This is a genomic window from Rhodococcus sp. IEGM 1370, assembly GCF_033142325.1.
In the GTDB taxonomy this organism is placed as follows: domain Bacteria; phylum Actinomycetota; class Actinomycetes; order Mycobacteriales; family Mycobacteriaceae; genus Rhodococcoides.
This window is the reverse complement of sequence record NZ_JAWLRY010000003.1, coordinates 145,537-198,605: the sequence shown is the minus strand read 5'-3', so window position 1 is coordinate 198,605 and position 53,069 is coordinate 145,537. Positions and strand designations below refer to the sequence as shown.

At 66.4% G+C, this 53,069-nt stretch carries 48 protein-coding genes and 1 riboswitch (1 of these 49 running past the window's edge); of the genes, 35 read left to right on the top strand and 13 right to left on the bottom strand.

Annotation, left to right across the window (positions count from 1 at the left end):
* Positions 1–1,703 (bottom strand): DEDD exonuclease domain-containing protein (locus tag R4P47_RS07290; protein WP_317784395.1); only part of this gene is annotated, 1,703 nt, incomplete at its 3' end.
* Between the two features lie 147 nt (positions 1,704–1,850).
* On the opposite strand from R4P47_RS07290, the gene R4P47_RS07285 reads away from it, so the two are divergent.
* The 5 genes from R4P47_RS07285 to R4P47_RS07265 all read left to right on the top strand — a co-directional run bounded on the left by R4P47_RS07285 (position 1,851) and on the right by R4P47_RS07265 (position 6,896).
* A complete protein-coding gene (locus R4P47_RS07285; protein WP_317784394.1) occupies positions 1,851–2,132 on the top strand; it encodes a hypothetical protein in 282 nt (93 codons plus the stop codon).
* A gap of 115 nt (positions 2,133–2,247) precedes the next feature.
* Positions 2,248–2,409: riboswitch (cyclic di-AMP (ydaO/yuaA leader) on the top strand.
* Between the two features lie 18 nt (positions 2,410–2,427).
* Positions 2,428–2,982, top strand: a complete 555-nt coding sequence (locus R4P47_RS07280) for a C40 family peptidase (protein WP_068052083.1) — start codon at positions 2,428–2,430, stop codon at positions 2,980–2,982.
* Between the two features lie 308 nt (positions 2,983–3,290).
* Positions 3,291–4,352: an NlpC/P60 family protein gene (locus tag R4P47_RS07275; RefSeq protein ID WP_082898910.1), complete on the top strand. Its 1,062-nt coding sequence runs from the start codon at positions 3,291–3,293 to the stop codon at positions 4,350–4,352.
* Positions 4,353–4,383: 31 nt separating this feature from the next.
* Positions 4,384–5,748, top strand: a complete 1,365-nt coding sequence (locus R4P47_RS07270) for a hypothetical protein (protein WP_317784393.1) — start codon at positions 4,384–4,386, stop codon at positions 5,746–5,748.
* 23 nt (positions 5,749–5,771) lie between these two features.
* Entirely contained in the window at positions 5,772–6,896 is a 1,125-nt protein-coding gene (locus tag R4P47_RS07265) for a glycosyltransferase family 4 protein (RefSeq protein ID WP_317784392.1), read from the top strand.
* A gap of 10 nt (positions 6,897–6,906) precedes the next feature.
* On the opposite strand, the gene R4P47_RS07260 is transcribed toward R4P47_RS07265, so the two are convergent.
* Positions 6,907–8,712 (bottom strand): long-chain fatty acid--CoA ligase, encoded by a 1,806-nt coding sequence (locus R4P47_RS07260; protein WP_317784391.1) that lies wholly within the window; start codon positions 8,710–8,712, stop codon positions 6,907–6,909.
* 136 nt (positions 8,713–8,848) lie between these two features.
* On the opposite strand from R4P47_RS07260, the gene R4P47_RS07255 reads away from it, so the two are divergent.
* The 6 genes from R4P47_RS07255 (at position 8,849) to R4P47_RS07230 (ending at position 13,508) form a co-directional block, all read left to right on the top strand.
* The gene (locus R4P47_RS07255; protein ID WP_317784390.1) at positions 8,849–9,241 is read left to right on the top strand and encodes a polyketide cyclase / dehydrase and lipid transport; all 393 of its coding nucleotides are present in this window, start codon (positions 8,849–8,851) and stop codon (positions 9,239–9,241) included.
* 133 nt (positions 9,242–9,374) lie between these two features.
* Positions 9,375–9,809, top strand: coding sequence for an SRPBCC family protein (locus R4P47_RS07250; protein WP_068052039.1), 435 nt, complete (start codon positions 9,375–9,377; stop codon positions 9,807–9,809).
* 29 nt (positions 9,810–9,838) lie between these two features.
* A complete protein-coding gene (locus R4P47_RS07245) occupies positions 9,839–11,065 on the top strand; it encodes an ArsA family ATPase (RefSeq protein WP_317784389.1) in 1,227 nt (408 codons plus the stop codon).
* Between the two features lie 31 nt (positions 11,066–11,096).
* Positions 11,097–11,570 carry a hypothetical protein gene (locus tag R4P47_RS07240; RefSeq protein ID WP_317784388.1) on the top strand — a complete coding sequence of 158 codons (474 nt, stop codon included), beginning with the start codon at positions 11,097–11,099 and terminating at the stop codon, positions 11,568–11,570.
* A gap of 55 nt (positions 11,571–11,625) precedes the next feature.
* Positions 11,626–12,600: an ROK family protein gene (locus R4P47_RS07235; protein WP_037192841.1), complete on the top strand. Its 975-nt coding sequence runs from the start codon at positions 11,626–11,628 to the stop codon at positions 12,598–12,600.
* 179 nt (positions 12,601–12,779) lie between these two features.
* Positions 12,780–13,508: a lysophospholipid acyltransferase family protein gene (locus R4P47_RS07230; protein ID WP_317784495.1), complete on the top strand. Its 729-nt coding sequence runs from the start codon at positions 12,780–12,782 to the stop codon at positions 13,506–13,508.
* Between the two features lie 22 nt (positions 13,509–13,530).
* Here the strand turns inward: R4P47_RS07230 and R4P47_RS07225 are convergent, their stop codons facing one another.
* Positions 13,531–14,823 (bottom strand): glycosyltransferase 87 family protein, encoded by a 1,293-nt coding sequence (locus R4P47_RS07225; protein WP_411567311.1) that lies wholly within the window; start codon positions 14,821–14,823, stop codon positions 13,531–13,533.
* 80 nt (positions 14,824–14,903) lie between these two features.
* Between R4P47_RS07225 and R4P47_RS07220 the strand changes: the two genes are divergently transcribed.
* Positions 14,904–15,395, top strand: a complete 492-nt coding sequence (locus R4P47_RS07220; protein WP_094688468.1) for a polyadenylate-specific 3'-exoribonuclease AS — start codon at positions 14,904–14,906, stop codon at positions 15,393–15,395.
* Between the two features lie 45 nt (positions 15,396–15,440).
* Positions 15,441–16,826, top strand: coding sequence for a class II 3-deoxy-7-phosphoheptulonate synthase (locus tag R4P47_RS07215; protein WP_032394396.1), 1,386 nt, complete (start codon positions 15,441–15,443; stop codon positions 16,824–16,826).
* On the opposite strand, the gene pknB is transcribed toward R4P47_RS07215, so the two are convergent.
* Entirely contained in the window at positions 16,827–18,809 is a 1,983-nt protein-coding gene (gene pknB, locus R4P47_RS07210) for a Stk1 family PASTA domain-containing Ser/Thr kinase (RefSeq protein WP_317784387.1), read from the bottom strand.
* Between the two features lie 185 nt (positions 18,810–18,994).
* Here pknB and R4P47_RS07205 point away from each other — a divergent pair, with 185 nt between their 5' ends.
* Positions 18,995–19,366, top strand: a complete 372-nt coding sequence (locus R4P47_RS07205) for an Rv2175c family DNA-binding protein (RefSeq protein WP_068052028.1) — start codon at positions 18,995–18,997, stop codon at positions 19,364–19,366.
* Here the strand turns inward: R4P47_RS07205 and R4P47_RS07200 are convergent.
* The 4 genes from R4P47_RS07200 to R4P47_RS07185 all read right to left on the bottom strand — a co-directional run bounded on the left by R4P47_RS07200 (position 19,363) and on the right by R4P47_RS07185 (position 24,794).
* Positions 19,363–20,328, bottom strand: a complete 966-nt coding sequence (locus R4P47_RS07200; RefSeq protein WP_068052046.1) for a phytoene/squalene synthase family protein — start codon at positions 20,326–20,328, stop codon at positions 19,363–19,365. The two genes, R4P47_RS07205 and R4P47_RS07200, sit on opposite strands and share 4 nt — an antisense overlap.
* 11 nt (positions 20,329–20,339) lie before the next feature.
* Positions 20,340–21,983: an alpha-(1->6)-mannopyranosyltransferase A gene (locus tag R4P47_RS07195; RefSeq protein ID WP_317784386.1), complete on the bottom strand. Its 1,644-nt coding sequence runs from the start codon at positions 21,981–21,983 to the stop codon at positions 20,340–20,342.
* A gap of 157 nt (positions 21,984–22,140) precedes the next feature.
* Complete coding sequence (gene crtI, locus R4P47_RS07190; RefSeq protein ID WP_317784385.1) at positions 22,141–23,724, bottom strand: phytoene desaturase family protein; 1,584 nt, start codon at positions 23,722–23,724, stop codon at positions 22,141–22,143.
* Between the two features lie 11 nt (positions 23,725–23,735).
* The gene (locus R4P47_RS07185) at positions 23,736–24,794 is read right to left on the bottom strand and encodes a polyprenyl synthetase family protein (protein WP_068052016.1); all 1,059 of its coding nucleotides are present in this window, start codon (positions 24,792–24,794) and stop codon (positions 23,736–23,738) included.
* A 248-nt stretch (positions 24,795–25,042) separates the two neighbouring features.
* Here R4P47_RS07185 and metF point away from each other — a divergent pair, with 248 nt between their 5' ends.
* Positions 25,043–25,969 carry a methylenetetrahydrofolate reductase [NAD(P)H] gene (metF, locus tag R4P47_RS07180; RefSeq protein WP_269593991.1) on the top strand — a complete coding sequence of 309 codons (927 nt, stop codon included), beginning with the start codon at positions 25,043–25,045 and terminating at the stop codon, positions 25,967–25,969.
* Between the two features lie 6 nt (positions 25,970–25,975).
* Here metF and R4P47_RS07175 read toward each other — a convergent pair whose 3' ends face one another.
* The 5 genes from R4P47_RS07175 to R4P47_RS07155 are packed head-to-tail and all read right to left on the bottom strand — an operon-like array spanning position 25,976 to position 30,993.
* Positions 25,976–27,145 carry a glycosyltransferase family A protein gene (locus tag R4P47_RS07175; protein ID WP_317784384.1) on the bottom strand — a complete coding sequence of 390 codons (1,170 nt, stop codon included), beginning with the start codon at positions 27,143–27,145 and terminating at the stop codon, positions 25,976–25,978.
* Positions 27,142–27,897: an LppM family (lipo)protein gene (locus R4P47_RS07170; protein WP_176460266.1), complete on the bottom strand. Its 756-nt coding sequence runs from the start codon at positions 27,895–27,897 to the stop codon at positions 27,142–27,144. Before R4P47_RS07170 ends, R4P47_RS07175 begins: the two co-directional genes overlap by 4 nt.
* 27 nt (positions 27,898–27,924) lie before the next feature.
* On the bottom strand, positions 27,925–28,767 hold the full coding sequence (locus R4P47_RS07165; protein ID WP_317784383.1) for a carotenoid biosynthesis protein: 843 nt from the start codon (positions 28,765–28,767) through the stop codon (positions 27,925–27,927).
* Positions 28,764–30,371, bottom strand: a complete 1,608-nt coding sequence (locus R4P47_RS07160; RefSeq protein ID WP_317784382.1) for an NAD(P)/FAD-dependent oxidoreductase — start codon at positions 30,369–30,371, stop codon at positions 28,764–28,766. Before R4P47_RS07160 ends, R4P47_RS07165 begins: the two co-directional genes overlap by 4 nt.
* Positions 30,372–30,375: 4 nt before the next feature.
* Entirely contained in the window at positions 30,376–30,993 is a 618-nt protein-coding gene (locus R4P47_RS07155; protein WP_317784381.1) for a GNAT family N-acetyltransferase, read from the bottom strand.
* A 196-nt stretch (positions 30,994–31,189) separates the two neighbouring features.
* Between R4P47_RS07155 and R4P47_RS07150 the strand changes: the two genes are divergently transcribed.
* From R4P47_RS07150 to R4P47_RS07055, 20 genes are all read left to right on the top strand, one after another.
* Positions 31,190–31,645, top strand: a complete 456-nt coding sequence (locus R4P47_RS07150) for an SAV_6107 family HEPN domain-containing protein (protein ID WP_269593892.1) — start codon at positions 31,190–31,192, stop codon at positions 31,643–31,645.
* 227 nt (positions 31,646–31,872) lie between these two features.
* Positions 31,873–32,310, top strand: a complete 438-nt coding sequence (locus tag R4P47_RS07145; protein WP_068051986.1) for a DUF3040 domain-containing protein — start codon at positions 31,873–31,875, stop codon at positions 32,308–32,310.
* Between the two features lie 510 nt (positions 32,311–32,820).
* A complete protein-coding gene (gene mraZ / locus R4P47_RS07140; RefSeq protein ID WP_027497352.1) occupies positions 32,821–33,252 on the top strand; it encodes a division/cell wall cluster transcriptional repressor MraZ in 432 nt (143 codons plus the stop codon).
* A 220-nt stretch (positions 33,253–33,472) separates the two neighbouring features.
* Entirely contained in the window at positions 33,473–34,504 is a 1,032-nt protein-coding gene (gene rsmH, locus R4P47_RS07135; RefSeq protein WP_317784380.1) for a 16S rRNA (cytosine(1402)-N(4))-methyltransferase RsmH, read from the top strand.
* Positions 34,501–35,328 carry a hypothetical protein gene (locus R4P47_RS07130; protein WP_317784379.1) on the top strand — a complete coding sequence of 276 codons (828 nt, stop codon included), beginning with the start codon at positions 34,501–34,503 and terminating at the stop codon, positions 35,326–35,328. Before rsmH ends, R4P47_RS07130 begins: the two co-directional genes overlap by 4 nt.
* Positions 35,325–37,181 carry a peptidoglycan D,D-transpeptidase FtsI family protein gene (locus tag R4P47_RS07125; RefSeq protein WP_068051974.1) on the top strand — a complete coding sequence of 619 codons (1,857 nt, stop codon included), beginning with the start codon at positions 35,325–35,327 and terminating at the stop codon, positions 37,179–37,181. Before R4P47_RS07130 ends, R4P47_RS07125 begins: the two co-directional genes overlap by 4 nt.
* Positions 37,182–37,340: 159 nt before the next feature.
* The gene (locus tag R4P47_RS07120) at positions 37,341–38,942 is read left to right on the top strand and encodes a UDP-N-acetylmuramoyl-L-alanyl-D-glutamate--2,6-diaminopimelate ligase (RefSeq protein ID WP_317784378.1); all 1,602 of its coding nucleotides are present in this window, start codon (positions 37,341–37,343) and stop codon (positions 38,940–38,942) included.
* A complete protein-coding gene (locus R4P47_RS07115; protein ID WP_317784377.1) occupies positions 38,939–40,447 on the top strand; it encodes a UDP-N-acetylmuramoyl-tripeptide--D-alanyl-D-alanine ligase in 1,509 nt (502 codons plus the stop codon). Before R4P47_RS07120 ends, R4P47_RS07115 begins: the two co-directional genes overlap by 4 nt.
* A complete protein-coding gene (mraY, locus tag R4P47_RS07110) occupies positions 40,444–41,529 on the top strand; it encodes a phospho-N-acetylmuramoyl-pentapeptide-transferase (protein ID WP_032394385.1) in 1,086 nt (361 codons plus the stop codon). The genes R4P47_RS07115 and mraY overlap by 4 nt, the downstream gene beginning before the upstream one ends.
* Before the next feature lie 3 nt (positions 41,530–41,532).
* The gene (gene murD, locus R4P47_RS07105; RefSeq protein WP_317784376.1) at positions 41,533–43,005 is read left to right on the top strand and encodes a UDP-N-acetylmuramoyl-L-alanine--D-glutamate ligase; all 1,473 of its coding nucleotides are present in this window, start codon (positions 41,533–41,535) and stop codon (positions 43,003–43,005) included.
* On the top strand, positions 43,002–44,588 hold the full coding sequence (gene ftsW / locus R4P47_RS07100) for a putative lipid II flippase FtsW (protein WP_317784375.1): 1,587 nt from the start codon (positions 43,002–43,004) through the stop codon (positions 44,586–44,588). Before murD ends, ftsW begins: the two co-directional genes overlap by 4 nt.
* Complete coding sequence (murG, locus tag R4P47_RS07095; RefSeq protein ID WP_317784374.1) at positions 44,585–45,727, top strand: undecaprenyldiphospho-muramoylpentapeptide beta-N-acetylglucosaminyltransferase; 1,143 nt, start codon at positions 44,585–44,587, stop codon at positions 45,725–45,727. Before ftsW ends, murG begins: the two co-directional genes overlap by 4 nt.
* Before the next feature lie 63 nt (positions 45,728–45,790).
* On the top strand, positions 45,791–47,296 hold the full coding sequence (gene murC, locus R4P47_RS07090) for a UDP-N-acetylmuramate--L-alanine ligase (protein WP_094669869.1): 1,506 nt from the start codon (positions 45,791–45,793) through the stop codon (positions 47,294–47,296).
* A complete protein-coding gene (locus R4P47_RS07085) occupies positions 47,293–48,087 on the top strand; it encodes a cell division protein FtsQ/DivIB (RefSeq protein ID WP_082898936.1) in 795 nt (264 codons plus the stop codon). The genes murC and R4P47_RS07085 overlap by 4 nt, the downstream gene beginning before the upstream one ends.
* A gap of 171 nt (positions 48,088–48,258) precedes the next feature.
* Positions 48,259–49,554 (top strand): cell division protein FtsZ, encoded by a 1,296-nt coding sequence (gene ftsZ, locus R4P47_RS07080; RefSeq protein WP_317784373.1) that lies wholly within the window; start codon positions 48,259–48,261, stop codon positions 49,552–49,554.
* Positions 49,551–50,318 (top strand): peptidoglycan editing factor PgeF, encoded by a 768-nt coding sequence (gene pgeF, locus R4P47_RS07075; RefSeq protein ID WP_068051953.1) that lies wholly within the window; start codon positions 49,551–49,553, stop codon positions 50,316–50,318. Before ftsZ ends, pgeF begins: the two co-directional genes overlap by 4 nt.
* A gap of 19 nt (positions 50,319–50,337) precedes the next feature.
* Positions 50,338–51,093 carry a YggS family pyridoxal phosphate-dependent enzyme gene (locus tag R4P47_RS07070; RefSeq protein WP_317784372.1) on the top strand — a complete coding sequence of 252 codons (756 nt, stop codon included), beginning with the start codon at positions 50,338–50,340 and terminating at the stop codon, positions 51,091–51,093.
* Between the two features lie 83 nt (positions 51,094–51,176).
* The gene (locus tag R4P47_RS07065) at positions 51,177–51,821 is read left to right on the top strand and encodes a cell division protein SepF (RefSeq protein WP_300523136.1); all 645 of its coding nucleotides are present in this window, start codon (positions 51,177–51,179) and stop codon (positions 51,819–51,821) included.
* 82 nt (positions 51,822–51,903) lie between these two features.
* Positions 51,904–52,191, top strand: coding sequence for a YggT family protein (locus R4P47_RS07060; protein WP_317784371.1), 288 nt, complete (start codon positions 51,904–51,906; stop codon positions 52,189–52,191).
* Between the two features lie 160 nt (positions 52,192–52,351).
* Positions 52,352–53,069, top strand: the 5' portion of a protein-coding gene (locus R4P47_RS07055) for a DivIVA domain-containing protein (RefSeq protein WP_094640120.1). It continues 134 nt past the right edge of the window; 718 of the gene's 852 nt are visible here — the first part of the coding sequence; it begins with the start codon at positions 52,352–52,354; the stop codon falls past the right edge of the window.

The window sequence follows — 53,069 nt, the reverse complement described above, 5'->3', positions numbered from 1 at the left end:
GCAGGCTCCACTCCTGCCCTCGCGGCTTCTCTCGCCGTCCGACACCACGACTCCCACGAACCCGCCGACCGTGCCGGGCTGCAGTACCCACTGCTCGTGCGCACGATCCGGACTCCGTCCGTGCGCAGCCAGGCCGCAATGAGTCCGACTTCCTCCGGGGGCGCGCCGCGAAGCGGGGTCGTATCGGGCACCACCGTTTCGGCCGACGCGGTGATGGCATCGACGACGGGCATCGGATGCACTCCCCGCGGCGCGACGGCAGCGCCGGCCAGCCGGCCGAAGCGCACCACGATCAACTCCCACCCGCCGTCGGCCGTGCGCTTCGCCGCAACCAGTTCGGCAATGGCGGCCACTGCTGCCGATCGGTGCATCCGGCGCAGTGCATCGACGGTGATCGCGATTCGGTCGCGCAGACGGGCAGCCGTCTCGTACAGCTCCTTGTCTGCGAGCTCGGCGACGCGGCGGCGCATGGAGTACAGAACGGCGTCGTCCTGGCCACACACCAGCGCGAGAAACTGCGTCGGGGCATCGGAGTACTCGTCGGCCGTCAACGGGCCGGACAGTGCCGCAGGGCAACCTCCGACGTCGGTCGCCGGGCACTGGTCACCGTGCCGAACCGAGCGGGCCAGACGGCGAGTGCACGTACGCAGGCGGCAGAACTCCGCGACGAGCGCCGCGGCCTCTGCGGCGTCGCCGCGAACCGAGAACGGTCCGAGGCTGTTCGGTGCCGGGGTGCGGACGATCGACAGGCGAGGGAACGCCTCGTCGGTCAGGGTGATCCACCACCCCTTCCTGGGGAACTTCGAGCGGCGGTTGTACGGCGGGATGTGCGCCGAGAGCAGACGTAGCTCGCGGACTCCGGCTTCGAGCGCGTGTGCACACTCGACGTGGTCGACGCGGGTGGCCAGTGCGACCATCTCCTTCATCCGGCCTCGGGTCTCCGAGCCGGTGAAGTAGTTGCGCACGCGTCGTTTGAGGTTGTTGGACGTACCGACGTACAGCACCTCGTCGGACGGGCCGCGGAACAGATAGACGCCGGGCGTGCCGGGAAGATGGGCGGCCAGCCCGCGTTTGGCGCGCTGGCCGGCCGACACCGCGGGTAGGTAGTCGACCAACTCGGCGTAGCTGTGGACACCCTGATTGCCCACGCGTTCGATGAGGCCGTGCAGAACGTCGACCGTGGCCCTGGCGTCGTCGAGCGCACGGTGGGTAGGCCTTGTGCCGGATCGGAACAGAGTCGACAGCGCGGAGAGCTTCACCGACGGAGCCTCGTCGCGCGTCAGAACTCGGCGAGCCAGCTTGACCGTGCACAGCACCTGGAACCGTGGCCACGCGATGTCGAGACGGCTGGCGGCGGCCTTGAGGAATCCGGTGTCGAAGCCGGCGTTGTGCGCTACCAGCACCGAACCTCTCGCGAACTCGAGGAAACCGGGCAGAACCCGTTCGATGCGCGGCGCACCGATGAGCATCGCCGATGTGATGCCGGTCAGTTCCACGATGTACGGCGGAATGGACCTGCCCGGGTCGATCAACGTGGCGAACTCGCCGAGAATCTCGCCGCCTCGAACCTTGACTGCCCCGATTTCGGTGATGGCCTCGGTGTCCGCGCTACCGCCGGTGGTCTCGAGGTCGACGACGACGAACGTCGTCTCGTGCAGCGGGGTGTCGAGTTCGTCGAACGTCAGCTGGATGGGCAGGCTCACCGGGACGACGTTAGGGCCGACCTCCGACAAGAACGCTCATCGCGCCGTCGAACGTCGTGGTGTCACGGAACCTGTCGGTGCCCGTCGCTATCTTTCGCTGAGTCGGCCGATTCGGCCGCCGGAAACCGTAAAGAGACAAGGATCACAATGATCATCGATTGCAGTGACTGCCTGGTCCGTGACATCGCCTGCGCGGACTGCGTCGTGACGGTGCTTCTGGGGGCTCCGGGGATGCCGTCCGGATCGGACGGACGGCGGGTCGGTCCGCCGTCTCGTATCACTCTCGAGCAGGAGGAACTCGGTGCCATGGGGGTGCTCGCCGATGTCGGTCTCGTGCCCACTCTCAAGCTCGTGGTGAACGACGACGACGTCGCCGAGGTTCCTTTGTTATCGACTCGTGACACACCGGGGGATCAGCGCGCCGGCTAGCGAGAATCGAGCCGAATTCGCTCTCCTCGGCGAGTTGGGGTCGACACGGGGGTATGCCATTTCGTAACCTTCCTGAGACCTTGCGGAGTCTCGCCAGTCCAAACCGGAGTGGCGTCGCAAGTCACCGCCTAATCGTTCACTCGCGAGAGTGTTCGTACCGGGAACCCGATATCTACTGGGGTGAATCCCGCTGAGCCACCACACGGTGGCCGGTGGGTAGGGCTGCTCTTCCCAGCCCGAACCCGTCAGCTAACTCGGTCGGCGGACGATAGGAAGAAACGGAGCACCATCTTTCGTGGCGTCACAACTTTCCAACCGAACATTGCGGCGAGTCCTCGTAGCCGGAGCGCTCACGGCAGGCGTGGTCGTTCTTCCCGCTGCACCCGCAATGGCGGCCCCCCTCACCATTCCCGGCGTCGGAACCTTCGAGATTCCTGACATCCCGGGCCTTCCTCCCCTCAATCTTCCGGGTGTGCCCGCGCCGGGTGCGCCGTTGGCACCGCAGGTCACCCCGGCTGCGAAGGCCGTTCAGGCCGCAGAATCCAAGATCGGAGCACCGTACGTGTACGGCGCTTCGGGTCCGGATTCGTTCGACTGCTCGGGCCTCGTTCAGTGGGCGTACAAGCAGGCCGGCGTCAGCTTGCCCCGTACGAGCTACGACCAGGCGGCCGCAGGCACTCCGGTCTCGCGCGACAGCCTCGCCCCCGGCGACGTCGTCTCGTTCTACGACGGCTCGCACTCGGGCATCTACGTCGGCAACGGCAATGTCGTGCACGCATCCACGTCCGGCGTGCCGGTCAAGGTTGCCCCGCTCGACTCGATGCCGTTCGACGGTGCTCGCCGTTACTGACTCGAGCGATCGACGTTCGTTGTGAACCGACCGACAGGGTCGAGCCGTTCATCGGCTCGACCCTGTCGGCGTATCCGGACACGGACTGCGCGACACGCCGGTCCGGTGGACAGGGAAGGATCCAGTTCGTAATCTGATCGAGACCTGGTCGATGTTTATTTTGTGACCTGTCACCTCGAACCCCCGTCGATTTCGGACCTTGTTCACGTCCGCGCCCGTAAGAGCATCGGTATGGTTCGTTTTCGGTCCACTTTTCCAACCGTTGCCTCGGTCGAGGCAACATCTGTGAGGACGGAGAGTCGCTTTCCGTGGCGATATCGAGATCTACCCGAGCGTTGCGTACGGCCCGAAACTCGGTGGTTGCGCTCGCGTTGACCGCATGCATCGCCGTGGTGCCGACGACGACGGCGACCGCGCAGCCGGGATTCGGTTCGGCATCCGACGCGCAGACCGAACTCGCCGAGCTCTCTCGCCAGTCCGAGCAGACCACCGAATCTCTGCACGATGCTCAGATCGATCTCGACGCCAAGAACCAGCAGCAACTCGACGCTCAGGCCCTCGTCGACCAGAGCCGTGCCGCCGTGGACGCAGCGCAGGCGCAGTTGGAGCAGCTCAAACCGGCCATGGACAAGGTCGCCAACGTCAACTATCAGGGCGCGCGGACCAACCGACTGTTCGCCGTCATGGTCAGCGACTCACCACAGCAGTTGCTCGACCAGATGTCGGCGCTGGACGTCATCTCGGCGGAGACCGCCGACCAGGTCGCCCGATTCAAGCAGGCCAGCTCGGATGCCGAGACCGCCGAGCAGGCCGCGACGACGGCCGCCGAACAGGCACGCGTCGCCGCAGAGCAGGCCAAGGCCGTCAGCGACGATCTCCAGGCCAAGCAGAGCGAGCTGCAGGGACAGATAGCCGAGGTCATGGCCGCCTACAGTGCGCTCTCGTCCTCGGAGCAACTGTCTCTGGCCGGTTCGACCCTGCCCGACGGGTTCGACCCGTCCTCGATTCTGCAGAACCTGACGCCGGGATCTGGTGCCAGCGCGCTGCAGGCCGGCCTCACGCAGATAGGCAAGCCGTACGTCTGGGGCGCAACCGGTCCGGATGGCTTCGACTGCTCCGGGTTGGTCGTGTGGGCGTACAAGCAGGTGGGCAAGACGCTGCCGCGATCGAGTCAGGCGCAGGCGGCGGGCGGAACTCCGGTGGATCAGAAGGATCTGCAGCCGGGTGACGTCGTCCTGTTCTATCCGGACATCTCACACGTCGGAATCTATGCCGGAAACGGCAACGTGCTGCATGCCTCCACATTCGGTGTGCCCGTGAAGGTGCAGTCGATGGCATCGTTCCCGTACTACGGGGCGCGTCGATACTGAGGTCGTGTCTCGACGATCGACGAGTGGCGGCATGAGCACCTCGAACCGACCATCCGGGTTGCACGTCCTCCTCCGATCGTCATGGCGGCGTTGGCTTGTCGTCGTGGTCGTCGTGGTCGTCGTAGTGGTGGTGGCCGTCTCGGTCGTTCTGATTCACCGATTCGACGGTTCGTCCGCGGCAGGGACCGCCGAGGTCACCGTCGGCCAGGACCCGCCGACCTACGATCAGCAGCGCCGCGCCGATGTGACCGTCCTCCTCGACCAGTGGGCGCGCGCGGTTCGTTCCGGTGATCTAGACGCACTGCGCGATGTGATGGATCCGCAGGCCGACCCCGGCTTCGTCGAAGCGCAGCTGCGCCGGGCAGCAGTGGTACCCGGCGTCCCTTTCGCCGAATTCGGCTACGACCTGGGCGACGAGCCCGAGACCCCGGTGCCGCCGCCGATCGCCGCGGCGCTCGATTCCACCGATGTCTGGGCACCCTCGGTGTATCTGCGGTACGCGGTCACCGGCCCGGACGCATCGCCGACGCGTCGGCCGGTCTCACTCGTCGTCGCCGAGCGGGACGGTCGATGGCGGTTGGTCGACGACGCGGATCTGACCGAGTATCGACGCCACACCTGGCGTGGGCCGTGGGACTTCGGCCCTCTCACCGTGCGTTCGGTGCCCACCGCGGCCGGGACATCGGTGGTCATGGGTCATCCGGACCGCGACGAGTTCGTCGAGAACCTTGCGGCCGAACTTCCGTCGGCAATCGCGGCCGTCACCGACTTCTGGGGAGACGACTGGGCGCGCGACGGGCTGGTTTTCGTCGCATCCTCGGCGGAGGAGTTCGCCGAACTGACGGGGTCCGATCCCTCCACCGACGTGGCTGCGGTGACGGTGTCCGACGCGGTGGCGGCCGACGGCTCCCGTCCGACGGGTCAGCGGGTGGTGTTCGGTCCCGACGCCGCGTCGAGGTTGACGCCGTTCACCGTGCGGTCGGTTCTGCGGCACGAGTTGACGCATGTGGCGGCGAGGGCGCGGACGTCCGACGGTACGGAATTGTGGGTGTCGGAGGGGTTCGCCGACTATTCCGGGTATCGAGGGTCCGGTGCCGACTTCGCGCAACTCGCACCCACTCTCGCGGCGATCGTGGCGGCGGGTGGGCCGCCGACGGTGCTGCCGAAGAACGAGGATTTCGGTGCGGGTGGTGCCCGGTCGAGTGTGGCCTACGAATCGGCCTGGTCGGTGTTCGCATTCGTGGCCGACCGGTTCGGGGAGTCGACCTTGCGCTCCCTGTACGAAGCGCTCGCGTCCGAGAGCCCCACCGATTCTGCATTCGAGTCGGTGCTGGGACTCGACCGGGCACAGTTCGTGGCCTCGTGGGGTGACTGGGTGGCTCGCCAGGCCCGCTGAGACGGGGCGCTACGGTTGACGCCATGCGTCGTACCCTGCTCGTGACGAACGACTTTCCTCCTCGCCCGGGTGGTATTCAGTCCTACTTGCACAGCTTCGCCTCGCAGCTGCCGGCCGACGAGCTGGTGGTCTACGCCCCCCGCTGGCGCGGCGACTCGCACGAGAAGTTCGATGCCAGGCAGTCTTTCGAGGTGATCCGGCATCCGACGACCCTGATGTTGCCGACTCCGCTCGTCGCGCGTCGTGCGGCTCGAATCCTGAAGTCCCGAGGCTGCGATTCGGTGTGGTTCGGTGCGTCGGCTCCGTTGGCAGTGATGTCGTCGTACCTGCGCAAGGCCGGGGCCGATCGCATCGTGGCGAGCACACACGGTCACGAGGTCGGATGGTCGATGGTGCCGGGCGGGCGGGCGACCCTGCGCACGATCGGCGAGAACACCGATGTGGTGACCTACGTCAGCAAGTACACCCGGGGGCGATTCAGCTCGGCGTTCGGGCGGACCGCCGCCCTCGAACATCTGCCGCCCGGTGTCGATACCGATCGCTTCGTGCCCGACGACGCAGCGCGCGCGGAACTTCGTGCCCGCTACGGCCTCGGTGATCGCCCCACCGTTCTGTGCCTGTCGCGTCTGGTTCCGCGCAAGGGTCAGGACGTCCTGATCCGGGCGCTCCCGGGGATCCGCCGGGCCGTCGACGGAGCGGTTCTGGTGATCGTCGGCGGCGGGCCTTACGAGAAGACTCTGCGCGAGCTCGTCCGATCCACCGGCATGGAGCAACACGTGGTGTTCACCGGCACCGTGCCGTCGGCGGAGCTCGCCGCCCACCACACGATCGCCGACGTGTTCGCGATGCCGAGCCGAACCCGAGGTGCCGGTCTCGATGTCGAAGGTCTCGGCATCGTCTACCTCGAGGCGTCTTCCTGCGGTGTACCCGTAGTCGCGGGCATGTCCGGGGGTGCGCCGGAAGCGGTGCAGCACAACAAGACCGGCCTCGTCGTCGACGGCACGTCCGTCTCGGACACCACCGACGCGATCGTGCGAATCCTGTCCGATCGCGCGCTGGCGACGCAGATGGGCAACGCCGGCCGCGACTGGGTGGACGCGGAATGGCGCTGGGACGTGCTGACCGAGAAACTGCGTTCGTTGATCTAGGCAGTACGGCTCAACGGGAGTAGATCGACTCGATCTCGTCGGCGTACGACTTGGTGATGACGTTGCGCTTGAGCTTCATCGTGGGAGTGAGCTCGCCGTTCTCCTCCGAGAAGTCGTGGGGGAGAAGTCGATACTTCTTGATGGACTCCGCATGCGAGACGGACTTGTTCGCGTCGGCGACGGCGGCGTCGATCTCCGCGACGAGTTCGGGGTCCGTCTGCAGATCCGCCGCGGTGGCGTCGGCTGCCTTGCCGTGTGCGGATTTCCAGCGATCGAACGCATCCGGATCGAGGGTGATGAGCGCGCCGATGAAGGGCTTCTGATCGCCCACGACGACGGCCTGGCTGATCAGTGCACCCGCCCGCAGGTGGTCTTCCAACCCGGCGGGTGAGACGTTCTTGCCGCCTGCGGTGACGATCAGTTCTTTCTTGCGACCCGAGATCGTGATGTAGCCGTCGTCGTCCACGGAACCGAGATCGCCGGTGCGGAACCAGCCGTCGTCCAGCGACTCGGCGGTCGCGGTCTCGTTGCGCCAGTAGCCGTCGAACACGACCGGTCCGCGGAGTTGGATCTCTCCGTCCTCGGCGATGCGCACGGTGTTGCCGGGCAGTGGACGCCCGACGCTGCCCACGCGTTGGAATCCGATGGTGTTGACCGCGAACGCCGCCGTGGTTTCGGTCAGTCCGTAGCCCTCGTAGATCGTCACGCCGATGCCCCGGTAGAAGTGGCCGAGTCGGGAACCGAGGGGCGCTCCGCCGGAGATCGCGAGTTCACACTTGCCGCCGAGCGCTGCTCGCAGTTTGCCGTACACCAACTTGTCGAACACGGTGTGTTTGGCGCGCAACACGATTCCCGGACCGCCCGTATCCTGCGCTTCACTCCACGCCACTGCGCATTCGGTGGCGAGGTCGAAGATCTTTCCCTTGCCGTCGGCGTGCGCCTTCTGCTTGGCGGTGTTGAAGACCTTCTCGAACACTCGCGGAACCGACAGGATGAAGTCCGGTTGGAACGTGCCGAATGTCGCGACGAGATTGGGGATGTCGCTGGTGTGGCCGATGGTGACCCCGGCGTCGAACGACGCGATCGACACTGCACGTGCCAGGACGTGCGCGAGCGGCAGGAACATCAGCGTGCTGCGGCCCTGTGTCATCAGCGATTTCAGCGACGTCTCACGAATCCCGAGTGACTCGGCGAGCAAATTCGCGTGGGTCAGCTGGACGCCCTTGGGGCGACCGGTGGTTCCCGAGGTGTAGATCAGGGTTGCCGGGTCGGACGAGACGAGTGTCGAAACCCGTTGGTGCACCTCGTCTTCGGTGACTTCGGCACCACCGTCGAGCAGTGCCTGCACAGCGTCGGTGCCCGCCGAGTTCGCGATGACGAACGTCTGTCGGACCGACGGGGCTGCTGCCACAACGGACTTCGTCTCCTGCACATGCGCGTCGTTCTCGAGAATCAGTAGGACCGGCTCGGCGTCTTCGAGGATCCACTCGACCTGACCGGCCGAGGACGTCTCGTAGATCGGTACCGTCACACCGCCCGCGGCCCAGATCGCGTAGTCCACGACCGACCACTCGAATCGCGTCGACGACATCAGTGCGACCCGATCGCCCTGCTCGATGCCTGCGGCGATCAGACCCCGTGCCACCCCCACCACCAGGCGCTCGAACTCGGCGGCGGTGACGTCGACCCATTGTCCGTCCACTGTGCGTCGGAACACCACCGCGTCCGGCGAGGTGCGGGCGCGAGCGAAGACGGTATCGACAGCCGAGTCGGTGTCCGCGATGGCGTATTTGGCGGCGACGGTGAACTCGCGCACGGGATTACCTCCGGATAGAACTTGGGGAGAACGAAAGTCGATAGCTCGGCTTCACAGATACTCTAGACCCGGGCTCCCGGCGTCGAAATACGCCTCGACGCGCACGGCCCCCGACCCGGTGTGTGAAGCTCTGTCGATGAGCAGTATTCAAGTTGCGGATCAGACATTCGTGGCCGCCCCCGGCGTGCGGGTGGCGCAGGCGTTCGCGTCGCCTGCACGGTGGCGTCGATGGTGGCCGGATCTGAACCTGACGATCACCGAGGACCGGGGTGAGAAGGGGATCCGCTGGGCAGTGCGCGGCGGTGTGGTCGGAACGATGGAACTGTGGCTCGAGCCCGCGCTTGACGGGGTGATCGTCCATTACTTCCTGCACGCCGAACCCGCCGCGGGCGCCGACGTGGCAGCGCACGAACACGCCCGGCGGGTGGCCGGACGTGCGATAACGTTCGAGCTCAAGCGAGAGCTCGAGGCCGGTCGGTCTGCAGGTGAAGCACCCCACCACGTAGCGTCGACTTCAGCTCGCGAATGAACCGCGCGGTACGGTCGGCCGGTTCGCATTGTGCGTCGGCGGATCGATCGTGTGAGATAGGCCTGCGCGAGTTCTGCGGCACCGAAGCGAACCGAGCTGATCGAAGTACCCGAGAGGAAGCGGACCAGTAGTCATGGCGGAGAAAACCCAGAGGTCGATCGTCGTCGAAGCTCCATCGAGCCGGGTCATGGACGTCATCGCCGATTTCGACGCGTACCCCACGTGGGTGTCGGCCGCGAAGTCCGTCGAGGTCCTCGAGGTCGGTGCGGACGGCCGCGGCAAGCGGGTCAAGTTCGTGCTCGACGCCGGGATGGTGAAAGACACCTACGAGCTCGAGTACGACTGGGCAGCCGACGGCAATTCGGTCTCCTGGAACCTCGTATCGGGCGAAATGCAGAAGTCGCAGAACGGCTCGTACACGTTGAAGGAGACCGGCAGCGGCACCGACGTGACGTACGAGCTCACCGTGGATCTGAACATTCCGATGATCGGTCTGTTCAAGCGCAAGGCAGAAAAGGTCATCACCGACACTGCACTCAAGGAATTGAAGAAGCGGGTCGAAGGCTGAGCGAAGCTCGCACCGAAGCCCGCACCACGGTGTTGCTGTTCCTCGGCAAAGGTGGTGCGGGTAAGACGACGCTGGCGGCTGCGTCGGGGCTACGACTCGCCCAGGCCGGTGAACGGGTTCTGATCGCGTCCGTCGACCAGGCTCACTCGCTCGCCGATGCATTCGCGGGGGACGCCGAGGTCGAGGATTCGTCCGGTGTTCGTTCGATCGCACCCGGCCTCGACATCCTCGAGATCGATACGTTGAGGCTGCTCGAAGCCCGGTACCGGGGTTTGGGCTCACTGTTGGCCGTGGCGTCCGCGGGACACGAGCACGGGGTGAGCTTCGGGGCGATAGAACCGGAGGAGCTGCTCGGTCTGCCCGGAGTCGAAGAGCTGCTCGGCATGCACGAGATCAGCCGTCTTGCGGACGAGAATCGCTGGGACACAGTGATAGTCGACCTTCCCGCATCGGCGGATGCCTTACGTACCCTGCAGTTGCCCGACACAGTCGCCGCATACGTCGAGCGGATCTGGCCTCTGCACGCTCGGATGGTTGCGGGCACCGGTTCCGATGTGCGGCTCACTCTCGTGGTGGCGATGATCGAGCGAATCCTCGCGCAGATCGACTCCGTCCGGTCCCTGATCACCGACGCCGACCGTACCGGGGCGACCGTGGTCGTCACCGCCGAACAGCTCTCGATCGTCGACGCGGAACGAACTCTGTCGGCAGCTGCTCTGCTCGGAATCAGAATCGATCGCGTTCTGGTCAACAGAATCCTGCCGAAGCTCAACGCATCGTCGGTCGGCTTGGTGGGCGCTCATCCGGCCGTGTTCTGGTTCGAGAGGTGGCGGGCGGCGCAGCTCGACGCGGTCGCCGAGCTGCGCCGACGCATCGGTACCGTGCCGATCGTGGAGGTGGAGCAGGCTCCCGGTGAACCGGTAGGGTTGGGGCCCTTGCAAGATGTGGCCGATCGCCTCGAACCGGACTTTCTCGAACGGCGCGCGCCGGGCTGGGGTGAGCAGCCTTCGGTCGTGCTCGAGTCGGGTGGCGGACTCGAATCCGTGTACGCGATGAGAATGCTGCTGCCGGTGGTGGATTCGACGACCTTGGGCCTGGGGCGAGTGGAGGACGACTTGATAGTGAGTGCCGACGGGAGGCGACGGCGCATCAGATTGGCGTCGGTGCTGCGTCGGTGCGTGGCCGACTCCGCCGAACTCGACGGACCGTGCCTGGTGGTGCGTTTTCGTCCGAACCCCGACGTGTGGCCGCTGTGACTCCGACAACCCCGACGGCCGGGGTGTCGCGATGACCTCGGACCATTCCGAGCTTGGGGCGGACCTGCTGGCCCTGGCCGAGACCGTCCTGACGCGACTCGAGCCGATCCTGCGTCGCGTCGCCGAGACGCAGCAGGACCGTGACCGCCAGGGATGCAGTTGGTGTCCGGTCTGCGCTCTCGCGGCACTGGTGCGCGGGGAGCGCCACGATCTCGTCGAGCTCGTGGCCTCCGAGAGCGCCGTGGTGATCGCGCTGTTGCGTCAGTTGCTGGCCGATCACACGACCTCCGGGGCGACGCACTCCGCAGCGCAGACGCCGCCGACCTCGCCGCCACCGGGGACTGCGGCCGAGCCCGGGTCCGGTAGTGCCGGTGTCCCCTCGGACCCCGCGGAGGTCGCGGACGTGTCGATCGACACGAAACTTCAGGACGACCGTCCCGCTTCGTTCGTTCCGATTACCGTTCGAGTGAAGAATTCGCGTTCGGACGAGCAGGAGCGTCCGTGATCGAAGCGACTCGGGTGCAGCCCGCACGGGGGACGGGCGAGGAAGGCATGAACGAATGAAGCGGCACCACCAGCGACTGACGGTAGGCATCGACGTGGGCGGGACGAGCCTGCGCGCGTCCGTCGTCGACGAGGACGGGCAAGTCCTCGATTCGACGGCCGCTCCCACCCCGCACACTGCGCGCGCGCTCGAACGCGGTCTCGACCGCGCCGTGCAGGAGCTGGCCGGGCGACACGACATCGCGGCCGTCGGGCTCGCCGTCGCCGGGTTCATCGACTCCGATCGCACAACGGTTCTCTTCGCCCCGCATCTGCCGTGGGTGAACACCCCTGTGGCGACCGAGATGAGCATGCGCATCGGTCTGCCGGTCTTGCTCGAGCACGACGCCAATTCTGCGGCGTGGGCCGAGTATCGCTTCGGTGCGGCGTCCGGGGGTCGCAATGTGGTGATGGTGGCCATCGGCACCGGCATCGGCGCGGCCCTGTTGATCGACGGCAGGATCTATCGGGGTAGCCACGGTGTGGCACCGGAACTCGGTCACATCCAGGTCGTGCCGGACGGCCGGGCGTGCCCGTGCGGCAAGCGCGGTTGTTGGGAGCGGTACTGCAGCGGCACCGCTCTGGTGGACACCGCAGTCGAGTTGCTGGCGGCGGACCCGGCGTCCTCGACGACGCTGGCACGTGAGGTGTTCCTCGACCCGGGTTCGTTGACCGGCCGCCGAATCGCCAGTGCCGCGCACGAGGGTGACTCGATCGCCCGCCGCACGATGGAGGACTTCGCGCAGTGGCTCGGCGTCGGGCTCTCGATGGTCAGCGACGTGTACGACCCCGATCTGATCGTGCTGGCCGGTGGAGTGGCGACGTCGTCGAGTCAGTTCCTCGCTCGCGCGACCGACAAGTACGCGGAGCTGGTGACCGGTGCGGGGCATCGCCCCCTGGCGCGTATTCGCAGTACTCAACTCGGTGAGGCAGCAGGCATGATCGGGGCCGCGGAGTTGGCCCGGGCGCAGTTCGTCACCGGCGTTCGCTGACGGTTCTTCGACTGCTTTCTGTGACCTCGGTCCTGGTGTCGGCGATGATGTGGCTGGTGTCATAAACCGTGGGTACAGTTCACTACGCGGCACGGTTCGAGGACGCACGGCCGCAGTCGATTCGCTTCAGGGCGAGGCGGCACCAAACGATTTCCCGACCATCATCAGGGAGCATGTCAATGTGGTACTGGCTGGTTAAGTACATTTTCGTCGGCCCCCTTCTCATCGCCCTGGGTCGGCCCACGATCGAGGGTGCGGAGAACATCCCGACGGAGGGGCCGGTCATTCTGGCCAGCAACCACAAGGCCGTTCTCGATTCTTTCTACCTTCCGCTCAAGACGCCTCGACGCATCACCTTCCTCGCCAAGAGCGAGTACTTCACCGGACCGGGACTCAAGGGCAAGTTCCAGAAATGGTTCTTCACCGCCGTCGGGCAGGTGCCGATCGATCGCACCGGAGCGGACGCGGCACAGGACGCACTCAACGCAGGCGTGCGCGTGATCGAAGCAGGCAAGGTTCTCGGTATCTACCCAGAGGGCACTCGGTCACCCGACGCGCGGTTGTACAAGGGCAAGACCGGAATGGCGCGTCTGGCACTGCAGACCGGAGTTCAGGTGATTCCGGTCGCGATGATCGGTACCGAGAAGATGAACCCGATCGGTTCGCGCGTGTGGCGTCCGGCGAAGGTCACCATCCGGATCGGCAAGCCCATCGACTTCTCTCGCTTCGAGGGGATGGCCGGCAACCGTTTCGTCGAGCGTGCGGTGACCGACGAAGTGATGTACGACCTGATGTTGCTCTCCGGTCAGGAGTACGTGGACGTGTACGCCGCATCGCTGAAGAAGGCTGCACCCGAGGCGGAGTCGACTCCGACCGCGCAGCGGATCCCGGATTCCAAGGCGAGCTGAATCTGCTCGACCCGCTCCGTGATCAGACTGCGGAGCGGGTGCCGACTGTCGTATCGGTCCGGTCGGTCCAGCCGATCGCGGCCACCGCGATGATGGACGCGAGCGCCCACCACACGTAACCCGAGGCCGCGAACTGATCCACGAGCGGCCAACCGAGACCGCTCCAACGGCCCTCGCCGAGCTTCCAGTGCGGCGGGTAGACCATCAACGCCAGCCCAACGGCCACCAGAGTTGCCAACAGCGCACTGCGGCGTCGGTAGCCGAGGAAGGCGAGCACCACGGTGAACGGGATGGCCCACACCCAGTGGTGTGACCAGGAGACCGGCGACACCAGCAGACCGAACATGGCGTTGATCGTCAGGGCGAGAGCAGTCTCGCCCGCGGCGAACGCCTTTCGCATCGCTATCGCCGCGATGGCAAGGACCACGACCGACAACGCGAGCCACAGGATCGACCGAGGCAGTTCGTCCAGCCCGAGCCGCGCGAGCACTCCGGTGATCGACTGGTTGGGCGGGTAGGCCGGACCGCCGATTCGATCGGAATCGACGATCGTCTCGGTCCAGTACTTCACCGAGTCCGACCACGTCAGCGCGAAACCGACCGCGGTGAACACCGCAAAGCTCAGGACCGATACAACCGCGGCTCGAAAGTCCTTGCGCAACAAGAAGAACAGTACGAACACCGCGGGGGTGAGCTTGACGGCAGCCACGAGTCCGATCAGCACACCTCGGGGCCACGGCGTCTTCTTCGGCAGGCAGTCCAATGCAACGAACGCCATCAACACGATGTTGATCTGCCCGTAGTTCAGCGTCGAGGTGACCGGCTCGAGGAGCAGCACGGCCACGGCGAAGACTGCTCCGGCAGACCACCACACGAGCGTGCGAGGACGCAGTCCGAGCGAGGTGAGGGTCGCCACCACGGTCACCAGCAGCAGGAGCATGGACAGCACGGTGACCGCGATCGAGGCGGCGTACAGCGACACCGACGACAGCGGGCTGAAGATCGCCGCGGCGATCGGGGGATAGGTGAACGGCAGCGTCGTACCGGTCGCGATCGGCGGCAGCTGACCGTAGAGATCCCCGCCCTCGGCGAACACCTGACCGCCGAGTCGATACACGTCCAGATCGAGTCGGTAGTGCTCGCCGAGCTTACGCAACCCCGGAAAGCCGTTGAGATGGAACAGCACGCCGACGAGAGCACCGATCAGGACGAGAACCCTGCTCGACGCCACCGCCCAACTCGGCCACCGGCGTCGCGTCGGCGCCGCAGGCTCCGATGCTTCGGCGACCGGACGGTTGGTGTCGGGCGGAGTCACTGGCGTTGCCTTTCAGGGCTGTTCGGATCGGGGCTACCGGCACGCGGGGGACGTGTCGGGGACGCGCTAGGGTGAGCCGCGTGCGCTACTTCTACGACACAGAGTTCATCGAGGATGGTCGCACAATCGAGTTGGTCTCGATCGGTGTGGTGTCGGAGGACGGCCGCGAGTTCTATGCGGTGTCCTCCGAGTTCGACCCCGAGCGCGCCGGCCGCTGGGTTCGACGCAACGTGCTTCCCAAGCTGCCACCGTACTCGTCGCCGCTGTGGATGAGCAGGTCGCGAATCCGGGACGAACTGCTCGAATTTCTCGTTCCGCACTACGGTGCCGAGGTCGAACTGTGGGCGTGGGTGGCGGCGTACGACCACGTGGCGCTCTGCCAGCTGTGGGGCTCGATGACCGAGTTGCCGCGTTCGCTGCCGCGGTTTACCCGCGAGCTGCGCCAGCACTGGGAGGATCGCGGCAGTCCCGAGCTGCCGTCGGTGCCCGACGACGCTCACGATGCCTTGGCCGACGCGCGGCACAATCTGGCGAAGTTCCAGACGATCGAGGAGTACTCGCACCGCGGGTGAACACCCGTTGTCCTGCGGCTTCGGCGGTGCGAATATCCTGTAGCCGTGAACTGGACTGTCGACGTACCCATCGATCGCTTGCCCGACCTGCCGCCGTTGTCGCCGACGCTGCGCTCTCGATTGGACGATGCGTTGGCCAAGCCGGCTGCGCAGCAACCGCAGTGGGATCCCGAGCATGCTGCCGACATGCGCAAGGTGCTCGAGAGCGTGCCACCGATCACCGTCGCCGGTGAGGTGGAGGCGTTGTCGGACAAGCTCGCCGCCGTCGCTCGCGGTGAGGCCTTCCTGCTGCAGGGTGGCGATTGCGCCGAGACGTTCGTCGACAACACCGAGCCGCACATCAAGGGCAACATCCGCACGCTGCTGCAGATGGCTGTGGTGCTCACCTACGGCGCGAGCATGCCGGTGGTCAAGGTCGCCCGTATCGCCGGTCAGTACGCCAAGCCGCGTTCGTCGAACATCGACGCGCTCGGTCTGCAGTCCTACCGCGGCGACATGATCAACTCGCTCGTCGCCGACGAGAGCGTCCGCGGCCACGATCCGTCACGACTGGTGCGCGCGTACGCCAATGCCAGCGCGGCGATGAACCTGGTCCGCGCACTCACCGGTGCAGGCATGGCGGATCTGCACAAGGTGCACGACTGGAACCGCGAGTTCGTCGCCCAGTCGCCCGCCGGTGCGCGCTACGAGGCGCTCGCGGGGGAGATCGATCGCGGCCTGCGCTTCATGGATGCCTGCGGCGTCTCCGACCCCAACCTGCACACCGCGCAGATCTTCGCCAGCCACGAAGCACTCGTTCTCGACTACGAGCGTGCGATGCTGCGTCTGGACAACACCGACGATCACCCCAAGCTGTACGACCTGTCCGCGCACTTCCTGTGGATCGGCGACCGCACCCGCCAGCTCGACGGGGCGCACATCGCGCTGGCCGAGCTGATCTCCAACCCGATCGGTCTCAAGATCGGGCCCACGACCACGCCCGAGATGGCCGTCGAGTACGTCGAGCGGCTCGACCCGACCAACAAGCCGGGACGTCTGACGCTGATCTCACGCATGGGCAACGGCAAGGTACGCGACATCCTGCCCGCCATCATCGAGAAGGTTCAGGCCACCGGCCACCAGGTCATCTGGCAGTGCGATCCGATGCACGGCAACACTCACGAGGCCTCGACCGGCTACAAGACGCGCCACTTCGACCGCATCGTCGACGAGGTCCAGGGATTCTTCGAGGTGCACAACGGCCTCGGAACGCATCCGGGCGGAATTCACGTCGAACTGACCGGCGACAACGTCACCGAGTGCCTCGGCGGTGCCCAGGACATCTCGGACCTGGACCTCGCCGGCCGGTACGAGACCGCCTGCGACCCGCGTCTGAACACGCAGCAGAGCATCGAACTGGCATTCCTCGTCGCCGAGATGCTCCGCGACTGATCAGGGTAGCGAGACGACCATGACCTCGGAGCCCGGTTCCACCCGAGAACCGGCTCCGGGGCTCTGGGTGATGACCAGCGACCCGTCGGTGTCCACCACCTGACGGACGTCGATCGTCAGGCCCAACGTCTCGACGGCGGTCCGGGCCGAGCCGACCGAGCGACCCAGCAGCGACGGCACGGTGACGGCGTTGGACACCTCGAGCGCAGCGGTGGTCCCGGATCGCACCGTCTGCCCGGCCTCCGGCGTCGTTCCTATCGCCCTGCCGCCGTCGGTGTCCTCGTCGAACGTCTCCCGAACCTCGCCGACGGTGATGCCCACCGATTCCAGCGTCGTCCTGGCCTGGTCGACGCTCTGCCCGCGTACGTCGGGGACCTCGACCGGCGGTGCCCCCTTGCTGCGCAGTACCGTGACCGAGCTTCCCGTGGTCAGCACGGTGCCGGGCGGTGGGTCCAGGGCTGCGACGCCGCCGATCGGAGCGGACGTGCTGAAGGCCTCGCCGCCGTCGACGGGTGTGAACGTTCGGTCTCGCAGTTGCTGTTCCATGTCGTCGACGGATGCGCTCGTGTCGATCGAGGGAACGGTGGGGCGACCCAGCGACACCAACAGAAACACCGTGTCGCCCTTGGCGATTCGTGATCCGCCGGTGGGATCGGTGCCGATGAGAAGGTCGGTGTCCACCGAGTCGGAGTAGGTTCCGCGCACCGTGGCTTCGAGACCGGCGGCTTCCACGGCACTGGTGGCACCGGTGGTGTCGAGCCCGTCCACCATCGGGACTGCGGTGTAGCGACCCGATCCCATCCACCATCCGCCGAAGCCGACCAACACCGCGAGCAGGGCGACGACGAGGAGCCAGATGACGATCGCTCGGCGCGAGCGCTGGCGGTCGGCGTCGAAATCGGGGAACTCGTAGTGCCGCCTACCGGTCGGAGGTGGCCCGGCGGGCGGCACCTCGGCGATGTCCTGGCCGTGGTCGATGCCCCGCGATGTGGGCGAGGTGACCACCCTGGTGTGCTGCACCCCGTGTTGCGGAGGTGGGGGCGGCGAAGTGTCCACGACCTGGGTGCGAGCGGACGGCGGACGGTTGCCCGCGACCGTCGTCGGTGCTCCGGCTGCGGCCGAGCTCAGGTGCTCGGCCGAGCGCTTGGGTGCCGGCACTCGGTACTCGGGCAGCGCCAGCGCCGACGCGGCTGCGCGCAGGGCCCGGGCCATGTCGTCGGCATTGCGGTACCGGTGTTCCGGGGCGCGGACGGTGGCACGCTGGACCACCTCGTCGAACTGCGGGGGGACGCCTGCGATGAGGGTGGAGGGCAGCGGTACGTCGTTGTCGATGCGCTGGTAGGCGATGGACAGCGAGGTGTCGCCGGTGAACGGCGTGCGTCCGGTCAGCAGCTCGAACAACACGACACCGACGCCGTAGACGTCGCTGCTCGCGGACGCGGAACCGGTGGTGACCTGCTCGGGAGACAGGTACGCGGCGGTGCCGAGAATCACACTGCTCGACGTCACGGTGGAGGCCGCTATGGCTCGGACGAGTCCGAAGTCGGCGATCTTCACGTCGCCGTCGTCGCTGATCAGGATGTTCTCGGGCTTGATGTCGCGGTGCACCAGACCGGCTCGGTGGGCGACGGCGAGTGCGTCGAGAACCGGCCGGATGACGGCCGCTGCAGCATGCGGAGGCATCGGTCCGCGCTCGCGCAGCAGCTCACGCAGAGTTCCGCCCTCGACGAGTTCCATGACGAGGAAGGCGTGTTCGCCGTCCCGACCGTGGTCGTAGACGGCGACGAGGCCCGGGTGACTGAGCCTGGCCACGGCCCGCGCCTCGAACTCGAAACGCTGGACGAACTGTGGGTCCTCGGCGAACTTCGGGTCCATGATCTTCACCGCCACGGGGCGGTCGAGCCTGGTGTCGAGTCCGCGGTAGACCGTCGACATACCGCCGCGCGCGATCGGTGCGTCTATTCGGTATCGACGATCTAGCATCGAACCCGGTATCACCGAACCTCCCCTCGTAGTCCACTGGTCTTCCGGCGTTCGACGCCGGATGCTGAAGTCGATCGTATCGGTGCAAGAGATGCCGACCGACGATCGTGGCTCGTGTGTTCGTCCTGCTGGGCCGAATGTCACGCTTTTGATGTCTGGATGCCGGACCCGTTAACGTTACCTGCGTGAGTGCCATTCCCTATGCCGACGACGTGCTCGATCCGTCGGTGTCCGTGCTGCAGTTCGCCGACGTCGCGAAGATTCTCGACGTTCCCAAGACCCGCGTCGAGCAGCTGATTCGAGATCGGCAGCTGCTGGCGCTGAAGCGTTCGCGTGTGCCCGGTGTTCCCGAGCAATTCCTCGACACCGACAAGGGCACCATCGTCAAGGGCCTGCCGGGTCTGCTGGCCGTGCTGCACGACGGCGGCTACGAGGACGAGGAAATCCTGCGGTGGCTGTTCACCGAGGACGAGAGCTTGCCCGGTGCACCCGTCGCTGCTCTGCACGGCGACCTGATGCGTGAAGTGATCAGGCGAGCTCAGGCAATGGCCTTCTAGCGAATCGTTGCGCGCTTGAAGCCGGTGACGGCGAACTGCGGAAGCGCGATGCGAGCTCGGGTCCACTGCGGCACCGTCGCGCGTTGCGAGAGTACGCGGTAGCCCTGTGACTCGACCTCTGCGAGTATGCGGCCGTACAGGATCGACGCCGTGCGCATCGACGGTCGCACTCGCGGATCCAGCATCTCGATACCCGCGTCGGACGTGCGGTAGATCGAGCGGGTGACGGCGATCAGGTGCGCGAGGGCCCTGGTGACCCTGGCGTCGACATTTCCCGTGGTGCGGCACCACCGCAGCAGTTCTTCGTCGACACCGAACGCAGCGAGTTCGTCGGTGGGCAGGTAGATGCGGTCGCGATCGAGGTCCTCACCCATGTCTCGGATGAAGTTGGTGAGCTGGAACGCCTCGCCGAGGGCTGCGGCGGGAGGCTCGGCCTCCGACCGCTCGACGACGGTTCCCAGGATCGGCAACATCTGCAGTCCGATGACCGCAGCGGAGCCGTACATGTACTCGCGCAGCTGCTCCATCGTCCGGTAGCGCGAGACGAACATCGGACTCCCCGGAATGTCCATGCGCATCGAGTGCATGAACGCGTAGAAATAGTCGTGCGGAATGTCGTAGCGCCCCACGGTGTCGCACAACGCGCTCAAGACTCGATCGGACACGCTCTCGGACAACGGTTTTCCGGCCAAGGCGTCGCGCACCCTGGATTCGATTACGTCGAGTTCGACGATGCGTCTGGCATTGAGTTCGTCAGATCCCACGGAGATGTCGGTGCCCTCGAGGTCCACGATGTCGTCGACCATCCGGGCGAACCCGTACAACGCGTGCACGCCTGCCCGCTTGTCGGTGGGGAGCAGGCGAGTGGCAAGGAAGTACGTCTTGCCGTGCTGGGCGTTGAGTTCGCGACAGATGCGGTATGCCTCGTGCAGCTCCGGATCGATCCCGTCCAGTTCTTTCATCACGCGAGCCTTCATGACGTGGATTCGTCTCCGGTCGGTTCCGTTGCTGGGGTCTTGGGTGCGTTCGGCACGGCACGGTGCTGCCTGGATCGGTCAGATCGCAGACGCAGCGGATCGACGCGCGTCAGAGACAGAGCTGCGACGACCGCGGCGAAGACCGCCAGTGCGACGTGTCCGAGGGTGTAGAGGCCGATCGATCCGTCGGGTTGGAAGACGAGCATGAGCCATGTCGACAGGCCCGTCAGGATCATCAGGGTGGTGCGCGAGAGTGCGAAGCCTGCGGCGACAGCCAATGGCCACGAGTAGTACCAGGGCAGGGCCGCGGGGGAGAGGACGACGGTGGCGACCAGGGCGATCAGAATGCCCTTGACCGCGTCGCGTTCGGATCTGCGGCCCAACCACCAGGCGACCGCGAGCACGACGACCAGCGCGATGGCGCACAGCAGGCGGGTGACGTCGAGAACGGGTCCGAGGCGGAGATCGAGGAACCACGACGTGCTGACGGTCACCAGGTGAGCCAGAATCGTGGGAAGCGAGAGCCAGTTGATGATTTTGGCCGATCCGGAAAGCGCGGTCAGCCAACCGATTCCGACTCCGGCGATCACCGACGCCACGGCGAACACAGCAACGAAGACGGCGGCTCCGATGCCCGCGGTCTTGACGAACGCCAGGGCGGGCGGCATCGGGGTTCGCCCCTCGGCCCGCGCCTTCTCCCGCAGATGCAGCATCCAGATCCACACCAGGAAGGGCAGCGCCAGGCCTGCTGTGGCCTTGATCGCCACCGCAATCGCGACCAGTGCGATGCCGCCCACGTGTCGGTGTTCGAGCGTCAGCACGATCCCTGCGGTCATCAGGCCCACCATGAGCAACTCGTTGTGCACTCCGCCGATCAGGTGGATCAGGACGAGAGGGTTGAGGACGGCGAGCCACACCGCGGTGGTCGCGCGACCGCCGAGGTGTTTCGCCAGCCGCGGAACCGCCCACATCATCAGTGCCAGGCCGGGCAGCATCGTCAGGCGCAGCAGCATGGTCCCGGCGATGACGTTGTCGCCGGTCAGGCTGGTGATTCCGCGACCGAGCAGCAGGAACAGCGGGCCGTACGGGGCGGTGGTGGTGGTCCAGACGTTGCTGACGTTGTCCAGCAGAACTCCTGGATTGGCAACGGGGCCAACGGCATACGGGTCGAATCCGTCGCGGAGCAGAGCGCCCTGGGCCAGGTAGGAGTACGCATCGCGGCTGAACATCGGCACCGACAGCAGTAGCGGAGCGGTCCATGCCGGGACGATCCAGCGCAGTTCGCCCACCGTGGTGCGGCCGTGCAGGGTTGCGCGCCCGAGCCGAACCCACGCGGTGATCATCAGCAGTACGCCGACCCAGACGATGATGGTGGACAGTACGAATCCGTGGCCGAATCGCAGCCACGACAGGTGCATCTCCTCGAGCAACGGATCGCGTCGGCGCACACTGCCCGCGCCGAACCCGCCGAACACGATGCAGACGGCACCGACCACACCGAGTATCGCTGCCTTGCCCTCGGGACTGCGCAGGAAATTGCCGGTTGCGGTCAGTCTGGACGGTCGTCGCGCAGCCGAGGGTTGGGTGCCGCCGTCCGACGATCGATCCTCGGAGGTGGAGTGCGACGAGATCGAAGACATTGCCGCCTGCTCCTCCTCTGCAACGAGTTGTGGGTCGAGATGTGTACGTCGGCCGATGGTTCTCGCCGATCACCGAACGATCATGGTCGCAGCAATGAGCGCGACCGGCAAACGATCGCGCTCAGCTTAGTTGGTCGACGCAGTGAATCGAACGAACCTACCGGCCCGTGCGCCCTGTCACCCGCTGCGCGGCGAGCTTTCCCGACACCAGAACCGTGGGGACGCCCACTCCAGGAGTCGTGCCCGAGCCGGCGAGAACCACGTTGTCGAGCCCGGCGACCATGTTCTTGCGTCGGAACGGTCCTGTCTGCCTGAACACGTGGGCGGACGAGAACGGAGAACCCTCGATCATGCCCTTCTGCGCCCAGGTCTCGGGTGTGTCGATGTGGTCGAGCGTGAATCCGTCGAGCAGACCCTTGTATCCGCGAGCCTCCAGAGTCGTCAGAATCTCGTTCAGATACGGCTGCGCCAGCTCGCCCCACGGCAGTGGAGCGCTGTCGAGATTGGGGCACGGTGCGAGGATCGACACCGGTTCGCTACGCACTCCGCCGCGCACCACTTCGAGATCGGGATCGCTCACCGACGGTCGGGTGATCAGCAGGGACGGATCGGCCATCAAGGATCCCTTGCCCGATCGCGCGGTGATGCGGCGGAAGGTCTCGGCCCATTCGTCGCCGAAGTCGATGGTGTGGTGCGCGCGGGCGGGCCACGTCTCCGTCAGCTCGACGGGAACGGTTCCGTGCGCGACGACCGCCGACGGTGAGACCACGCCGTATCCGTTCCGTCGGCCCTTCTTCGACACCGACGCTCTGTCGAGGAGTCGATCGACGACGGGGAGGTCTGCGGTGAGAACGAGTGCGTCGCAGGCGATTCGACCACCGGCTGCAGTGATCACGGAGTCGACCCGACCCCGGTCGACGGTGATGTCGACGATCTCGGTGCCGAGTTCGAGCGTGCCGCCTGCGGTGACGAACGCGTCGGCCATGGCCTTGGCGATGGCCGCCATCCCTCCCTCGGGGAAGAACACTCCGAGGGAGGTGTCCATGTGCGCGATGGCTCCGTAGACCGCCAGGGCCTTCTGGGGTGCCATGCCTGCGTAGAGCGCCTGGAACGTGAAGACGCGGCGTAGGCGGGTGTCCTTCAGGAACTTGTCGACGCGGGGCCCGAGGCGACCGAAGCCGCCCAGTTTCGTCAGTGTCGCGGTGTCGGAGATCGCAGCTTTCGATCCCACGAGATCGAGCGGTGAATCGAAGTTCGAGTCGATGAAGCGGTCGAACTCGGCGTCGAAGATGTCGGCGAGCCAGCGTCGCAGTTCGCGATATCCCTGCGCCTCGGCGGGGCCGCAGGTGCGTTCCACCTCGGCCGCCATGGCCTCGGGATCGGAGTAGACGTCGATGGACGTGCCGTCGGCGTAGCGCGTGTGATACGACGGCGACAGAGCCGTCAGCCGAATCGGCGGCGTGGTCGACTCGAAGTCGGCGCCCACGGCGGCGAGTGCCTCGAGCACCAGGTTCGGCATCGTCAACACGCTTGCACCGTTGTCGATGTCGTAGAGGTGCGATCCGTCGGCGTCCGACACCGGGTACACCCCGACGCGGCCGCCCACGGTCTCGTCACGCTCGACGAGCGTGACTTTCCTGCCCGCTCCCAGTAGGTGCAGACCGGCGGCGAGGCCTGACAATCCGGCTCCCACGACGACGACGGAGTCGGTGGTGCCGGAGACCGTGCGGATCGAAGACATGGCGCTCTCTTTCAGTACTGCCGTTGGATGGCGGCGGTTGCCATCGCGCGCAGGTGCGCGGCAGCGACCGGTTCGATCGAACTGTTGTCGAGGGCTGCGACGGCCCGGGTCCCGAGGTCGTCGATCTGTTTCTCGACCGCGTCCACTGCGCCGAGTTCTACGAGAATGGAACGGATGTCGGCCACTTCGTCGGCGTCGAGTTCGGTCCCGAGGCTGGCCCTGATCGTGGCTGCGTGATCCGGCCTCGTCTCGTCCGCCTTCTGCAGTGCCAGCGCGATCAGGACCGTGCGTTTGCCCTCGGTGATGTCGTCGCCGGACGGTTTGCCGGTCACCTCGGGATCGCCGAACACTCCGAGGAGGTCGTCGCGCAGTTGGAACGCGATTCCGATGTCCGCACCGAAGTTGCGGTAGGCCGAGATCAGGTTCTCGTCGGCATCGGCGAGGACTGCGCCGAGATGAAGCGGCCGCTCGACGGTGTACGCGGCGGTCTTGTAGCGGTTGACGCGCATTGCCGCCGCAACGCTCTCGTCGGTGCCTGCCTCGGCTTCGATGTCGAGCAACTGACCGCCGAGAACCTCCGTGCGCATCGCCGACCACACCGGCTGGACTCGCCGCGCGGCATCGGCGTCGATACCCGACTCGCGCAGTAGATCGTCGGCCCAGCACAGAGCGAGATCGCCGACGAGTATCGCTGCCGATTCACCGAAATGGTCCGCACAGCCGGTCCAGCCCGCGTCCCGGTGCCGCTGGGCGAAGCCGACGTGCACGGTCGGGAAACCGCGTCGCGTGCTGGACGAGTCGATGATGTCGTCGTGGATCAGAGCGCAGGCCTGGATCAGTTCCAGCGCCGAACACGCCCGCAGCACTGCCTCGGCGCGGGCACCGGTGGACTCACCGCCTGCACCGAGCCACGCGGTCCAAGCGAACGCGGGGCGCATCCGTTTGCCGCCGCGAAGCACGAACGCCTCGAGATCGGCCACCGCATCGGGGTAGCCGCCGCCGACGGTGTCCACGACACCTCGGCGCGAGGCGAAGAACTCGGCGAGAGTCGCGTCGACCGCCGAACGCATCGCCTTCGGGTCGTTCGCGGCGACGGGGGCGTCGGCTACGGGTGAAGAAAAGTCTCCGGACAGGACGATCCTCCAAGGTTGCTGTGAATTGCGTGGATTCCGGTTCCCACAGTAATAGCCGCGCACACCATGGGCCGACGTGCAGCGAACATCTGTCGTCCGGGAGGCCTCACGGGCGTCGCTGGGGCACAACCTATGATCTTCGGGTGAGCGAAGAATCCGTCAGGGGGCGGTCGAGTCGAGGATTCGTGACGAGTACACCGTCCATCGTCGACCGACTACGGACAGAACCCGAGGCCAGGATCCCGTTCTCGGTGGAGTTCTCGCCTCCACGAGACGCGGCGGCCGAGGCCAGGCTGTGGCGGGCGGTTCGTGAGTTCGAACAACTTCAGCCCGCATTCGTGTCGATGACCTACGGCGCAGGCGGCTCCACCCGCGATCGAACGGTGCGTGTCACCGGGCAGATCGCCGAGGAGACCACCCTCCTCCCTGTGGCGCATCTCACTGCCGTCTCGCACAGTGTAGACGAGCTGCGATCGATGGTCGGGTCGTACGCGGACCGCGGCATCACCAACATTCTCGTATTGCGGGGAGATCCCCCCGGAGATCCACTCGGCGACTGGGAGAAGCATCCGGACGGAGTCGAGTACGCCGAGGAGCTCGTCCGGCTGGTACGTGATCTCGGCGACTTCCACGTCGGCGTGGCGTCGTTCCCCGAAGGTCACCACCGCGCCGCCGACCTCGAGCAGGACACCCGGTGCCTGGTCGGCAAGTTGCGGGCGGGTGCCGAGTACTCGATCACACAGATGTTCTTCGATGTGGACGACTACCTGCGCCTGCGGGACCGCGTGAGTGCGTTCGACGCCGAGCAGGGTGCCAAGCCGATCATTCCCGAGATCATGCCCATCACCTCACTTCGTTCGGTTCGCCGGATGCTCGAGCTCTCGGGTACAACGCTTCCGTCGCACCTGGACGAGAAGTTCACTCGCGCAGCAGGATCCGGTCCGGAAGAGGACCGCGCCGCCGTCCGAGAGGTGGGCATCGAACTCGCCACGAACATCGGTGAGCGCCTGATCTCCGAGGGCGCGCCCGGATTGCACTTCATCACCCTGAACTTCGCGCGCGCGACGCGTGAGGTGTTGAGCAACCTGGGGCTCGCGGCCGCACGAGTGTGAGACGGGTCAGGTCTCGCCGCGCGGCATCGGGCGCGACTTCCACGACAGCGCGCCACGACGCCTACGCACGTGGGATTCCGCGACGAGGCCGACGAACGCGAGAATCGACACCGGGTGCAGCGCAGCATCGACTGCGTCGACCACCCCGAATCGCGATCCCACCTCGCGCCGACGGGTGGACATCCGAGATACCGTGCCGGCGAGATACCCGGCGAGACCGAGGCGGCGCGTGACACCCGAGGACGTGAGTGCGGTGACCGGGGGCAGTACGTACACGGCCGTCAGTGCCAGGGCCGCCGCAGCCGAACCGGCCGGTCCACCGAACTCGCTCCACAACCACCTGCTGTAGCCGGACCGCAACTCCGCGGCCGATCGGTACATCCGGCATCGGACGAACCCCGCACCCGACGCCACCGCCGTCGAGAATCCTCGTCGACGCAGAGCGCGTGCCAGATCCAGGTCCTCGGTTGCGCTCGCCGCCACGCATCCGTGGCCACCGATGGCGCGATAGGCGGCGGCGTCGAAGGCCATGAACTGCCCGCACGCGACCGCCATCGACGGTGCGAGAGTGGCGTTGCCCAGAGGTACCGGAAGCGTGGACATCCACGACCACGCGAGCAGGGGCTGGACGAGTCGCTCGACGGTGCTCTCGGCAAGTTGCTCCGGCCACGGGCACAGCAGGGAGGCACCGCGCCGTCGCAGTACCCGGGCCGCTGCCGCCACCGCCTCCGGTTCGAGTCGCACATCGGCATCGACGAACACGATCAGCGACGTCATCGGGTCGTCCTCGTCGGCCAGTCTGGCGAGCTCGGCGCACGCTGCGGCCTTGCCGGTCCAGCCGGCCGGGGGAGCGACACCGGAGGTCACGACGCGAATCCTCGGGTCACCGTCCGCAGCCGCACGGGCAGCGGACGCCGTTCCGTCGGTCGAATCGTCGTCGAGGACGATCACGCGCAGGTCTGTGCACGATCGTTGCCGCGTGAGGTCGCCGATCAGCGCAGGCAGCGTCGAAACCTCGTTGCGGGCGGGAACGCAGACGACGACGCGCTCGGTGACGTCGTGGTCCGGGCAGCGCAGGTTCGGCATGAACCGAGAGTTGAACACGGAGACCGCGGCCGACGCTGTCGCGAGGACGCTTGCCGTCGCCGTCGTGCGCGCGAGCAGGCGGGCTCTCACACAGACGTTCTGTCGGTGGAGCTTCCGGAGTCGGTGTTGCGCGACCCGCGGCCCCGTAGCGGTGGGTTGCGCGACACCCAGGCCATGGCCCCGACGATGGCTGCGACGCCGACGGTCACGCCGCCCACGATGCCGGCCCAGCCGGCGAAGCTGCGGGTGTTGGGATCGGGATAGTTGACCTCGGCGCGCAGCGAGGTGACCTCGCCCGCAGGCAACTTCCACGAGATCGAGTTGTCGCTCTCGCGGGTGCCGTTGGTGGTGCCGATGCGGGCCGGGAACGCGATGGTGAACTGTACGTCCGAACCCTGCACCGGAACGGAGGACAGATCGGCGTTGCCTGCCAGAGTGACGGTGTCACCCGAGCGCTGCAGCGTCAGCTGGAACGATCCGGCCGCGTTCTGGAAGATCGAGCCGAGGGTCTGCACGTCGCCGAACGACAGATCGTCGAAGATGGCCTGCGACCCGACGTATCCGTCCTGGTTGTACGGCTCGACGCGAACCTTGTCCTCGATCGAGGAGGGCACCACCAGTTCCGGGCCGGTGTCGGAGTCCGATGTCGGCACGCTGGCAGCCACGATCTGACCCGCGACGCGGTCGTTGGCCGACACGCCCATCGTGACCTGCACACGCAGGCAACCGGCCAGCATCGGCGCGACCAGCAGCGCCAGCGCGACCACCGAGAGAACACGGCGGCGGTGGGTTCGATGAGATGTTCGCGATGTCGACTGCACAGCGACATCGTGCCAGGACATCGAGGTGATGTCAGTCGGCAGGGGTTGTCAGCGAGGCGTGTCGGTACCGGAGCGATCGACGGCCGCACGCGGTCCGGCCCCGAGTGGTCGGTCGCGACGGGCAATCCACAACAGGGGGATGCCGACGAGGCCCATGACGACGAACCCGTACACCGCCGAGTATCGGAGTTCCGGACCGTCGAGGAACACCGCGTGCGCGAGCGCCGACCCCAGCCACGTCCACAGGAACAACCCGATGGGCACCGCGTCGTCGGATGGCTGCGGGCGACCGACGGCGCGGTCGAGCGACTCCATCACCGCGGCCATCAGGGTGGCCACCACCAGCCAGCCGAGGTAGTTGGTGAGCGGAATCGACGGCACCCCGGGCAGCCCGGCCGATCCGGCGGTCCAGGTCCACTGTCCGTCGGTGACCATCTGCGGATCGAGATACAGGTCCCAACCGACCATCCCCACCGCGACCGCCACGATTCGGAGGGCGGTGGCGCGTATCTGCGTCGTGTCGAGACGGCGAACGACGAAGGTCACTGCACACCAGATCGGGTAGAACCCGGCCGTCCACGCCAGGGGAACCACGACAGGCACCTCGAACAGGCTCGGGCCCAATCGATTCTGCGCGTAGAAGTATTCGCCGAACGGGATGCCGGTTGCCGTGCCGACGAGTTCGGACGCGAATCCGGTACCTGCGGTCACGACGACGAGAATGGTGGCCCACACGACGCCGCGATTGAGTGCCGCGTGCAGGATCGACGCAAGCGCGAGCAGGGCCACCACCGCCACCGTCACTACGTCTCTGGTCGATCCCGACACCAAGGGGTAGAGGATCTGGCAGCCCACGGCAGCGGCAGCCACGACGATCGGCGCAACCTTCATACCCGTTTCCTTCCGAAGAACGTGCGACGGCGGGCGGCGCGGGCGTCGGCGATCGCGATCCGCGCCGCCGAGCGGCCACTGGCCGCTGTGACCCCTCCGCCGGGATGGGTCGATGCGCCGGTGAGATAGAGCCCGTCTGCACCGGGGACCCGATGTCCGGCCAGTTGAGGATGCGGTCGCCACATCATCATCTGGTCCAACGACATGTCCAGATGCATGATGTTGCCTCCGACCAGACCGAGCTCCCGCTCGATGTCGGGCGGCGACTGCACGAACCGATCCAGCACCGATCCCGCGAAACCGGGTGCGTATCGGTCCAGTTCGGCCACGATCCGATCCGCCTCGAACTCGGCCAACGAGCGCTCGCCGGGAACATCCGATCGCCACTGTCTGCCGTCGGCGAGGGTGTGGGGATGCCACTGCGACCACAGAGAGATCTGGTGCTGTCCCGGCGGCGCGATGGTGGGATCGAGCGCGCTGAAGGACATCCCCAGCACAGCCGGGGTGGGCGGCAGATCGCCTGCCAGCGCGTGCCCGTGTGCCAACCGCAGTTGGCTGCGGTCGCGTACCAGCAGCGCCAGACCGTGGGTGCCGTCCTCGATCCGGTCCGCGCTCGGGAACGCCGGAAGGGCGTCGGTGGCCAGTCTGACCGCGGTACCGATCCCGGGCCCCACCCGAATGGTGCTGCGCCACCGCGCGAGCTGCGCCGAGTCGTGGCCGCCGGCTGCCAGCAGGTCGAGGGTGGTCACGATGTGGCAACCGGCCACGACGATGCGGCTGTCGACCTCCCGTCCCGACGCGGTCCTGGTGGTCCAGCCGTGTGGGCGGCGTACGAGCGAGGTCACGGCGTCGCCGAGCGTCAGTACGGCACCGTCGCGCTGTAGCCGAGAGATCATCGCCTCGGTCAGCGCGCCGCTACCGCCGACGGCGCGGCCCGGCGGAAGGGTGTGCATGAGGGCAGCGAAGCCGACCATCGGTGCGGTACCCGGCTCAGACATCGGCGGACCCGACTGTGCGCCGAACCACGCGAGTGCGGCCTTGAGTCGTTCGCTCGAGAACATCTCGTCCAGCAGGGAATCGCCGGTGGCCAGGAATTCCCGCGAGAGCATGCTGCCGCCGTCGGGCGCGCCGAGGCCCCAGAAGGATCGGAGCAGTTTCGCCCCGGTTGGTGGTCCGCCGAACGCACGCATGGTGCGTTCGCTGCGGGGACCCCAGACGGAGACGAAGGTGCGGTAGGCGCGTGCGTCGGCTGTGCCGCAGGCAGCGGCGATGGAGTCGCAGGTTCGGTCGAGATCGCGGTGGAAGACGATGCCGCGTTCGTCGGTGCCGACGGCCCCAGGCGCGAACGCCCAGGGATCGCAGTCGATGTAGCGCAGACCGAAGTCGGCGAGTCCGAGCTCCTCGATGATGCCGGTGTGACGAATCATGATGTGCGCCGACGAACCACGGTCCACGCGGTGGCCGGGAAAGCGTTCCACCGTCGATACCGCGCCACCGGCAACGGAGTCGCGCTCGAGAACCTCGACCGACATGCCGGCGTCGGTCAGGTAACAGGCAGAGGTCAGGGCATTGTGGCCGGAGCCCACCACCACAGCATCGATCACACCTTCAGGCTACTGGCCCGTCGAGAGGCAACCGGCGGCCCAGGACTGCGAAGGGGCGTCGGTCACCGGCGAACGTGAAGTCCCGTAGTACGTCCACGAAGCCGAGCCGCCGGTACAGCCGCCAGGCTCGATTGTCCTCCTCCGAGACCTCGGGTGTGGACAACATCACGTTCTGCGCGGAAACGCCGTCGAGCAGTCGGCTGCACAGTCGTCCGCCGAGGCCGTGCCCCTGAGCGCTCGGCAGGACGTGCAATTCGGTGAGTTCGAAGTAGTCGTCGAGCGTGGCCTCGACGTTCTGTGGGGAATGCCCCGTGCGTCGCAATCCGTCGCGAACCTGTTGATGCCACCACTGGTGCGCGGCACCGTTGTAGCCGTATGCGACGGCGACCAGGGAATCGGGTTGTGTCGGGTCGGTGTTCGGGAGCAGTGCACCGACTGCTCGCCAGCCCGGCCGATGCAGGTGTTCGCTCCACATCGGTGCTCTGCTCTGTTCGGTTCCACGCGGATAGCCCATGGCCTCGACGTAGATGGACAGTGCCTCGAACAGCCGCTGGCGGAATTCCGGGGGCGTCAGATCGACCAGGTACGGCGTTGTCTGCGCATCGGTGACGACTGTTCTCAACCTTTCTTCGGAAACTTGTCGGTGGGCACAGCTATATTGAATGTGTCGAACGGGTGTTCGACAATCGGGGCCGAGTGCGCCGGTGGTTTCGGCTCGGATCCTCGAGTCGGATTCTCCGGAGTTCGACTGTAAGGCTTCGCCACGGTTCCGGCCGCGCCAGGTGCGCGCCGGAGATTCGAACTGGAGGTGTTCGAGTATGACGATCACGAAGGCATTCGATGCCGGAGTGCGGTCGCCGGTGTCGCGTCAGGCTCAGGTTCTGTTGGGTCGAGCGGATGCTCTGCTGTCCGAGTCCATCGGGGAGAGTAATGCCGGAGATCGATTTCTCGGCAGCTACGCCGCCGCACTGAAAGGCGCGGCAGCGGTGCTCGCGTCGTTGCCGAATTCGATCGGAGCGCGTCCTCGTTCACGCAGTGCGTGGGTGTTGATGGCGAAGGCGGCACCGGACCTTGCTGTCTGGGCCGACTACTTCGCGTCCTTCTCGGCCACCCGGGCTGCAGTCGAGGCCGGTGCGTCGAGCACGATCGACGATCTCGACGCCGACGATTTCCAGCGGCACGTCGGTCGTTTTCTGAACTCCGTCGAGGATCGACTCGGCGGGCAGGGGCGTTTCGCGTCCGTCGACCCGATGACCGCACCCTTGTCGGCGTAGCTCACACGGCTGGACGTCAGGCGACAATCGCCACGTCATGCGGTGTTCGCACGGAGTTTTCGGGACGTGCGTCTCGAAAACTTCGGTGTTTCTCAGGAACACATCGACCGAGTAGGTGGTAAGCGGCCGATTCAGCTCGTATCATCGACAACAGGTAGCCGCCAAGGTCAGCTTCCCGTCGTTTCGTAACCGAAATGACCTTCAATATCTGTGCAGGGGGAGGTACCGTGCCACTCTCCGAGCACGAGCAGCGCATGCTCGATCAGATCGAGAGCGCTCTCTACGCCGAGGATCCCAAATTCGCGTCTCATGTGAGGGGCGGTCGCGTACGCGCGGCGTCGAGCAGGAGGCGCTTTCAGGCTGCCGCGCTGTTCGTAGTGGGACTCGTGTTGCTCGTCGCCGGTGTTGCATTGTCGACGAACAGTTTGGCTTTTCTCGTCGTCAGTCTCATCGGCTTTTTGTTGATGTTCGGTGCCGGGGCACTATTCCTGTTCGGCGGTTCCAGCAAGGGAGCCGCAGCGTCGCAGGACGAAGGCAGCACAGCCAACGATGCTGCCGAGACGTCCGGGCGTTCTACCGGACAGAAATCGAAGGGTGGTCGCAAGGGCGGCAGCTTCACCTCTCGCATGGAAGATCGGTTCCGTAAGAGGTTCGAGCAGGACTGAATCGACCGGGTTCCATCGAACCGACTCATCTCCACAACTTCACGCGTCGACGTAGAACAGCATCTCACCCTCGGGTGAGGTGCTGTTGTCGTTTTCTGCCCGCGAACAGACGCCGCAGAATTACCTGCAGCCCTCCGCTCCGCGTCGAGGGCCAGCTCGAACACTCCCGCGCACGGGAATTCTGGGATCCCTCCCCGACACTCCCCACTTTCGCCCACATTCCCCACTTCTCCCCACATCGGCCCCACTGAAGGGCAGAGATCTGCGTCCATCCGCCACACCCGACGTCGAGGCGCTGGTCAGGCGGCTTCAGTGGTGGACCCGAGGGCCGTCGCTCCCGAATCGAACCGGTGATATCACCCGCGGCATCGCTGCCGAAGCAGCCGATCTTGTACACGCTGAGCTGCATGAATGTCACTTTCGCCAAAGTTTTCCGGCTGCGAATGGTTCGAAGTGGGGGAGAGTGGGGTAAAGTGGTCCGCAGCGGAGAGTCGAGGCTGGAGGTGGCGAGTGTTTCTCGGTACCTACACGCCGAAGCTCGACGACAAGGGTCGACTCACGTTGCCGGCCAAGTTTCGGGACGCGCTTGCAGGAGGGGTCATGGTGAGCAAGGGGCAGGATTTCAGCCTCGCTGTCTACACCGCGGCCGACTTCGCAGAGCGCTCTCGGAAATTGACGGCGGCTTCTCGTGCCAACCCCAAAGCCCGTGCTTACGTTCGCCAGTTCTTCTCGGGAACCGACGAACAGCGGCCGGACGGACAGGGTCGAATCACCATCAGTCCCGAGCATCGCCGGTACGCGGGGCTCGAACGAAACTGCGTGGTGATCGGTTCGATGGACTTCATCGAGATCTGGAACGACGAAGCGTGGGCGCGCTACTCCGCTGAGAACGAACAGGATTTCTCCGACGCTTTCGACGAGTCCCTCGGAGGGATCTTGTAGCCCGAACCAGGTCGCCTGCGAGTGCAGCGAGGCCTCTGCCCGATCAGAACCCTGACGTTCTTCCCCAACGCCAGGTTTCGCAGATCAGGACCCTGACGTTCTTCCCCAACGCCAGGTTCCCTATCGGACAGGGACCTCGATGCATTCGCGTCGGCTTCGGTGGGCGACCCGCACGGCCCGGACCCGGGCGAGAAGTACGTACGCGCGACCGGGAGGAACCATGACGGAGGGCACCGGACCGGACGACATCGAGTCGTCCGCCGACCGAACCCACCGTCGATCCGCCGGCCCCCTCCACGTTCCGGTTCGACTCGAACGAGCCGACGAACTGCTCGGACCCGCACTCGGCTCCACCGGCGGTACTCGCGTCATGATCGACGCAACACTCGGCCTCGGCGGTCACGCCGAGCATTTCCTGCGGACCTATCCGCACCTGCACCTCATCGGACTCGACCGGGATCCCGATGCGCTCGAGCTGGCCGGAGCCCGCTTGGCTCCCTTCGCCGATCGAATCACGTTGGTGCACACGACCTACGACGGCATCGCCGAAGCGCTCGACGAGGCCGGTCTGCCTGCTGTCGGCTCCGTTCACGCGATTCTGTTCGACCTCGGAGTGTCGTCCATGCAGTTGGACGAGTCCGATCGCGGATTCGCCTACTCCGTGGACGCCCCACTCGACATGCGAATGAATCCGACCGTGGGAATCACCGCCGCAGACGTCCTCAACACGTACTCGCACGGCGACATCGCACGGGTCCTCAGCACGTACGGCGAAGAACGGTTCGCCGGCAAGATCGCTTCCGCTGTACTGCGACGCCGAGAGCACACTCCCTTCACCACGAGTGGCCCGTTGGTCGAATTGCTCTATGCCGCAATTCCGGCCGCGACCCGGCGCACCGGCGGACACCCTGCAAAGCGCACCTTCCAGGCACTTCGCATCGAGGTCAACGGTGAATTGGATTCGTTGAAGGCGGCGGTACCTGCCGGGCTCGACGCGTTGGCTGTCGGCGGCCGGGTCGTCTTCATGTCGTATCAATCGCTCGAAGACCGAGTCGTCAAGCAGGAGTTGGCACCTCGGATCAAGTCCCGCAGTCCCGAGGGGCTGCCGGTCGAGCTTCCAGGAATGGGTCCGGAGTTCCGGCTCCTGACCAGAGGTGCCGAGCGTGCCTCGGATTCAGAAATAGACGACAACCCACGTTCGGCTCCGGTGAGATTGCGCGCCGCCGAACGGATTGCAAGGAGAGCGGAATGACGGTTCCAGGCACAACCGTTGGAACACAACGCAATCGGGTTCCAGCACCGAGGAACAGGGTCGCTCCGCAGGCTCCACTCTCGCGACCCGAGCGTACGAGCAAGGGTGGTGGACGATCAGGCGCTGCACTTCGCGCATACGAGCGCAGGCAGCAGCGTGCGTCGATCCATACCTCGGATTCTGGGCGTGGTTCCGGGGCCGGTGCGCGGCCTTCGCTGAACGGAAGCGCTATCGCCGCGCGAATCCCGTTCGTCGCCTTGATCATCGGCCTGCTCGCCATCGGTCTCGGTCTGACGTTGCTCCTGACCACTCGGTCCGCAGGAGACTCCTACGATCTAAGCGCCGCCAAGGCCGTCAACGCCGAACTCGCTCAGGAGCGGGCGTCGTTGCAGCGTGATGTGGAGTTGGCGGAATCGGCTCCGGAGTTGGCGCGCAAGGCCGCCGAGCTCGGGATGGTCCCGGCGAAGAACTCCGCGCGTCTGATCGTCGCGCCGGACGGCGGTGTCCAGGTCGTCGGTACTCCGGCTCCGGCCGACGGTGCGCCGGTGGCACCGCTCGATCCGGTACCGGCCGCGGCCGCAGGCGAGGGCACCGTCGCGAATCCGAGCACGCAGTCATCGCAGCAGCAGACGCCGCGAAGCGCGTCTCAGCCCAACCGAACCTCGGGCACGATCGACACCCGCGCCGCCACGCCGAGTACAAGCAATGGAGCTGGAAACACCGCGCTTGCTGAACAATTGGTTCCCATGAGCATCCCCTCGCTCGAAACACCTTCGGTCGAAGCCCCCGAGTCCACCGGCGAAGCATCGGGTGGCGGGCAGTGACCAGGCCGTCGCCTGCTCCACGCCGTCGGCCACCGAGCCGAAAGCGTCTCGACTCGTCCACCTTTCGGTTCCGTCACGGCACCGGTCGCGTTCTGATGTATGTGGCGCTCGCCGTCGCGGCGGCACAGTTGCTGTGGATTCAGGGGTTCGATGCGCCGAGGTTGTCGGCCGAGTCGGCGTCGCAACGCACCACAACTCTCGTCGATCCGGCGATGCGTGGATCCATCCTGGACCGCAACGGCAATCCGATCGCCTTCACGATGGAGGCCAAAGCGCTGACGTTCCAACCGGTTCGGGTTCGCAAGGAACTCGACGAGGCGAGGGCGAAGGACCCCACCGAGCCGGAGACCGAGCAGTACCTCGAGGACATCGCGGCCCGCATCCACAGCGATCTCGGCGATGTGATCAGCGAGAAGGACCTGCTCGCGAAGCTGAAGAGCAATGACGAATTCACTTACCTCGCCCGCGGAGTGGACGCCACCGTGGCGTCGAAGATCAGCAAGGATTTCAAGCAGGTCGGACTCGAGCGTCAGGACATCCGTGAGTACCCGGGCGGATCGCTGGCCGGGAACATCGTCGGTGCCACCGGATGGGACGGACACGGTCTGCTCGGTCTGGAGGATTCGCTCGACGCGACCCTGGCCGGAACCGACGGTTCGCAGACCTACGACCGCGGATCCGACGGTGCCGTCATTCCAGGAAGCTGGCGGGACAAGCAGCCGGCGGTCAACGGTTCGAGTGTCGAACTGACCATCGACGCAGATCTGCAGTACTACGTGCAACAGCAGGTGCAGTTGGCAAAGGACCTGTCGGGAGCGAAGAACGCCTCGGCGTACGTTCAGGATTCGCACACCGGCGAGGTGCTCGCCATGTCGAACGACAACACCTTCAATCCCGGTATCGGAGTCGGCAACAACGAGCGCACCAAGGAAATGGGCAATCTGCCCGTCACCACGCCGTTCGAACCCGGTTCGGTGAACAAGATCATCACCGCGGCCGCAGCCATCGAGTACGGACTCACCACACCCGACGAGGTGCTGCAGGTACCGGGCAGCATCTTCATGTCCGGCGTGTCGGTCAAGGACGCGTGGGACCACGGCGTCGTGCCGTACACGACGACCGGCGTGTTCGGTAAGTCCTCCAACGTCGGCACCCTCATGCTGGCGCAGCGCGTCGGTGAGGATCGCTACGCGGACATGCTCACCAAGTTCGGCCTCGGCCAACGCAGCGACGTCGGTCTGCCCGGCGAGAGCGCGGGAAATGTACCGAGCCGTGATCAGTGGTCGGGTGGAACGTTCGCCAACCTCCCCATCGGTCAGGGCCTGTCCATGACGCTGTTGCAGATGACCGGGATGTATCAGGCCATCGCCAACGACGGGGTTCGCATCCCGCCGCGGATCGTCGAAGCGACAGTGGACGCCAACGGTCAGCGAACCGAGACCCAGCAGCCCGACGGGGTGTACGTGGTCAGTCCCGATACCGCGAAGACCGTCCGCAACATGTTCCGATCCGTCACTCAGGACGACACCGGGAACCAGCGCGGTACCGGAGTGGCCGCGGGGGTCGAGGGCTACCAGATCAGCGGCAAGACAGGTACGGCTCAGCAGGTCGATCCCGAGTGCAAGTGCTACTCGAACTCGAACTACTGGATCACGTTCGCCGGCATCGCGCCCGCCGACGATCCCCGCTACGTGATCGGGATCATGCTCGACGCCCCGACCCGCAGCGCCGACGGTTCGGGCGGCCAGTCGGCAGCACCGCTGTTCCACAACATCGCCAGCTGGATGCTGCAGCGGGACAGCGTGCCGATGTCCGCGGACCCCGGACCCAAGCTGGTTCTGCAGGCGGACTGAGATCCCGACCCGCCGGTCCTCGTAGTCGGGGCGGCGACATCACGATCCCGGACGCCGGTAATCTGACACATCGGCTCGGGCGTCTTCGTTCGTCTGCCGCCGCGGCGTGATCGAGCCGCGGCAGGCGCGTGGCCGGCAGTAGAGAGGAAGGGAGCAGGAGTGACTGTGTCATCGGATTCACAACCGGCTCCGGGTTCACGTCCGGCGCATCCACGGCACACCGAAGTAGGGGAGGTGGCGTCCGCGGTCGGTGCAACGATCGGCGAGGCCGATCCCGCCGGTGTGAGCGTGACCGGTATCGATCTGCGCGCGCAGTCCGTTCTTCCCGGCGATCTCTTCGCCGCACTGCCCGGATCGTCTCGACACGGTGCCGAGTTCGTCGCCGACGCAGTCGAGCGCGGTGCCGTGGCGGTGTTCACCGACCCGGCCGGACTCGAGATCGTGCGGGGAGCGCTCGCAGGCACGGGTCTACAGGTTCCGGTTCTGGTGCACGAGCACCCGCGCCAGGTGTTGGGTGCGGTCTCCGCTCTCGTCTACGGCAACCCGTCGTCGAAGATGACCGTCATCGGTATCACCGGTACCTCGGGAAAGACGACGACGTCGTATCTGCTCGAAGCCGGCCTGACTGCTGCAGGTCGTCGATGCGGTCTGATCGGCACCATCGAGACCCGTGTTCTGGGCCGTCATGTACCGAGCGCGCTGACCACGCCCGAGGCCCCGCAGCTGCATGCGCTCTTCGCCGTCATGGTCGAGCAAGGTGTCGACACGGTGGTGATGGAGGTGTCCTCCCATGCGTTGTCCCTCGGCCGGGTCGACGGCACCTGCTTCGCGATCGGTGCGTTCACCAATCTCTCCCAGGATCACCTCGATTTTCACGACTCTCTCGAGGACTACTTCTCCGCCAAGAGTCGGTTGTTCGCGGCCGACTCGGCGGTTCGTGCCGACACCGCCGTCGTCTGTGTCGACGACGCGTGGGGCATGCGGATGGCCGACATCGCTCGATCGGCCGGGTCGGCCGTGGTGACCGCGTCGACCGGTGCCGATTCGCAGTGGACGGTCTCGGACTGGGCCAAGCACGACGACGGCACCCAGTCGTTCACCGTCGCCGATCCGGAGGGTGCGTCGCTGCCGGTCTCGGTCCGGTTGCCGGGTCGCTACAACGTCGCGAACACCGTGCTGGCGTTGGCGACCTGCGCGGCGGCCGGGGCCGACGTGCGCAAGGCCGTGACCGGGGTCGCGACGGTCGACGTGCCGGGCCGCGTGCAGCGGATCGACCGTGGACAGAACTTCCTGGCGGTGGTCGATTACGCGCACAAGCCTGCGGCCGTCGAGGCCGTGCTGGCGACGTTGCGCGAATCCTCGCGTGGACGAATCGCGGTGGTACTCGGAGCAGGTGGCGATCGCGACACCGCGAAGCGTCCCCTGATGGGTGCCGCCGGAGCGCGCGGCGCAGAGCTCCTGGTGGTGACCGACGACAACCCGCGCAGCGAGGACCCGGCCATCATTCGACAGGCCGTCGAGGACGGCGCACTGTCGGTGCCCGAAGAGGCCCGCGGTGAAGTACGAAACGTGGCAGGCCGCGCAGCGGCGATCGAACAGGCCGTGGCGTGGGCACGCGAAGGGGATGTTGTGTTGATCGCAGGTAAAGGGCACGAGACCGGACAAGAGGTAGCGGGTGTGAAGCATCCGTTCGACGATCGAGTGATACTCGCCTCGGCCATCGATGCGCGTCGGGTCGGTACGAGCGCGGGCGTACGGTGATCCCCCTCTCGATCGACCGCATCGCCGAGATCGTCGGAGGCACGGTGCACGATGTGCCGGATCCGACGGTCGTGGTGCCAGGACCGGTGGAGTTCGACTCCCGCAAGGTCACCCTCGGCAGCATCTTTCTCGCCCTACCCGGCGCGAAGGTGGACGGTCACGACCATGCCGCCGCCGCGGTTGCCGCAGGTGCGGCGCTGGTACTGGCCGCGCGTCCGGTGGGCGTACCGGCCGTGGTCGTCAGTCCGGTTCCGCACGAGAGCCGCGCGATGGCACTCGAGAACGACCCGGACGGCTCCGGTTCGGCAGTACTGTCCGCGCTCGGCGCTCTGGCCCGGGCCTCGGTGCTCGAGTTGACGGCCGAGCACGGCCTGACCGTCGTCGGTGTGACGGGATCCTCCGGGAAGACCTCGACCAAGGACCTGATCTCTGCGGTCCTCGAGCCTCTGGGCTCGGTGGTGGCACCGCCCGGATCGTTCAACAACGAATTGGGACATCCGTGGACGGCGCTGCGAGCGGATGCCGACACCGATTTCCTCTGTCTTGAATTGTCCGCCCGAGGAATCGGCCACATCGCCGAACTCGCCACGCTCGCACCGCCCCGGATCGGGGTTGTCCTGAACGTCGGAACCGCGCACCTGGGCGAGTTCGGCTCGCGCGCGGCCATCGCACTGGCGAAGGGCGAGCTGGTCGAGGCGCTCCCGAGTGCCGCCGACGGGGGAGTGGCGATCCTCAACATCGACGATCGCCTCGTCGCCGAAATGGTCACGCGTACAACGGCTGCCGTCGTCACGGTCGGGCGCAACGCAGATGCCGACATCAGAGCCCTCGACGTGCAGGTCGACACCGACGCCCGGGCGTCGTTCACGCTCGAATGCGCAGCGGGTTCGGTACCGATCACCCTGGCGGTGCACGGTGAGCATCAGGTCGGCAACGCCCTCGCGGCAGCGGCCGTCGCCCTCGAGTGCGGAGCAACGCTGACGCAGGTTGCCCAGGCGCTCGGGGCCGCCGCACCGACGTCGATCAGACGGATGGACGTGCGCACCCGCGCCGACGGCGTCACCGTCGTCAACGACTCGTACAACGCCAACCCCGATTCGATGCGCGCCGCACTCAAAGCACTGGTGTCGATGTCGCGTCGCGACGACGGACCGAAACGCCGCAGCTGGGCGGTGCTGGGAGAGATGGGCGAACTGGGTTCGGACTCGGTGGTCGAGCACGACGCGATCGGCCGCCTCGCCGTCCGCCTCGACGTCGACCGTCTGATCATCGTCGACACCGGCCGTCCCACCCGGGCGTTGCACCAGGGTGCCGTCATGGAGGGTTCGTGGGGCGAGGAATCGATGCTGGTGCCCGACCGTGAAACCGCGATCGCAGTACTGCACGAGGAAGTGCGTCCCGGCGACATCGTGCTGGTGAAAGCCTCGCAGTCCGGGGCGATGTGGACCGTCGCAGACGCCCTGCTGGCCGATGCGTCGAGCGCCACCGCGGAGGGTGAGCAGTGAGGCAGATCCTCTTCGCCGGAGGCATCGCGCTCGCGGTCGCGATTCTCCTGACCCCGGTGCTGATCAAGACCTTCTCGAAACAGGGCTTCGGCCAGGAGATTCGAGTGGAGGGCCCGGCGAGTCACCAGTCCAAGCGGGGCACACCGACCATGGGCGGCGTCGCAATTCTGGTCGGCATCTGGGCCGGCTACTGGGGCTCGCACCTGATCGGTATCGGCTACGACGCAGACGGTCCGTCGGCCTCGGCCCTGCTCGTCCTCGGCCTGACCACGGTGCTCGGTCTCGTCGGCTTTCTCGACGATTTCATCAAGATCCGCAAGCAGCGCAACCTGGGTCTGAACGCCACCGGTAAGTACGTCGGTCAGATAACGGCAGCCGTGCTGTTCGCGATCCTGGTGTTGCAGTTCCGCAGCGAGAGTGGGCTCACTCCTGGCAGCACCCAACTGTCGTACGTACGCGATATCGCCACCTGGTCGATGTCCGCGGTGGTCTTCGTGTTCTTCGTCTGCCTGCTCGTGATCGCGTGGTCCAACTCGGTCAACCTCACCGACGGCCTGGACGGCCTCGCAGCCGGGTCGATGACACTGGTGCTCGGTGCCTACACCGTCATCACCTTCTGGCAGTACCGCCAGGCGTGCGCAGGGCCCGCCGGGCCCGCCCCCGGCTGCTACGACGTCCGAGATCCCCTCGACCTGGCACTGGTCTGCGCTTCGGCAGCGGGAGCCTGCATCGGCTTCCTGTGGTGGAACGCCGCGCCTGCCAAGATCTTCATGGGCGACACCGGATCCCTGGCCCTCGGCGGTCTGATCGCAGGCCTGTCGGTGGTGACCAAGACCGAACTGATCATGGTGGTCATCGGTGCGCTGTTCGTCGCCGAGGCCGCATCGGTCGTCATCCAGGTCGCGGTGTTCCGATCCAGTCGCCGACGCGTGTTCCGCATGGCACCGTTCCATCATCACTTCGAGTTGGCCGGATGGGCCGAGACGACGGTGATCATCCGGTTCTGGTTGTTGGCCGCCATCGCGTCGGCCGTCGGACTCGCTCTGTTCTACAGCGAGTATCTCGCTGCTGTCGGCGGATAGGGCATGGACGAATCTCCGCACGACGCTCGGACCGACCTGACCTGGTTGCGCGGCAGTTCGGTGCTGGTGACCGGTGCCCGCATCTCGGGACTGGCCGTCGTGCAACCGTTGCTCGATCTCGGTGCCGTCGTCACCGTCACCGACTCGAATCGTGCCGCGCTGGACGAGGCGTCGGACTTCGGGGCTGCCGTGGTGCTGCAGGACGACCTACTCGCCGATCCGGCGGCGCTCGCTGCGTTTTCGCTCGTCGTCACCAGTCCCGGCTTTCGTCCCGACTCTCCGGTGCTGGCCGCGGCCACCGAGCAGGGCATTCCGGTGTGGGGCGATGTCGAGTTGTCCTGGCACGTGGACCGGGCCGAGTTGTACGGACCCCGAACTCGCTGGCTGGTGGTCACCGGCACCAACGGAAAGACGACCACCACCTCGATGCTGGCGTCGATACTCGACGCCGCAGGCATCGCATCGGTGGCCTGCGGCAACATCGGACTCCCCATCGCCGACGCGTTGCGCGGTACCCCGCATCCGAGTGTGCTCGCCGTGGAGTTGTCGTCGTTCCAGTTGTTCTGGGCTCCGTCGGTGCGTCCGGCGGCGGGGGTGGTGCTCAACATCGCCGAGGACCATCTCGACTGGCACGGCGGTATGGACGGATACGTCCAGGCCAAGGCTCGTGTGTTGAGCGGTGATGTCGCGGTGGTCGGTCTCGACGACTCGAGGGCGGCGAGTCTCGCTGCCGGATCACCCGCAGCCACCGTCGTCGGGTTTCGGCTGGGTGAGCCGGCCTCGGGTGAGCTGGGAGTGCGGGCAGGGATGCTCGTGGACGATGCCTTCGGTGCGAACGTCGATCTTCTCGCTGCGGACGAGGTGGAGCCGAGCGGCCCGTCCGGCATTCTCGATGCGCTCGCAGCAGGCGCGCTGGCTCGTTCGATCGGTGTGGACGCCGACGCTGTTCGGGTGGGGCTGCAGACCTATCGGGTGGGTCCGCATCGTGCGGCGGTGGTGCGCGAGCTCGGCGGGGTGACGTTCATCGACGACTCGAAGGCGACCAATCCGCACGCCGCTCGATCGTCGATCTCGGCCCACGATCGCGTCGTGTGGATCGTGGGTGGGTTGCTGAAGGGTGCGGTGATCGACGATCTGGTGGTCGAGATCGCCGATCGTCTCGTGGCTGCGGTCGTTCTCGGGCGCGATGGGATGCAGATCGCAGAGGCTTTGGCGCGACACGCGCCCGATGTTCCGGTCGTCAGGCTCCCTTCGGGAGACGATGCTGGTGTGACTCATGGTGCTGAAGATGCTGATGCGGTGATGCGGGCGGTCGTGGCCCATGCGGCCGAACTCGCCGCGCCGGGGGATACGGTCCTGCTGGCCCCGGCCGCCGCGTCACTGGACATGTTCGCCGACTACGGCCACCGCGGCCGCAGCTTCGCCGAGTCGGTCCAGCGCCTCGAGGCCACCGACATCGGATCGCCGCGATCGTGACCGCCGCCGGTCATCCGCCGCGTCCACCTCGCCGCACCGCCGCTCCACGCACCCGAATCGGCCTGTGGTTCGGCCGCCCGCTCGCGTCCTTCCATCTCGTCGTCACGATCGCGGTACTACTCACGGTGTTGGGCCTGGTGATGGTGCTGTCGGCGTCGTCCGCCGAGTCCTTCGCAGCCGATGAGTCCGGGTACGCGCTCTTCACCCAGCAGCTGATCGGTGTCGCGCTGGGAGTCGTGGCGTTCTACGTCGCTCTCCGGCTGCCGGTTCGCTACCTCAGAAAGCTGTCTTTTCCGCTGTTCCTGGTTTCGATCACCATGCTCATGTTGGTGCTCATCCCCGGAATCGGTGCCGAACGCCAAGGTGCGCGCCGCTGGTTCGACTTCGGCGTCGTGTCCTTCCAGCCGTCCGAGCTGGCCAAGGTCGCGCTGGTTCTGTGGGGCGCACACCTGTTGGCCTCGCGGCGCAGCGAGCACGGCAACATCAAATCGCTGCTGGTGCCGCTGCTGCCTGCAGGTCTGCTGATGTGTCTGCTCGTCGTGCTGCAACCGAACCTCAGTACCGCCATCGCCCTCGGCATCATCCTGGTGGCGCTGCTGTGGTTCGCCGGCCTGAACGCTCGGCTGTTCGGTGCGGTGCTGATGACCGGTCTGGCGTTGGCAACCGTGCTCGCGTTCACCGCCGGTTACCGATCCAATCGCGTCAAGGCCTGGCTCAACCCGGGTGAGGACACCCAGGGCCTGTCCTATCAGTCCACCCAGGCGAAATACTCCCTGGCCGACGGCGGAATGTTCGGTCGCGGGCTCGGGCAGAGCCGCGCGAAGTGGAGCTACCTGCCCAACGCGCACAACGACTTCATCTTCGCCATCATCGGCGAGGAACTCGGAATGATCGGCTGCCTCGCAGTCATCGGATTGTTCGGCCTCTTCGTCTACACCGGCCTGCGCATCGCCATGCGTTCGGTCGATCCGTTCCTGCGGCTCTTGACCGCAGGTGCCACGTGCTGGGTGTTCGGCCAGGCCATGATCAACATCGGCTACGTCGTCGGGTTGCTGCCGGTGACCGGTCTGCAGCTGCCCCTGGTGTCCTACGGTGGCACCTCGACCGCGATCACGCTGCTGATGTTCGGCATCATCGCGAGCGCCGCCCGCCACGAACCCGAGGCGATCGCGGCCCTGCACGCAGGGCAGGAGGGCCGAATCGCGCGAGCTCTGAAGCTGCCGCTGCCCGCCGTGTTCTCGCCCAAGCGAGCCGCGATGGCGCGCTCGAAGTCCACTCGCCCCACACTGGCGGCGCAGGATCGCAAACGCCTCGAGTCCCGTAAGGGCAAGGGCAGTGACGCACGGACAGCGCGGGCTGCCGAACCCGGCCGTGCCCGCACGCGCGTCTCCAGTTCACGGACCGACACGATGTCGCCCACATCGACTGCGTACCGGGGCGACGCTCCCCGCGGCAACCCCCGTCGAAGCGATCCGGTCCGGCGAGAGCCCGCCGCAGGATCGCGATCGGCATACCGTCCGCGGCCGGAACCACAACCCGGTCGCCCTCCCGTCCGCTCGGGTGAGCGAGGATATCGACGGTGAAGCAGACATCTCGACCGATTTCCGTAGTGGTTGCCGGGGGCGGAACGGCCGGGCACATCGAGCCTGCGCTCGCTGTGGCCGACGCCTTGCGTGTCCTCGACCCCACCGTCACCGTCACCGCTCTCGGCAGCAGCCGCGGCCTCGAGACGACTCTCGTCCCGGCTCGCGGGTACGCACTCGAGCTCATTCCGCCCGTTCCGCTGCCCCGTAAGCCCACCGTCGACCTGCTCAAGTTGCCGCTGCGCGTCGTGCGATCGGTGCGCCGCACCCGAGAGATCTTCGCGGCCGTGGAGGCGGACGTGCTCGTCGGATTCGGCGGCTACGTCGCGTTACCGGCCTATCTCGCGGCCCGCGGTCGACTGTTCGGCCGTGGCGGCCGAATTCCCGTGGTCATCCACGAGGCCAACGCACGAGCGGGTATCGCCAACAAGGTCGGTGCCCGCTCGGCCGAGCGGGTACTCGCCGCGGTCGCGGGCTCGGGGATCGCCGCGCGCGGTGCTGCCGACGCGGACGTGATCGGAATTCCCGTGCGTCCCACCATCACCGGCCTCGATCGGGCTGCCGTCCGCGCGGAGGCTCGCGCGCACTTCGGCCTGCCCGAGAACGGCCCGGTGCTGCTGGTGTTCGGCGGCTCACAGGGGGCCCGATCGCTCAACGACGCGGTGTCCGGAGCCTCGGCGGCCCTCGCCGATGCGGGTATCTCGGTTCTGCACGCCCACGGTCCGAAGAACTCGCTCGATGTCGAGCAGCGCAATCCGGCCGCGCCGTACGTCGCGCGCGCCTACATCGACCGGATGGATCTGGCGTACGCGGCCGCGGACCTCGCGATCTGTCGCTCCGGTGCCATGACGGTCGCCGAGGTTTCCGCGACCGGTCTGCCCGCCGTCTACGTGCCCCTGCCGCACGGCAACGGCGAGCAGGAACTCAACGCCCGTCCCGTGGTCGACGCCGGAGGTGGCATCCTGGTACCCGATGCGACACTGACCGAGCAATACGTGAGCGAGACAGTGGTCGCGCTGCTGGCCGACACCGAACGAATCGCCACCATGTCTCGTGCCGCCGCCGGTGCCGGGCACAAGGGCGCAGCAGCTGCCGTCGCGCAGATCGTGCTCGATACCGCGCACGCGGCGCGGCGCTGAGCTGGGCGGCGTCGCGCATGAGAAGAGAACGAGGGAGACGTCCGCGTGACAACTGAGGGTGCGATGTCGGATCTGCCGGCAGAGCTCGAACGAGTACACATGGTGGGCATCGGTGGTGCCGGAATGTCCGGCATCGCGCGGATCCTGCTCGCTCGCGGGGGACAGGTGTCGGGTTCGGATGCCAAGGAATCGCGCGGCGTGCTCGCACTGCGCGCACGCGGCGCCCAGGTCCGCATCGGTCACGACGCCAGCGCCCTGGACATGATCGACGGCGGGCCCACCGTGGTCGTGACGACCCACGCCGCGATTCCCCAGACCAATCCCGAACTCGTCGAAGCTCGCGAACGCGGAATTCCGGTGGTGCTGCGACCGGCCGTGCTGTCTTCTCTCATGCAGGGATACCGCACGCTGTTGGTCTCGGGTACGCACGGAAAGACGTCCACGACCTCGATGCTGGTCGTCGCCCTGCAGCACTGCGGGTTCGATCCGTCGTTCGCCGTCGGAGGAGAGCTCAACGAAGCCGGGACCAACGCCCATCACGGCAGCGGCGACGTGTTCGTGGCCGAGGCGGACGAGAGCGACGGCTCGCTGCTGCAGTACACGGCCAACGTCATCATCGTGACCAACATCGAGGCCGATCATCTGGACTACTTCGGCACCACCGACGCCTACGTTCAGGTGTTCGACGATTTCGCCGCGCTGCTGGGTCCGGGCGGTGTGCTCGTGGCCTGTATGGACGATCCCGGTTCGGCGGCGCTGGCTCGACGCGTGGTCGAGCGGAACCTTCCCGGAGTCAAGGTGCTGGGATACGGGTCCTCGGACGTCGACGCGGGGCCGGTCGACATGGCCGTTCGGCTGCTGGCGTGGGAGCCCGAGGACATCGGTGGCGTCGCGCAGTTGCAGATCGCAGGTGAGGACGCGGCGCGCACCGTACGGCTCGGCGTCCCCGGCCGGCACACTGCACTCAACGCGCTGGCGGCGTTCGTCGCGGCGCGCCAGGTCGGTGCCGGTGTCGAGGAATTGCTGGCCGGACTCACCGGTTTCGGCGGCGTGCATCGACGCTTTCAGTTCACCGGGCGTGAGCACGGCGTCCGCGTGTTCGACGACTACGCGCACCATCCGACCGAGGTGCGTGCGGTGCTGACGGCCGCACAGGCCCTCGTGGCAGGCCAGGATCGTTCGGGTGGCGAGCAGGGACGGGTGGTGGTGGTGTTCCAGCCGCACCTGTACTCGCGGACCGCGACGTTCGCCGAGGAGTTCGGTGCCGCGTTGTCGTTGGCCGACGAGATCGTCGTGCTCGACGTCTACGGCGCGCGCGAGGAGCCGTTGCCCGGTGTGACGGGGGCGCTGGTTGCCGCTTCGGTGACCAAGCCGGTGAACTATCAGCCGGATCTGTCGTTGGTGGCCAAGCAGGTCGCCCACCTGAGTGTGCCCGGCGATGTCGTCATCACCATGGGAGCCGGCGACGTGACGATGCTCGGCGGGCCGATTCTCGATGCGCTTCGCTCGAAGACCGATTTCGGTGCTGCGACCGGCCGCGGAGTACCGAAGGATCGGCCGTCGACGTGACCCGCCGCTCCGATCGAGTCCGTTCTTCGAGGTCGGGAACAGCTGCACGAGAGGGTGATTCGCCGTCCGCGGTCACCGACAAGCAAGCCCGCGCTCAGGCACGGGAAGAAGAGCGCGCCCGAGTGAAGCGGTCGCGTCGCAAAGCCGCTCTGATTGCGCTCGCCGTGGTGGTCGTCGTGGTGGGATCGGCTGCGCTGGTGTACTTCACGCCGCTGTTGTCCGTTCGCACCATCGCGGTCGCGGGGGCATCGTCGGTGTCCGAGCAGGAGATCCTCGATCGGCTGGACGTACCCGTCGGCCTTCCGCTGGTTCGGGTGGACACGGCGGGGGCGGCGCAGCGGGTGGCAACGATCCCGGCGCTGGCGACGGTCCGCGTGCAACGCCAGTATCCGTCCACCGTGCAGGTGACGGTCGAGGAGCGAGTTCCGGTGGCGTTCTTCGATTCTCCGGACGGCACCCATCTCCTGGACTCCACCGGCGTCGATTTCGCGATCGCGCCGCCACCGCCAGGGGTGGTGCGTCTGGTGACCGACAATCCGGTGTTCGGTGATCCGGTGACGAAAGATGCACTGGCGGTTCTCGATACGTTGCCACCGCTGCTGCGTGATCAGGCCGCCGAGCTGCGGGCGAGCACGCTGTCCGACATCTCGATTCTGCTGCTCGACGGGCGCACCGTCGTGTGGGGTAGCAAGGACGACTCCGAGCGCAAGGGTGCGGTCGCGATCGCATTGCTGTCCCAGCCCGGTCAGATCTTCGACGTGTCGAGTCCGGATCTGCCCACCACCAAATAGTTTCGACGCGCGGACCGGAATTTCTCGCGTGGCGTCGGCGCGCCTAATGGCGATAGTCGTCGGCGATGAATAGCGTTTCGACCAGTTCAGTACTTGACATAACTCTAAGCCTGTGGTTTAGGTTGAGGGTTTTCCACATTTCAGGCAACAATCCACGGAAGGCGAGAGCCCATGACGCCCCCGCACAACTACCTCGCCGTAATCAAGGTCGTCGGCATCGGCGGCGGCGGCGTGAACGCGGTCAACCGCATGATCGAACAGGGACTCAAGGGAGTCGAGTTCATCGCGGTCAACACCGACGCTCAGGCCTTGCTGATGAGTGATGCAGACGTCAAGCTCGACGTCGGCCGCGAACTGACCCGCGGACTCGGCGCAGGTGCCGATCCCGAGGTCGGCCGCCGCGCAGCAGACGATCACAAGGACGAGATCGAAGAGGTGCTCAAGGGTGCCGACATGGTGTTCGTCACCGCAGGCGAGGGAGGCGGCACCGGCACCGGTGGCGCTCCTGTCGTCGCCAACATCGCTCGCAAGCTCGGTGCACTGACCGTCGGTGTCGTCACCCGGCCGTTCTCCTTCGAGGGCAAGCGGCGCGGTGGACAGGCCGACACCGGCATCCAGCAGCTCCGCGAGTCCTGCGACACGCTCATCGTCATCCCCAACGATCGACTGCTCCAGCTCGGCGACGCGGCCGTCAGCCTCATGGACGCGTTCCGCAGCGCCGACGAGGTATTGCTCAACGGTGTCCAGGGCATCACCGACCTGATCACCACTCCCGGACTGATCAACGTCGACTTCGCCGACGTCAAGGGCGTCATGTCCGGCGCAGGCAGTGCACTGATGGGTATCGGATCCTCACGCGGTGAGGGTCGCGCGATCAAGGCAGCCGAATCGGCGATCAACTCGCCGCTGCTCGAAGCCTCGATGGAAGGTGCACGCGGAGTGCTGCTCTCCATCGCCGGTGGATCCGACCTCGGTCTGTTCGAGATCAACGAGGCCGCCTCGCTGGTGCAGGAAGCCGCACACATCGACGCCAACATCATCTTCGGCACCGTCATCGACGACTCGCTCGGCGACGAGGTCCGCGTGACCGTCATCGCCGCAGGCTTCGACGGAGGAACCCCGACGCGGCGTCCGGTCGAAGCTGCCACCTCCACCCGCGGCCCCATCGGATCGGCTCGCTCGGGCGAGGTGTCCTCCAAGTCGACCGACGGCTCCGACGGTGCTGTGTTCCGCGACCCGGTCGGCGCACCGAGTGGGAGCAGTCTGCCGCCGCTGAACTCGTCGAGCTCGTCCAACCGCGAATCGTCGAGCCGCGAATCCGCAGCCGGTTACGGTCGCGACTCGTCCGGCCAGGGCCGGGACTCGTCCGGACAGGGCCGCGAGAGCGTCGGTTCCGGCCGTCGCGTTCCGATCGCCGAGGACGAGGGCGAAGACGAAGTCGATGTGCCGTCCTTCATGCGGCGGTGAGTGACACCGCTTCCGCCGGTCCGTTTCGTGTCCGACGCGTCTCGACGACGCGGGCGGGCGGCGTCTCGGCACCGCCGTTCGACACGTTCAATCTGGGCGATCACGTAGGTGACGACCCCGCTTCGGTGGAGGCCAACCGTCGACGCCTCGGCGATCGACTGGGTATGGGACTCGAACGGCTCGTGTTCATGGAGCAGGTCCACGGACGCACCGTCACCGTGGTCGACGGTCCGGTGTCCGAGCCGGTGCCTATGACCGATGCGTTGGTGACGACGCAACGTGATCTCGGTCTGGTGGTGTTGACTGCCGATTGCGTGCCGGTCCTGCTCTCCGACGAGGAGGCAGGCGTGATCGCAGCGGTGCATGCAGGGCGGGTCGGTGCCCGCATCGGCATCGTTCCCCGGGTGTTGGCCGCCATGGTCGAGCTCGGGGCGGTCCCGGCGCGGATCGGCGCATTTCTCGGTCCGGCGGCGAGCGGTCGCCAGTACGAGGTGCCCGCCTCCATGCGAGCGGACGTCGACAAGCATCTCCCCGGCAGCGCGACGACCACGGTCCGCAATACGCCGGGGCTCGATATTCCCGCCGGTATCCGCGCTCAACTGCTCGCCGCGGGAGTGTCCGGGGTCGCTCAGGATCCGCGGTGCACCATCGAGGACCGGGCCTTGTTCAGTCACCGTCGCGAAGGATCGACCGGCCGAATCGCCAGTGTCGTATGGATGGACAGCACATCCCCAGGTGATCGGGCCGAAACGGCAGACCGGTGAACCGGCACAGGAGGTTGTCATGAGCGAACCCACCGGCAGCGCGTCGGGCACCGACCGGGCGCAGGAGATCGAGACGGCGTTGACGTCGGTGCGTGAGCGGCTGCACCGCGCCTGTGTCGATGCGGGCCGGTCGCCCGCCGACGTGGCTCTGCTGCCGGTGACCAAGTTCTTCCCCGCCTCGGACGTGCGGATTCTCTACGAACTGGGGTGCCGCGACTTCGGAGAGTCCCGGGAGCAGGACGCGTCGCCCAAGGTCGCCGAGACGGCCGAAGATTTCGTCGGCGATCCGCCCCGCTGGCACATGATCGGACACCTGCAGCGAAACAAGGCGAAGTCGGTTGCCGCGTGGGCGCACGCCATTCATTCCGTGGACAGTGTGCGGTTGGTGGCCGCACTGTCGAAGGCGACGACGGCGGCATTGGACGAGGGTGTGCGTCGGACCGAACTCGACGTGATCGTTCAGGTCAGTCTCGACGGGGATGTGCACCGCGGCGGCGTCGAACGCGACGAACTCCACGAGCTTGCCGACGCGGTGTCGAACGCGTCCGGGTTGCGTTTGGCGGGGTTGATGGCGGTGCCACCGCTCGACGCCGATGCGGACGCCGCATTCGCCGATCTCGAGAGCCTGCACCGTCGGCTGACGGCCGATCATCCCGAAGCGCTCGAGCTGTCCGCCGGCATGACCGGAGACCTGGAAGCTGCTGTGCGGCACGGATCGACGTGCGTGCGTGTCGGTACCGCAATACTCGGCGCGCGGCCGATAACCTCGCAATAACAGTCCATGGATCACATCAGTCACAACAGACACTTGCGAACCTGGAGATGGACAGTAGACACACCGCCACGGAAGGCAGAACGATGAGCACCCTGCACAAGTTCAAGGCGTACTTCGGCATGGTTCCGCTCGCCGACTACGAGGACGACTACCTCGACGATCCGGACACGCGACGCAGTTCCCGTGGTGGTCGTGACAGCTACGACGACATGGATGAGCGTGAATTCGTGAAGCCGTCGTTCGGTGGATCTCGGCACGCGCAGGTCGAGGACGACTACGACGACTACGAGGCCCCGCGTCCGGCGACGCTGGCCCCGATCGGCGGACGAGGACGTGGCGCGGCACCGACCACGCGAGGTGCGGCAACCAGGGGAGCGTTGGCCATGGACACTCGGATGGACGTGCGTGCGGAGACGCGACGCAGCCCGATCGCGGACGACGGCGGCCCGCTCTCGAAGATCACCACGCTGCGACCGCGTGACTACAGCGAGGCGCGCACCATCGGTGAGCGCTTCCGCGACGGCACTCCGGTCATCATGGACCTGGTCGAGATGAGCAACGCCGACGCCAAGCGCCTGGTCGATTTCGCGGCCGGGCTCGCCTTCGCGCTGCGCGGTTCCTTCGACAAGGTTGCGACCAAGGTATTCCTGCTCTCGCCGGCCGACGTCGACGTCTCGCCGCAGGAGCGCAGGCGGATCGCCGAGACCGGCTTCTACAGTCAGCAGTGAGAGATTCGCTGTTCGGGGTGGTAGAACGGGGCTGTGACCAGCGCGCTTTGCTCAGCCCGTCGAATTCAGGCAGAGTATAGCCGTGATCGTGTTCACGGTGATCAACATCGTATTGTTTCTTTTTTGGCTCCTTCTCATCGGTCGAATCATCGTCGAGTTCATCAGAACTTTCGCGAGAGATTGGCAACCGACCGGGTTGGTCGTCATCGTGCTCGAGGCGATCTTCACGGTCACCGACCCGCCGGTGAAGTTCCTCCGCAGGATAATTCCGCCGCTCAATCTCGGCGGAGTGCGACTGGACCTGTCCATCATGGTCCTGCTGTTCGTCGTCTTCATTGCGTGGAATGTGACCAGCAGTCTCGCGGCCTGAGATCGCAGACGAAATGTTAGAACGCGGGACCCAGCGCATGCTGCGTGTCCTGTGTGACAGAATGGACGCCAGTTACAGTTTGATTGTTCTGCACTCGCGCGGAATGGCATATAACTGAATGCTTGCTCTACCGCCCCAAGACGCGTGAAGGGATCCTTCCATGCCGCTGACTCCAGCTGATGTGCACAATGTCGCGTTCAGCAAGCCGCCCATCGGTAAGCGTGGTTACAACGAAGACGAGGTCGACGCTTTTCTAGACCTCGTCGAGCAAGAGTTGTCGCGACTGATCGAAGAGAACGCCGACCTCCGCCAGCGGGTCGGTGAGCTCGACCAGGAGCTTGCGGACGCCAAGAACGCTTCGCGGCAGAGCCCGCAGGCGGCTCAGGTCGCGGCACCGAAGGCCGAGCCACAGCGCCCGGTGGATCCCCCCAAGCCACCGCCCGTCGCGGCGCAGCCCGCTCCGGTCGCACCCGTTGCGGCGGCCCCGCAGCAGAGCGGCGACTCCAACATGCAGGCCGCCAAGATTCTGGGCCTCGCTCAGGAGATGGCCGATCGTCTCACCGGTGATGCCAAGTCGGAGTCCGAGCAGCTGCTCGGCAACGCGCGCACCAACGCCGAGCGTTTGGTCTCGGATGCCCGCACGCGTTCGGAGTCGATGATGTCCGAGGCTCGGCAGAAGTCCGAGTCGCTGCTGTCCGACGCACAGACGCGCTCCGAGACCCAGCTGCGTCAGGCGAAGGAGAAGGCCGACGCACTGCAGGCCGACGCCGAGCGCAAGCACACCGAGATCATGGCGACGATCAACCAGCAGCGTTCGGTACTCGAAGGTCGCATCGAGCAGCTCAAGACGTTCGAGCGCGAATACCGCGTGCGGCTCA

Bases quoted from the DNA above. Each gene is read 5' to 3' on its own strand.
- R4P47_RS07165 (WP_317784383.1), bottom strand. From the start codon at position 28,767: ATGAAGGTTGCGCCGATCGTCGTGGCTGCCGCTGCCGTGGGCTGCCAG.
- R4P47_RS07235 (WP_037192841.1), top strand. From the start codon at position 11,626: ATGAAGCGGCACCACCAGCGACTGACGGTAGGCATCGACGTGGGCGGG.
- R4P47_RS07230 (WP_317784495.1), top strand. From the start codon at position 12,780: ATGTGGTACTGGCTGGTTAAGTACATTTTCGTCGGCCCCCTTCTCATC.
- crtI (WP_317784385.1), bottom strand. From the start codon at position 23,724: ATGTCTTCGATCCGCACGGTCTCCGGCACCACCGACTCCGTCGTCGTC.
- pknB (WP_317784387.1), bottom strand. From the start codon at position 18,809: ATGCTAGATCGTCGATACCGAATAGACGCACCGATCGCGCGCGGCGGT.
- R4P47_RS07170 (WP_176460266.1), bottom strand. From the start codon at position 27,897: ATGTCCTGGCACGATGTCGCTGTGCAGTCGACATCGCGAACATCTCAT.
- R4P47_RS07240 (WP_317784388.1), top strand. From the start codon at position 11,097: ATGACCTCGGACCATTCCGAGCTTGGGGCGGACCTGCTGGCCCTGGCC.
- R4P47_RS07200 (WP_068052046.1), bottom strand. From the start codon at position 20,328: ATGAAAGAACTGGACGGGATCGATCCGGAGCTGCACGAGGCATACCGC.
- R4P47_RS07255 (WP_317784390.1), top strand. From the start codon at position 8,849: ATGAGCAGTATTCAAGTTGCGGATCAGACATTCGTGGCCGCCCCCGGC.
- R4P47_RS07185 (WP_068052016.1), bottom strand. From the start codon at position 24,794: ATGCGTTCGGCGGTCGACGCGACTCTCGCCGAGTTCTTCGCCTCGCGC.
- R4P47_RS07250 (WP_068052039.1), top strand. From the start codon at position 9,375: ATGGCGGAGAAAACCCAGAGGTCGATCGTCGTCGAAGCTCCATCGAGC.
- R4P47_RS07150 (WP_269593892.1), top strand. From the start codon at position 31,190: ATGACGATCACGAAGGCATTCGATGCCGGAGTGCGGTCGCCGGTGTCG.
- ftsZ (WP_317784373.1), top strand. From the start codon at position 48,259: ATGACGCCCCCGCACAACTACCTCGCCGTAATCAAGGTCGTCGGCATC.
- R4P47_RS07130 (WP_317784379.1), top strand. From the start codon at position 34,501: ATGACGGTTCCAGGCACAACCGTTGGAACACAACGCAATCGGGTTCCA.
- R4P47_RS07270 (WP_317784393.1), top strand. From the start codon at position 4,384: ATGAGCACCTCGAACCGACCATCCGGGTTGCACGTCCTCCTCCGATCG.
- R4P47_RS07065 (WP_300523136.1), top strand. From the start codon at position 51,177: ATGAGCACCCTGCACAAGTTCAAGGCGTACTTCGGCATGGTTCCGCTC.
- R4P47_RS07070 (WP_317784372.1), top strand. From the start codon at position 50,338: ATGAGCGAACCCACCGGCAGCGCGTCGGGCACCGACCGGGCGCAGGAG.
- murD (WP_317784376.1), top strand. From the start codon at position 41,533: ATGGACGAATCTCCGCACGACGCTCGGACCGACCTGACCTGGTTGCGC.
- R4P47_RS07265 (WP_317784392.1), top strand. From the start codon at position 5,772: ATGCGTCGTACCCTGCTCGTGACGAACGACTTTCCTCCTCGCCCGGGT.
- rsmH (WP_317784380.1), top strand. From the start codon at position 33,473: ATGACGGAGGGCACCGGACCGGACGACATCGAGTCGTCCGCCGACCGA.
- murC (WP_094669869.1), top strand. From the start codon at position 45,791: ATGTCGGATCTGCCGGCAGAGCTCGAACGAGTACACATGGTGGGCATC.
- R4P47_RS07195 (WP_317784386.1), bottom strand. From the start codon at position 21,983: ATGTCTTCGATCTCGTCGCACTCCACCTCCGAGGATCGATCGTCGGAC.
- R4P47_RS07285 (WP_317784394.1), top strand. From the start codon at position 1,851: ATGATCATCGATTGCAGTGACTGCCTGGTCCGTGACATCGCCTGCGCG.